This is a genomic window from Desulfosporosinus acididurans, from assembly GCF_001029285.1.
GTDB classification, from domain to species: Bacteria; Bacillota; Desulfitobacteriia; order Desulfitobacteriales; family Desulfitobacteriaceae; genus Desulfosporosinus; species Desulfosporosinus acididurans.
The window spans coordinates 287724-345394 of the sequence record NZ_LDZY01000002.1 but is presented as its reverse complement, the minus strand read 5'-3'; the positions used below and the strand labels follow the sequence as shown (position 1 = coordinate 345394).

Sequence of the window (57671 nt, the reverse complement as noted above, 5' to 3'; positions counted from 1 at the left end):
AATCGAAGCTATAATTCGGCCCGAAAAGCTAAATGATGTTAAAACAGCTCTTTCGGATCTAGGAATCAATGGGATGACGGTCTCTAATGTCTCAGGATTTGGAAATCAAAAAGGGTATACCCAAATTTATCGCGGTCAAGAAATTGTCTCTAAGCTCTTGCCGAAAATAAAACTTGAAGTTGTCGTTAGTTCAGCCAGGATTGATGAGGTTATCTCTTCCATCGTTGAATCTTCTAAAACCGGCAAATTCGGCGACGGTAAAATCTTTGTTTACGACGTAGCTGATGCAATCCGGATCAGGACAGGTGAACATGGCGAAGAGGCTCTCTAACCTTTTGAAACCACTTAATTTTTTGGGGAACCTATTTAGGAAATTTAAATGGGATTATTATCTTAAACTTAAATATAAACATTCTCTGTAAGTTCAAAATCAGGATAAGCATTTTCTCGATGTTGAGTTAAATCTAAACCATTGACTTGTTCATCATCGGTTGCCCTTAGTGGCGTGAACAAAGCAACCACTTTTAAAATAACAAATGTCATAACGCCAGTAAAGGCATAAGTGACAGCTATCGCAAGCAGCTGAATGAGAACAGGATGAATTCCGCCGCCATTGAGCAAACCATTATGGCCTTGGGGATTAAGACGCATATCTGCAAAAATTCCAGTAGCCAGGGTTCCCCATGTGCCTCCAATACCATGAATACCAAAAACATCGAGAGCATCATCGTAACCTAACTTATCCTTAAGTACACTAACACCTAAATAGCAAACCCCTCCCGCGACAAATCCAATCAGCAGAGAACTCCCAGTCGATACAAATCCTGCAGCAGGCGTAATAGCAACTAAAGCAGCAATAATACCGCTGATTGCTCCAAAAACAGTAATTTGACGGCGATGGAACCATTCCAAGAGCGCCCAGCCGATCATTCCAGCTGCTCCTGCTATTTGGGTTGTGGCCAAAGCCAGAACAGCCAGTCCATTGGCACCCATAGCCCCTCCGGCGTTAAAACCAAACCAACCGAACCACAACAGACCTCCCCCCAAGAGAACATTAGGCATGTTATGAGGAATATTAAACTCGTACCCAACTTTCAGCCGTTTTCCAATGATTAGGGCTGCAACCAAGCCAGATACTCCTGATGCCATTTCTACAACTGTTCCGCCGGCAAAGTCCATGACGCCGAGATTCCTCATCCAACCCCCTACTCCCCAAACCCAATGGGCCAGAGGAATATAAACGAACGTACTCCAAAAGAACATGAATAAGAGAAAAGCGGGGAAACGCATTCTTTCTGCAGTAGCGCCACTGACAACCGCTGGAGTAATAATGGCAAACATTAGCTGAAACAAAAAGAACAATAAATGAGGGATCGAAGGTGCATAATCAGGGTTAGGAGTAAGTCCCACATTTTTTAAAGCAAACCAGTCCAAGCCTCCAATAATATGCCCATGATCGGGACCAAAGGCTAAGGAATACCCAAATACGACCCAGACAACGGTAACCAGCCCTATTGCGGCAAAACTTTGCATCATTATTGAAAGGACATTTCGTTTTCTGACCATCCCTCCATAAAACAACGCCAATCCTGGAGTCATTAAAAATACTAAGATGGTCGATAAAAAAACAAATGCGATATCCCCGGAGTTAAGAGTCATCATTTATGCCTCCTGCCTAAAATTTACTTCCCTGCATAAAAAATTAAAATTAATGTGCCTATAATGGCAAAAAGGCTCTAAAACGGCGTCACTAAGAACGCCGTTTTAGAGCCTCTTTGCTCACTTCTAACGACAAAACTGTATTACAATTATAACTTCCTTCTCTATAACTGTCTAGCTATTTTAATACTTAATATTGTATACAGGCAGCTATCTTGCCGCGGAGTCCATATTTTTATTCACTTGGTCATCAGTCTGCTAAAAAAATGATTAACCGCATCGATAATTGTCATTGCAACAGTCGCAGCCCCAATTACAAAGGTTGCCCACCACCGACGACTTTTTATTTCCTGCTCCTTATAGGTCTCAAACTCTTTTCTGGTCACATAGTTTTCGACCATAAGCAGATGTAAGCGAGCAACAGCATCTTTGACTTCCTTGACATCACCTTTTATCTCTGTAATATCCTCTTTAAGCGCCTGAATTTCAGCATCCCCCATCGCAACTCCCCCGTGCCTCGCTTTATATCCCATCGCCATCGTTCTCTTAGTTCAACTTATGCACCCCGCCCATTAAGTGTTCACAGTTTGTCCTGATCTTTTTGCTATAATTTTACTCGTTAAATCACCAACGCCTTTAAGCTCTTAAATGTTTAATCTTTAAATCACACAAAGCATGGGATAACAGGGTAAAATTATGTGATTTAATTCAAATATTTTCTTAATGACAAAAGCAAATTGCCGATAATTCAAAAATATATTTTTAAACTCACGTTTTAAATCTATATTGGTAAGTCTTGGTGCTATGTCCACTAACATCTTCTTGAATAGCTAGCCTTTTTACTGTAATTTAATGAGGTAATTATAATAAAAAGGAGATGAAGAGAATTGCTATCTTTAAAGAAAATTGCTATTACGACGGCTCTCATGGTTGTCGTATCCGCTGGTGTAGCACTTGCAGATAACCCGAGTTTTCTAACTGCTTTGGTTCAAAATGTAACTTCAAAAATTACCGCCTTAGTCTCTCCGAACGTTCAATCCGCTACGGGCTCTTTGAATGATACTACTAATCAATCGGAGCAGGATCTTCAGAATTATAATAATCAATATCTGCAAGATGTGACTAACACTCTTTCTCAATTCACATCGACTTATGCTGCACAGAAGCAAAACGATTTGAGAAATCAAATTCAATCTTATAAATCTCAAATGGATTCTCAAAAACAACAATTAATCCAAAACGCTGAAAATAGCATTCAACAGCAAATTGATACTCAATATAATAATAATATGAATAAGATTCTTAGCGATTTATCTAAGTAACGACAAGCGTGAGGTAAGATTCAGATTGACTCACAAATAATGAAGTTTCTCTCCATTTCTTAAAGCCGGAAATGGGATTTCTTTGTTTGCATGTTTTTTGCAAAAATATCCCTTAAAACTACGAACCACTTGAAAATAATGGAATACGCTAAAGATATAAGGGACAAGATGTAGCCTTTAAATAAACAAAGGAGGAAAGAAAATTGGATGAGCAAGAATTAGAGCTTTTCCAGGATATTCATGATTCAATTCGAAAATGCAGGCCCAATTGTAACTGTGTTCCATGCCCTCAAGGCGGTCTAGGATTTGTCGAAGACAGTTTGTTTATTGTTAGAAATCACAAAATAATTTGGGCAGTAATTCTGTTTAACGGGGCCATAGCCTTTAAGGAAGTCTCCCCAGAATGGATGCAACTATTTTCAGTAATTATCGTAAATTCGCCGAGTATTTTCGTTGAATTTGACAGATGTCATAAAATAGTTGAGTATACTTCCCACCAAGATAAAGTCTTACCGAAATAGTTTCTGCTGCCTCCTTGAGTGAACAACAGCCCCCTAAGATAGAATAAGGCCATCCATACTTAGGGGGCGTTTTAAGTGAAATATATTTATCTTTTTCTTTTTATTTAGTAACATGACGTAACAAAATGGCATAAGATCTAATGCGCTTAATTAAGCCAGTCCTTGGACAGCGTCATAATTATCTTATCTCAAGTCAGCCCTCATCGACTTTGATGAGGGTCTTTTTGGCGAAAATAGTGACGTCAATGTCCTAAAGAAAAAAATTGGCAGCAGCTTGTGTTAAATCTCTGTCAAAAGTCATTGACAATCACTCTAAATCTTGATAAAATAATATTCGTCTCAATGCATATGCCGATGTAGCTCAATTGGTAGAGCAGCTGATTTGTAATCAGCAGGTTACAGGTTCGAGTCCTGCCATCGGCTCCAGCTATATAGATTAAAGGCGCTTGTAATAAGCGCCTTTTTTGATGCCGTTTTTCAGAGTGCGTAACCGATAATCTTAGAGTCTTTCTATTTTGCATGCTGAACGTTGCTTTCGTTAACATTTAAGCCATGGGTAGCAAGACTAACGATCGCCATAACAACGATATTCACAACAAGGGCAATGATACCCACATTAAGATCTTTAACCGCTTGCGGGAGCGAGGGGAAAATCGTACCAACGGTAATATTAGAAGCCGTAACAATACTAACAGTCAGAACGCCTACGAGTATACCTGCAAAGGCGCCTTGCTTAGTAACAAAGTTGTTCTTCATTAAACTAAAGATAAAGGCCGGAAATAATTGAGTGACCAGGCTATAACCCATTAAAAGCAGAGTTACAATTGTTTTTCCGCCTTGCAAAGTAAAGTAAACTGCAACAAGAGCTATGATAGGGACTAAATATTTAGCCATTTTGGCAACTTGCTGGTCAGTCGTGGAAGGAACAAATACTTTATAGATATTTTTGGCAATTAAGGTGGCAGAAGCCATGAGAATCATTGAGCCAGGAACGATAGCAGTAAGAAGGCCTGCTGAACCAATTATCCCGACGAACCACGTAGGAAAGGCAATTTTAGAAAGCCTTAAAAGTGACAGATCTCCATTTTTGAGACCGGGAACTTGCAAGACAGCGACAAACCCCACAAAAAAGACAAAAAGCAAGACTAATTGATATAGAGGTAAGAATATCGCATTTTTACGAAACTCCTTCTCGCTTTTGGCTGAATAGATAGCTGCAAAGAAATGAGGCCACATGTAAAAGCCCAAAGCCGTTAAGAGAACTGTTGAGATAAACCAAGATACACTTAGTCCTTTAGAAGGTAAAGCTAAAAATCCCGGTTTTGCTTTATCAATGGCCATAAACATCGATTGGAATCCACCGTAATAATGGTAAGGAAGATAAATCCCCATAAAAAGAACGAGCAGAAGAATCATGGAGTCCTTAACGACTGCGGTCCAAGCCGAACCATGAATACCTGAAACCATAACATAAATGGTAACGACGATAACTCCAATCCAAATGGCCAGGGTAGGAGAAACAGATCCATAAGAGGCTTCCGAGACAATGTTTCCCAGACCTGTAAGCTGAAGGACTAAATACGGAACGAGAGCAATAACTCCTACTAATGAGACTAGAACACCCAGCGCAGGGCTTTTATATTTCGTAACAAAAAAGTCTGATTGGGACATCAAATTGTGATCTTTGGCATATTTCCAAACTGCTGGCAGCATCCAATAGGAAATAACATAGGCCAAAGTACCATAACACAAGATGTAGAATGTAGGACCTCCTTTGCCATAGGCCCATCCGCTGCCGCCAAGAAAGGTAAAGGTTGTATAAATTTCTCCAGCCATAAGAATAAAGATAATCATGGCACCGAAACCGCGTCCTCCCACAGTCCATTGTTCCAGATCCATTTGTTTTCCTTTCTTGGCTCGTATACCTAAATATAGGGAGAAGAGCAGAAAGGCGAAAATTATTAATAAGGCTGAGTTCATTATTTATCACCTCCGTGATTAATTGGATCAAGTTTATAAATGAGTCCCATAATAATAGAGGTTACCACTACAGATAAGACAATCCAAAAAAGGATAAACGGCATGCCTAAGACATAAGGAGTTACTCTATTTACAAAAGGCATACTGCAAAGCATGAAAATAAACGGTATTATTGCCAACCAGCGAAAATTCATAATAATGCCCCCCTAAACTTTTAATAATTTAAATGCTGCGTTAGTAAAGAGTTTTACCCCCATCACCATGATATCTTCATCGATAGTAAAACGCGGATGATGGTGCGGATAAGTTATTCCTTTTTCCGCATTACCGGCGCCAATAAAAATAAAGCTGCCGGGAACTTCGTGCTGATATGCTGAAAAATCTTCTGCTATCATAGTTGGACGCACAGTTTCGAGGACTTGATCACCCAAAACTTCTCGGATTGTTTCCTCCATAATGCGAGTAAGGCCTACATCATTAATGACAGGTTGGTAACCCTTCACAAGTTTAAATTCATACTCAGCTCCATGAGCTTCGGTTACTCCTTTAACAACTTGCTCCATTAAACGTGGGACCAAGTCACGGTTTTCAAGCGATAGCGTCCGAATAGTACCTACGATTTCTGCACTATCAGGGATTACATTATCCGTGGTTCCCGCAACAAATTTCCCAATCGAGATAACTACATTATCCAACGGATCAATATTACGGGCAACAATATGTTGGAGATTGGTCACTACCTGTGCTCCAATAACTATTGAATCAACCGATGTATGAGGGGCACCTGCGTGGCCTCCTTTTCCCTTAATAGTTATATGAAATGTATCGGGGGCGGCCATCATAGGACCATAAGCTATCCCGATTTTGCCCGCTTCCAGCTGTGACCAAACATGCGCTCCGATGACTTGGTCTACACCTTTCATTACGCCGGCAGCGACCATTTCCGATCCCCCGCCTGGGAAGAGTTCTTCAGCGTGTTGAAATAAGAAGCGAACCTCACCTTGAATTTCATCCTTTAATCCACTGAGGATCTTAGCCGTCCCCAGGAGCATTGCCGTGTGAGCGTCATGGCCACAGGCATGCATAACTCCGGGATTCTGAGATGAAAATTCAAAGGTATTTTGTTCCTGGACAGGCAAGGCATCCATATCTGCCCTTATTGCTATAACTTTACCGGGTTTAGCTCCAATAAGTCTAGCAACGACACTGTTTCCAACCGGTCGCGAAAGCTCCAGATTACCAAAGGATTGAAGAGTCTCGTAAACAAACTGACCGGTCTTTTCTTCCTTAAAGGATAACTCTGGATGTTGATGAAGATATCTTCTCCAATTGAGGATTTCATCGTTGATTTGTTCTACAAGATTATTTAGTGTGATCGTTTCCATAATAATAGATGCTCCTTTTACCCTATGAGTTTGATAAGTATCAACCAATGCCCTATGGGGAAATAAAATATGTTTGTTGCTAAGTATATTACAACTAATCCATAGCTCACCTTCTTATTCACATTTACGGTTATATTTCGGTCATAACCATTTATATTTATTATATAATAGATGCTTGTTTTTAGGTAGCCATTAAATAATAAAATACTGTATTTTGCGAAACAAAAATTCTACTCTATACACAAAAAAGACAGGGTTTAATCCCTGTCAAAATAAAATACGATAAATCTTTCTTGGCCGTCCCCTTGGATAAGGACTTTCTTCACCAATTACCTGTGCAAACCCTTTATCCTCTAACTCCATGAGAATTCTTCGTGCGCTCCGAGGCATAATTTGCATATAGCGAGCTAGTTCATGGGCAGATATTTCACATTTTTGGGTTTTCCTTAAGATTGCCTTGATTTTATTTATGGTTGTTCCGCTTAAAGAGGTTTTTTCGCTTAACTGGGCTAACTCTTCCGAGGCATAAGAATAGGTTATCTGCGCTTGTTTACCCAGTGGGCCGACAATTGTTTTATCATCAAGAAGAATCATCCAAGTCCCCTGTCCATATTCCTTGGCATGAAGCAAGGCTTTTCCGGCATTGATCTCGGCCTCATAGGCTGTTTTACCAATACCAATACCACAGGTTTGGTTATCGTGGGCAGTTTGAGAAGATCCCTCCAGCTCCGGCACAACAGTAAAGTTGCTCGTAATTTCTTGTAAAAGCCCTCGGGTTGTAAAAATAACATAACGTCCGGGTCCAGCTGCTTTTAAAGAACCATGAACTTTCTTTGCGTATTCGAGTAGTTTTTCCGTAATTTTAATTTCTAGGCGATGTAATTCATCTGTGGAAAATGTATCTTTGGCCAAGCGGGCAAAAGAATCAACTTCCACCATCTGAACAGCTATCTGAGCATCCTTAAAATGTAACGTTTCATTTGTCCGAAGTATAAGTTCAATGATTTCTTTCACTCCTAAGCGAGTCGGAAGGACCCGAAAGACTGGGACACCCAGTCGCTGAAGTTCGAGATGGGCAGTACGCAAACAGGTAACGGCCGCTTTCGTTTGCCCTGATTTCCAAAGCCTATAATGGTATTCACTTAATTCATCAGCAGATATTTCTCCTTGATAATATTTCAGGAAAATAGGCTTAGCCTCAATTTGTGCTTCCGAAAAAGTTTTTTCTAATTCGCTTGGTTGAAAAGTATCAAAACTCAATTGTTCCATTGTTAGGTCTTGTTCGTAAACGATATGTAACAAGGTCCTATATAAACTCGCACCAGTATGGGGAATATAAAACATAGGTTTTAGGATTCCACCCCAGAGTTTGGCAATTGAGTAGGGAACTTGTCCGGAAAACAGCCAAATATCAACATCATCAACATGTGGCCGCAAATTTTCAATTAGGTCTTTCTCATTCCAATACTCGAAAAATCGGCATTCCAGATCGGAATATTCGTCTGTAACAGACTTAATGATTTTAACAGTATCATCAGCCCCCATGATTCCTAATCGGGTTTTAACGATTAATAAGACCCTCTTTCCTCAATTTTATTATAAATTAAGTATAGACTATTTTCTTATATTTTCCTAATAGAGGCCATTGGGAGAATTCCGGTGAAAGATTAATTCTTAATGCTCCCATGCTGGGAGCGACCCCGAAACCTTTATCAAGTTAATGGCAGCGGTTTTACCCGGATGGGTTATTTAGTGATTTTAGGTTTGTTTAGGTTAAATTTTATCTCACCTTTATCTCATCTGTCCCCAAAATGTCCCCAAAGCTTAGTTTTATACATCAAATGCATAAATACAAAAAGGGGCTGTCTCAAAATGATGTTTTGAACATCATGAAAAGGTAGCCCCTTTTCAATATTTTGGGAAAAATTAGTTATGAGTGTGAAATCATAAGGGAGTCTTCCTGATCTCACACTCTTATTACTATATTTGGGAACACCAAAAGAGAGGGATTCTTTGAATCTCTCTTAACTCCTTAAATTAAAGGAACAAACAGATTTACGCAACCTCTATTTTATGTAATGAATGACCACATCTGTCTTGTTGTATTTTGTTATGCAATTTATTGATGTTAAAGCCAAAACTCAAGAGCAAAAATTCAGTTTCAACATTCTTTTTGCCACGCATTACAAATCTTCGGAAGCTATGGTCTTCCTTTAAAACTCCAAAGGCCCCTTCGACTTGGATGGAACGATTCATTCTTAGCAAGATACCTTCAGTCGATGTGATATTATTTAAGGATTCTGATCGTTTCTCCAAAAATAATTTTGATACCGATAGTTTCTTATTACCGGCTGCTTTGGTACATTGTTTTTTGAAGGAACAGCCTTCACAACTCTCACACTCATAGAGAGTTACAACCGATTTATAACCACTTTTCGAAGTTCTTGTGGCCTTTCCAACAACCACAAGTTTTTTATGATTGGCGCATAGATATTCGTCGTTGACGGAATCATAGACCATGTTTTCCCGTTTACCAATGATCTTACTAAAACTTTTTTTCTTCATGACTTCATAGGTCTGAGGCTTAATGAAAGGCTTTAGCCCTTGTTTCTCAAGATAAACATAGTTTTCTTCACTTTCGTAGCCTGCATCAGCAATGACCTTATGATATTTTTGGGGCAAATTTTCAATGAGCTTATCCAAAAAAGAAATAAGCGTCAATTGATCGGAGCGCTCACTCGATATGGCTAATCCCACGATATATTCAGCCTCTACGCCAATCTGCACATTGTATCCGGGTTTTAGCTGAGAATTTCTCATATGATCTTCTTTCATATGCATAAAGGTGGCATCTGTATCCGTTTTTGAAAAGCTATTTCTACCATCAAAAAGCTCGTTATAACGATCATATTTCGTTTGTTTTTCCAAGAATTCTTTGAGTGTTTCTGTGGCCCTTTGCAGATTCGTTTTGCGTTTTCCCTTTCCAGAAACAAATTCTATTTTTTCGGCTTGTTGCTTCTCCTTCAAAAAAACAATGTATTTCTGAAGGGTTTCCACTGTGATTGCCGACTCCCCTAATGGAATACCTGTTTTGATTTCTTGATTGAGTTTCAGAAGAAATGCCCTGGCCTTTTCCTGCAGTTTTTGCTCATTTTTAAGGGTGGTTTTCTTCCATACAAACGTATATTTATTGGCATAGGCCTCAATTTTTGTTCCGTCTATAAAAATATTTTCATACTGAATCTCACCAAGTTCACCTAGTTTGACAATCAATTGGCTGAAAAGCCCTTCAAGAATCCCTTTCAGCCTACCATTGCGGAAACGAGCAATGGTATTATGGTCGGGTACCTTCTGCCCTTGGAGCAACCACTTGAAATTAATATCTCTTCTACAAGCTTTCTCAATATCTCTGCTTGAGTAAACATCGTTCATGTAAGCATCACTAATACTCTGAATAATGTCTTAGGTGTGACCGCTGGATTTCTTTCCTTGGAAGAGTAAGCCTTGTTTAGATTTGAATAATCTAATTCCTCCGTCATATGGCATAGCAGTCTCACAGAGTCATCTTCTGGCATTAATACTTCCATGTTAAGTGGGAGCACCAGTTGATAAGTCCCACTATTTTCGGTATAATTTCTATGTATAGTTTTGTTTTTTAGCATAAACTAATTATACCAAAAAGGCGAGTCTTTGGACTCGTCTTGTCCAAAAAATAGCAAGAAACTAGAAATCATTTAAACTCTATTCAATTATCAAGTCTGATGTCTACATTCCTATACGCTAAACCTCCTTGATATTCGCTTAGAATCACCTTTTAAGGGGATGCTTCTAAAACCAGGTTATAAACCCCCTACCGCTTAAAATTAATCCTTTACAAGCCATTCTGGCTATCAACAAGAAAGCGATAGATAGTAAAAGACATGGTTTTACTCCCTTAATCTAGTAATTTCAGACTATAGTCTGAAGACCATGTAAGGTCATTATATTACAATTTCCCTGGCAATGGAATCCTAGATGAATTGGAGTTATTTGCCTATGGAAAAGTATGCTAATGACCTAAAAAAGTTAGGTAACAATATCCGCTTACATAGAGAAAGAGCAGGTTTATCACAAGAAGCATTAGGTTTTAAAGCCGATTTGCATAGAACATATATAAGTCAGTTGGAACTTGGTCAAAGAAATCCTTCGTATACCACGCTCTGTAAGTTAGCCAATGCCCTTAATGTATCTATTTATAATCTTATTGGAAAATGATTTATCCTTTTGTTACATAGATAAATTCTATAAAGCAATAGCAGAGTTTAATGGGTACGAATAAGTGTCGTACCCATTTGTTACTTTTCAAAATCGCTCGCCTCAAAATTGAGGTTAGTTGCATAAAGAATATTATTGAATTTTTGCTTCATTAATCCCAAATTGACGGTATTAAAGGTTACTTATACTATAAATTACTTCAAAAACCGTACTAATAATCACGACCATAAATTCTCAAAGGTATATATTACCCCTACCTCACTATTTCACTACAGTACAGGAAATGGTAATAGGAAAATAATGAAAAAAACCCCAGGTTTTTGCCAAGGGGTTCCCTAAAATGAGGGGAAAATGAAAAAAGAATTATTCCTCCAGCCTGATATAACTTACTAAATTAGCCTAATCCTGGTGAAAAATTTTGTCTATAATGTCTTTCTAATTGTATGTATCATACTTTTATTGTTTCAAAAAGGAAGTTTATAATTCTTAATTTATTCTAAACAATATTTCTGCCGAAACTCTTTAGCCTTATCTATTGTTATTAAGGCTGTTTCATTGGTATTCATAAGTGTCACAAGGTAAGTTTTATTCCCGTAAGGGGTAAATTCAGCAACCATTTCGACATTAACAATGTAACCCTTATGACACCGAAAAAAACTTACGTTGTCTAAGAGTTGTTCTAATCGACCAAGTGATTCATTTACTGAGTACGTCTTACTTACAGAATAAATCACACTTTTTCGATCTTTTCTGGTTATTAGAATAATATTTTGAGGATTAATGAAGGCATAATTATTATTGATTTGAACTGCCAATTTCCTCATTGACGGTTTACTAACTCCCTTCTTCGATACCCATCAATTCAAAAATTCTATAAAGAAAAGTTAAAAACCTTTTTTTAGGTTTTCCTAACATGTAAAGCATTTACCTTTATGAGCAGTAAAATAACCTTTTTGGGACAATCAGTTTTGTCCCAAGTATTTAATAATTACCTTTTTCAATTCATCAGGTCGAAATGGTTTAGATACAAAATCAACCGCACCAATCTTTAATGCTTCATTAATAATATTACCTTGAGCAACTGCACTACACATAATTACTTTAGCCGCACAATCAAAGGCAATTATCTCTTTAAGGGCAGACAATCCATCTAGTTCTGGCATAGTAATATCCAGTATTGTGAGTGCAGGTATATTTTCTTTATATAATTCAATAGCCTCTAAACCATTCGTTGCTTCCAAAATATTAAACTGTCCTATGTTAACCAAAACCTGGCGAATCATCATTCGCACAAAACTAGCATCATCCGCAATAAGAACCTTAGAAATCATGAATTTGCCGCCTATCTGTAATGCAATTATTTACACCAATATATTCCAAATGTCACTTATCCCCTGTAGACTCATCGACTACAGAAATTCTATCATTCGAGTAAATATACGTCAATCGGATGGTAGTGATTTAGTGTCTGACAATATTAGAATTAAATTTGGAAAGCGTGTCAGGAAACTTCGAGAAGCGCAAGGAATATCTCAAGAAGAACTTGGGTTTATTAGTGATTTACACCGTACATATATAAGCGAAGTTGAAAGAGGTATTAGGAATATCTCTTTAGACAATATCTTTAAACTTGCAAAAGCCTTAGATATTACACTAAAGGATCTGTTTGATTTTTGATATCTATACCTTATATTTTATTAGACTTCATTACCGATTAAGGTTACAGTAATATCTGATCCTGCAACCCCACCACTCCAAGAAACAACTTGATTGGTAAGCCCTGCAACTGGATTAGAAAATGTCACCACTTGATTTGTATTATTAGCCAATTGAATTTTTAAAAAGGTACTTGCCGATAAACCAATTCCAAATTTAACCGTTAGTGTACAACCTTTGTTTGTGCTTAAAATTATCCCATAAAGCATAATTGTTTTACCAGACGATGGTGTCCAAATAATTACATCTGTAAACGTGCTTGTTTGTTCATCATAACGATATTTTAGGGTTTGATTAATTGGACGATCATTCAATCAAATCTCTCCCAAATCTGCAATTTTATTTCAATTGTCTACATACCCATATTTTAAAATATTTATTATTTCTCTTAATTAATAGGAATCAGGACTATAAAGATTTAATTAATGCTTAAAATGGTGTCTTGCATGTTTCAAAATGCCTAGCACCAATCAACTTGGTAACTATAAAGGTATGTCAAGACCAATGATAATTAGGGTTCATTTATAACCAATGAGGAATCTATAATCTTGCCGTCTGTAACCCCCATATTGGGGTAACTGAAAATTGATTAAATTGATTATAATCTTCTTCAATAGCGAATAAGAAATATCTCTAAATTCGGGCATTTATCCTTGTATTTTCTATTTTTCTCGAATAATTTTCGAGTAATCTCTTTATTTCGTTGAATATTGTCTAATTACTTCTAATTCTATAATCCATGAAATTTGCCATTCGAAAAAACACGTTCGATTAGGTAGAACACTTATCATCAACTTTACTTAGAAAAAGGAGCCAGGGGTAAAACCTGGCTCACCATTCTTCTTTACCTCTTTTTCTTCCTGTGTCCCACTCAGTACATTTATAATCACCATTATAATCTTTAAAGAGTTCCTCTAATGATTTGTACCCATTTCCTTTATGCGGCTGTTCACTAACATTCTCTTGACAATGGATCTGGACATCAATAACTTCATCATCACCGTTTTCGTGCATAAGTTTGAAAGCCTCTGCCCAACCTTGGCGAGGAATGGTTAAACGATCTTGACAATGTTTCTTAATCATTTGTAGGAAATATTGTTCAAAAGTCAATTCGCCCGATTTTTCGGAATCCTTTCTATATACCTCTGCCATAAGATTGAATAATTGTTCGTCAATATCAAGGATAAGTTGCATCTTATTTCCTCCAATCACCAAATACTGTATAATTGTCAAGAACATTATCTTACAGAAAGGGTGTTAAATATGGAAGTTGATTTATTGTCCAAGAGAGAGGAATTGAAAGAAATTATTGACGATATGCCTGAAGAGTATTTAGATATGATTTTAAAGTTTATCGACGATAACTTTGAAATCGTACCCTCTGAAGAAGATATTAAGGCTTTTGAACGTGGAAAAAGGGAGATTGAACAAGGGCTTTACAAGTTCATTTAGAGACAGGAGACAAGGAGACAGCGATTGCGCCGCTGAAGCGGCTCAATCCTGGAAAGGGAAAATGTATCATCATTTTCTTCTTGAGCATAACACTTCATTCCAATCCTTTTTGTTTTTTGGTCTGCGGTCAATAATCTCATGATCTACACCAAAGTCCTCTTGAATAGCCTTAAAACATTGACTGCCAGCCTCATCATTATCAACAGATACAACGACCCTTTTAACTCCTTTATGATTGCTCAGAAACACCTTTAGAGGTGCTAAACCCACCCCACCCATAGCCAATAAATAAACTTTACCATCAAGATTAGGTGATAGGACTAAAATTGACAAGGCATCAATAACACTTTCAGTTACAATGACAAGATCACTATCCTTTTCAGGTTTTAATAGCCAACCAAATTTTTTGTCACTGTTTTTTGCTTCGTTATGAAAAGGTCTATCTGGTATTGTACCACGCAAAATTGCCGCTTTAGCCTCACCATTTTTATCAAAACAAGGGAATACACAATTGCCGCGCTCATCCTGGTAAATTAGTCCACTAGAAATTAACCTATTCACAAGATCTTCTGATATTTTTCTTGTCCTGGTCAAATATGCAAATACTTTATTATTGTCATTCTCTGCTTTAGGAAGTACAAATACTTCCTTTTCCCTTTCCAGCCTTTCCCTGCGAATAGCAGGGGAAGGGCTTCTCCTGCCTCCTTCTTGTGTATCTTGAAATGTTGCTAATTCATCGACCGCTTCTTTAAAACTCAATTCATATACATTCATACAAAATGCAATAACATCCCCACCACTATTTTTACTAAACCAATTATACTTATTTTCCTTAATAATCAATCCTCCACGATCTTTAACCCGATAGTTGCCGCTATTTTTACCTTCTTCAACAAGTTCAAGACCTTTGTGCCGACAGTATTCTATTAAATTGACTTGCCTTGCTCGCTTAATACTTTCTTTTTCAATTGTCATTATTGCTCTTCCTTGTAGTATAGATTTTTATCACGGTTAGGTTTTCTTGACAACTATATCAAAGTGTAGTATAATTAACACTTTTGTTACGTTTCTGTACGTTATTGTATATTATTTCTGTACAAAAGTGTAACAGGTTAAACCTTGTTTATAATCCAGCATCTTTTTTGTTTTCCTTTGTTATCTCTGGCTGTAAGGCTCTGTACGATATAAGGGAGTTTGTTCTCTTGAATTATCGAATTAACAGTACCTATTTTCATTGTTTTGTTTCCTCTTAAGTCTCTTTGGGTAATACCATAAGAATTTTTCATTAAGGCTTCCTTTAATCTTTGCTGTTGTTCAGAAAATAGATTGACTCCAACAAAATCTTTAAGCACGTTATTTAAAGTTGCGGAATCATATTCATCCTCTAATTTTGCCACCTTCTCTTCACCGAAACCTTCAAATATGCCAAACAGATACTTAACCTTGGTCATGTATAGACTTTTATCTTTTCTGCATGAGCCAATGTCTTTTAATGCGAATAAGTATTTGAAATACTTCATCTCATTTAACCGATACTCAATTTTTTCAGTTCCGCTTTCATCCTTTGTAACAACAGGATCTACAATCTCACTAATCTGTCTTTTTGCATACTTTTTGGCAAATGCAATACTGCCATTGTTCTGCAAATAGTTTGCTTGCTCCATTGCACTTGAATAACGATTCCGAATTGTATTCATCATTCTACCATTTTGGTTTTTAATATAGATACACACTTTATCATTATTATCGTCATTATCGTCATAAGTTACCCTACGCCGCCCAACACATTGAACAATGGTATCTAGGTCAAAAATATCAACGATAATATGCTTAATGGCTTTGTCAACAATATTTACCCCCGAATCGAGTACGCTAGTGGTACATAAAATTCGGCAACTTAAATCTTTTACCTCTTCATCAATTTCCTTTTCAATTTCCTTATCAGCAAATTTGTAAAAACTTTTATTGTATCGACTACAATAAAACTTGGCATCTTGAAATTCCTTACTTAAAGTGTATGATTTCCCTGTTCCAGAAAAATATATTGCTTTTTCACCTTCAGGCAATTCAGAAAGCACTTTTTTCATTGCTTCATCCGTTTCATAGAAATACAATTTATGGATGTAATCATAATTCGCGTCTAATTGGTAGTATCTGTAATCAATTTTTTCTCTATATTCCATAAACTGTCTTACAAAACTAATCGTGGCACTCATAAAAATCCTTATGGCATCTTTTTGAGACTTTAACCATTTCCATGTCAGTTCAGTACAGCGATTAAATGGAGAATCACTGAAAATGTAGTGGCATTCATCGGCAACTATATAATCATAATGTTGTATAGGTTCATGATTTAAGATCATTTGTTCCAGTTGTTGATAATTCATAAAGTCAATTTTTTTGACTGTTTGGTTTTGGAATGCTAATTCATTCTGCCTTTTCAAGGCAGATCGTGGAGATAACATAAGGATTTTTTGTTTTGCATCCAAGGCTTTAGTGTGAAGTCTGGTTCTTACAAAGAAGGTCTTTCCTCTTCCTGTTTGCGCTTCGATAAGAATATAATCGCCTTTTTTCCATATATCGATTTCCTCAGATGTAATTACTTCACCAACCATTGCTAATTTCATCCCACTGATTATATCTATTTTATCCACCTTCTTAATTTAATAAATCTATCTAACTTCCGTATTGTTAATGTAAACTTTGTTTGTTATAATATGAATATCTACAGAAATGATAAGGTTTAAATAAAATTATAAAATTAAAACGAAAATAAATAAGCGAATTCTAAATCCGCAAACCCCTCCAGACTTAAATAGTACCGATTTATTGCAATTATGTCAAGAGGTATTATTTAACATTAAGTTTAAATACTAAAAACCCTCAGTTTTTCCTGATTAAGAATGCTGAGGGTTGATTTTTTATTAAATTAAAATTATAAAACTCCTGTTTTATTTTAATATAATCCTCATTTTTTAAAGAGCATTTCTCGCTTAAATTCAAGAAGTATTGACACACTAATATCAGGTGGTGATATATATGGATTATACAAAATTTGACACTATCCATATAACTCAAGAAGATATAGATAAATTACAAGAAGTTCATCTAAGCAGAATGATTTTGAATTTCCCTGTTATTCTTAAGGAAGGAACGATTACCGTTGAAGGCAGGATAGTATTATATTTTCGCCTTGATGATGAGCAATCGATATTAACGACAATTTATCAAGGAGCGGTTAACCAGAATATTCCTGTCGTGACGTTTCGATGGGATAGAGTTTCACAATCATTCACAAGTCAGACAGTTCATAGACAAGATATTTTGGATTATTTTATTGATTATCAGCACAGTCTAGGTTTTCCTGATTATGACTTATCAAATTATATGATACAAAATCTGACAATATTGTCTTATATCATGGCTTATATTCACGAAAATCAAGAAAATCGAGAAGTTGTATATACTACTCGTCAATCCTTGCCTCCGAAAAAGAATAGTAAAGGTAAATCACAACGAAACCGAAATATAGCAAGATTTAAAGAGGTTTTTAAAGTTTATGTCAATGATGAGAATATCGAGACAGCATTAGAGACAAATAAACGTGAATATAAACAAGAATCATGGACTGTAAGAGGGCATCCCAGGCATTTAAGTTCAGGAAAGGTAGTATGGATTGATCCTTATATTAAAGGTAAGGGTAAACATAATCCAAAAGATTATAAGTTTTAAAAAAAGGGTCGTTAATAAAACTCATTACTGTATACGACAAAAATTACGATCTCTTTATTCAAGCGGCTTTCAGGGTTTCAATTTAGGAATTAAGATATTTTCCAAAGTAAACGACTTAGCACCTTCATTAGTTTTATTAATTTGTTCTCAGAAATTTTTGGTTATTCCGCAAGGGTAAATCTAATTGGTTTACTCTTTAGCGTAATGCCTAGAGTTGAATTTACATAAACTACCACTGCTTCATAAGTTCCAGCAGGGACATCTGCAAACCATGTCGCTGGCAATGGTTCGGCAATCTCTGGATGGAGAGCATTAACCTTAAATGACTTACTAAAAGAACTCTCTGTAGACGTTAAAATTAAAGTACTATCCCTATTCCCTACTAATTCAGGTAGGGTAAATTGTAATACAAAATTGGCTTTACTTACTGTTGAGTTATCTAGTGGCATTAATATTACTGGAGGATTGATAATACTTTCACCAATAGTAATATGAACCTTTCCAAACGGAATTGTATAACCTGTACCTGTTGTTGGGTCAAACGGCGTATCTGCGCTAACTGTTATCATATAATGAGTCCTCTTTGTTAAAACACCTGGTTTGTAGGTATAACTTAGATTGTCAGCGGATACAGTAGCTTGAAAATCTGCAAGGTACTTCAATGGATTATCCAAGTCTGTAACAACAACCCTATAGCCCGTTGCATAGGGAACTTTAGTCCATGTTATATTGACATCGGCATGCGGCAGAGCCGCTCCGTCTTTAGGGTTAGTAATGCCGATAAGTTGAATTACTCGTCCAATTAATAGATTATAAGGATCAATTCCTGAATTGATAGCAAGAAGATCCGATAAGGGAATATTATGCGCTTGTGCTATTTTATAGAATGTATCCCCAGGCTGAACAATGTAAACCCCAAAATATGAAATTTGCTTTTGCAAATTCTCCCAGGTAATTACCCCAACAATTCCGTCGACAACAAGAGTATTCCCTTGTTGAAATTTGATTACTGCTGACTCTGTTTGTTCTCCAAAAACCCCATCAATTGCTCCAGGGTTATATCCGAGAATCTTTAAAGTAGACTGGAGTTGTGTAACATCATATCCAGTTGATCCTTTTAGCAATATTCGCAAACTCATCAACCCCTTGTAACATTTTGCTCTGATATAATATGCCTTTTATTTGGGATGTTGAGCGCAATTGCTTATAATTCAGGCACTTTCAACATAATTCAATGATATGAAATAATTGGAGGCTATCACCTTTAAGTGATTCCTCTTTTATATAACTGCTTATCAAGAACCTTTACCTAATGATAAAGATTGTGTTTTCAAGAATGCCCCCCCCTAAGCGGTTAATTTTAAAATATATGGTTTTAGAATATATGATCTTTATAATGTCGTAATTTCTATCATTATCTCCTGGAGATTATGTCATATTTTATGATCACAGTATTCATGCGACTTTCAGAGTTTGAAATTAATTAATATGCAAAGGACAGTAAAATTTAACTTATTTCTAATCCAAAAAAGGAACTACCCCAAACTGAGGTAGTTCCTTCATTTTTTATTCGGTTTTATAACCTAAAGCCTTCTTCCTTGTTATATAGTCCTCTGTATCAATTTCTCCGCGAGCGAGCCGTTCATTTAACAGTTCTAAGGCTTTATCTGTGCGTTGATAGAGGAAAGGTAAAGGGTGATTAGTCAAACGCCTTACAGCGTAAAATATGAGCAGGAGAATGGCAATTACAATAAGGAAGTGTAGTCCGATTTTATTATTAAAAAGAAGCCTTTGAAATATTTCTTAATTTCAAGCATATAGAAGTAATTGTCCGATTTCACCCTCAATAGAAATCATTAAATTGCTTACTTTATCTTAATTGTTTTCTTATCTGTAGTAACCTTTTCTAATGGATTATATTGATCAAAATTCTGTTTTAAATCATCAGTAAACATATTAACATATTCTTTTACAATCTCAATGCTTGAGTGTCCAAGGATTTTTTGGAGTCGAAATATATCACCCCCTGCAAGTATCCAACCCTTAGCAAAAGTATGTCGAAAGAGATGTACAGAAGTTTTCGAAACCCCTCTTTTACGATTATACTTTGCCACAGAATGTGAGACACTTGTTTCTAGCAATTTTGTTCCAGTTTCTGAGCAAAAAGCATAATCTTCTTGAGTACCTTTTCTATATTTCAGATATTCATCTAGTATCTTTATTAATGTTTTAGAGATAGGAACAATCTGATGCTTTCTGTTCTTTGTTACAGAATACTTTATGACAGCATTATCTAAGTCTATATCCTGAATTTTGATATTAACGAGAGTTCTCACCCTGCATCCAGTACCAACAAAAAAGTTGATTACAACCCATGTTCTATACTCAGGAAAAGAACATTTCTTAATATTTGGCTTTTTTAGGAGGATTTTAAGTTCATCATCTGTATAAGCATCCTTTATTTTTACATCGCCTTTTAGCATTCGAATTTTAACTCTTTTTACATACCCTAGTTCAATCCAATAATTAACCATTGCTCTTAGATATCTTAAGCAGGTATTTACACTCTCAATACTTTGTAATTGAAAGTTTTCCTTAAGGAATATGATATAATCCCTAATCGTATTGTCGTTGATTTCCGATAATAATCTCTCTGACCCATAGAACTTCTCGAAATACTCATAGTTCTTCCGATAATTTTTTAGTGTTGCTTTGGATAGGTTTTTTACCACTGAAAACTGTAGAACTTCCTTAAACCCCTCTTTTAAGGAAATACTTGCCTTACTCTTCATTAAAATTCTCATAAATCCACCTCTACAAATTATTGCAGAGTTGACAAAAACAAAAGCAATTCACCTCTTAATATTTCTTAAAAGATGAATTGCTCTTTTTTGTTATACCTATCTACTGAAATGCTGATAAATTAAGCAATTAAGACCAGTGGAGCCGATGGTCGGAATCGAACCGACGACCTGCTCATTACGAGTGAGCTGCTCTACCTCTGAGCCACATCGGCAATTACGGACGAGAGTTATATTACCTTATTTTTGCCGTTTCGTCAAATATTTTTTTATAATATATTCGAGAAACCATATTCTAAAATTGTATTTGAGCTATTTCATTTGCTTATTAACTTTGTCACTGCAATACTACCCCTATTGATGTATGCCTTTTATTCACTCCAACAATTTCTCCGTTTTTGAGTGAATTACTATTTTTTGGGAAATAATACCCTCTCAGGGGGTGTGTCATACTGGATCGTCGTGAGTTTCTAAAATTAATCGTTAAGGGAGCAATTTTAGGGAATTTTTATCAACTAATTACCCCTCACCTTTCTCGAGCAATTGCAGCAGGTGATATTAAAAAGAAGTTACCGGTTATTATGATCGAAACAGGCACATGTACGGGAGATAGTATCTCCTTCGATAATATTTGGACCCCCACGTTCTCCGATATTCTTTCAAACATTCTCGATTGGCGTTACGATTGGAGCATGAATCAGGCTCAAGGAAGTGCTGCCTACCAAGTTCTTCTAGATACCTATTCTAAACTGCCCAACGAATATATTCTAATCGTCCAGGGATCAATGATTCACAGTGATTCTGGGCATTACGACCATGTCGCCTATGAACAAGGCAAGCTCATTACGGGAATAGACCTGGTTCGCCGCATCGGCCTCAAAGCTAAGTACGTTGTAGCTATAGGCAGCTGCGCCGCCTTTGGGGGACCTGTTGCCGGTTATCCTAATCCGACTCGATCAACAGGAGTACAAGATGTCTTGCCCGAGAGAAGGGTTATCAATGTCTCAGGCTGCCCCGCTCACCCGGATTGGATCATGGGGACCTTACTTCACCTGGCCTTATATGGCGAACCAGAGCTAGAAAAGTACGGACGGCCAAAGATGTTTTACGGAGAAACCATTCATAATCGCTGTCCAAGAAGATACTATTATGACCAGGGAATCTTTGCTACAGACATTGGGCAGAAAGAATGCCTTTACCGAGTGGGATGCAAAGGGCCTGTCACCTATGCTGATTGTCCAATCCGCCGCTGGAACGATCGCTTAAATTGGCCTATAGGCTGCAATACTCCGTGTATTGGCTGTACAGAACCTGGCTATCCTGATCTTATGTCACCATTTACCGTTCACTCTCCTGACATTCCTTTACCTGGTGGAACAAAGATTGCGACTGATTCTGTTGCCCTGGGAGTACTAGGTTTTACCTCGGCAGCAATTATTGGTCATGCAGCAGCTTCCTTGTATAAGGGGAGAATTCAAAGAAATCTTCTCAAGTCGACAGTTCGGGGGAAGCATCGTTTTTCCCTCACTAAGGTTAAAACTTTCCACACCTATCGGGTCAAGAAAAACGCCAAAAAGGAGTGACCAATACTGGAAAAGAAGGTCATCTTTCCTGTAACTCGTATTCATAATCCTATGTTATTGGAAGCTTGGTTAGAAAACGGGGTAATCAAAGATGCTTACATTTCTGATACCCTCTACAGAGGATTTGAGCAAATCTTAATTGGCCGCTCCCCCATGGATATGCCCTATTACACACAACGTATCTGTGGCATTTGTTCTTCTGCTCACGCCATAACCGCCTCCTTGGCTGTGGAACAAGCATTGGGAATGCAAGTTCCGCCTAATGGCCATTTAGTCCGCAACTTGATCTTAGCCAGTGATGTCATTCAGAACCACATTCGCCACCTCTACTTATACGCCTTGCCGGATTATTTCCGCGGTCCTGACCTTGCTCCCTTTATTCCCCATTCAGAATCCGACCTGCGTGTATCCAAACAAGAAAATGATTCTCTTACCGAACATTATTTTCAAGCTCTGGAAATTTCCCGGGCCGCTCATGCTGCATTTGCCGTTTTTGGAGGAAAAGCACCTCACGGCCATGGAATCGTTCCTGGAGGAGCCAGCATGGAAGTAGACGCCGACAAGGTCAATCGCTATCGTGGATATATGATGGAAATCTTAAGCTTTGTCGAGAATACACTCCTGCCGGATGTAGACTTAATTATTAAACGCTATCCTGATTATGTGGATTTGGGAGAAGGAGTAGGAAATTATATGTCGGTGGGGGGATTTCTAAATCCTGAGGGAGCAGCGCTGTTTCCCCAAGGGATCATTCTTCAGGATAAGAGAGAAAGCTTCAATCAAAGATACATTACTGAAGATGTAACCAGAGCCTGGTATAAACCTCATGGGCCGCTGCATCCCTCAGAAGAGGATACAATTCCTGATCACAGCCAACCTAAAGGATACACCTGGGTCAAATCTCCGCGCTATCGCGGCCAACCCATGGAAGTTGGTCCTTTAGCACGAGCGATTATCAATCAAGAAAAAGTCATCGGTCACGGAGCATTAGCACGGATATGGGCTCGCTCTTATGAAATCAAAAAACTTGCCGAAGCAACCTTAGGATGGCTTAATCGTCTGGAACCTGGGGCAGAGACTCTTAACCGAAAAATAGGCTCTGATTCTGGAAGCGCTGTTGGTCTCCACGAAGTTATGCGTGGAGTCTTAGGCCATTGGCTTAGCGTGAAAAAAGGACGCGTGCAGCATTATCAAATTATTACTCCTTCTGCCTTTAATTTTGGAGCCCGGGACGAATCAGGCACTCGCAGCGTAGGAGAATCCTCACTGCTTGGTTTGAAGGTTCAATCAGAAGATCTCAAAGAAGCCGGCAGGATTATCCGTTCTTTCGATCCCTGCTTTTCCTGTAGTGTTCATCTTATCGACGGTGAACGTATTCAGGCTTTACGAATTGAATGAGGACTTTACTTTGCCAGTTAAATCTCAGGGCGAGTAAAGGGTACGGTTAGTACGGTTAGGGGCATGTTTAACAGCATGAAGAAAAAAAATAATTTAAGGAAACCATTTTTCGAAGAACTTCAACAAGGAAACGTAGAGGGCGAAATTATTCTTTTCCAACCTCTATGGGTCAGGATTTTTCATTGGGGATTTGCTCTCAGTCTGACTGGAATTCTGTTAAGCGGTTTGGAATTGCATAAGCCGGCAAAATTTTTTGCAGTTTCCTATGGCGATATGTTTAAAATTCATGTAATATCAAGTTGGTTCGCCCTTGGATTTGTGGCCTTGCGCTGTGCAGATGCAATTCTCCGGCGTGATCAATCGCTTATTCCTAAATTACGTGATCTTAAACTATTTCCTAAGCTTTTAGCTTACTACCTGTTCCTGCGCACCGCTCCTCCTCCTAATCGCAAATATAACGGCGGGCAAAGTCTTGTCTATTCTTCATGGCTCCTCCTTTTCCTGATAGCAAGTCTTCTCGGTTTATCTTCCTATTGGCAAGGAGAGCATCTCATTTGGGTATGGAGATTAGTGGGCGGTTTCCAGCGTCTTAGGTGGATAAAATTTATGATCACCATTTACTTTCTGGCAACGATTCCCCTGCACATCTACCTTAGTATGACAGAGAACCTTAGTCATCTTCAGGCTATGGTTTCAGGTTATGAACGAAAACCGCCTCCTAAAAAAAGTTAGAATATTTTTCCTTGTATATTTATGATACCTTTTCGTATAAGTTTGGGTATAATGAAAGATAGAGTTATACATAGAAGGGACGATCTATTTTGGGATTGCATATTCATTTTGTTGGCATAAAAGGAACAGGTATGAGTGCTTTAGCTCAAATTAGCGCTCGAATCGAAGGGGCTACCATCTCTGGTTCAGATGTAGAAGAGAGTTTTTTTACAGATAGTGTTTTAAAACGTGCCAAAATTCCTGTTTTAGGTTTTTCTCCCAGTAATGTGGAAAAGGCTGATTTAGTTGTTGCTTCAGCCGCCTATACGAATCAACATCCGGAAATCGCTCGTGCTTTAGAGCTAAATATTCCTGTTATGACCTATCCTCAATTTCTCGGACGATTGCTTTCCAAAAAGCGCGGCATTTCGGTCGCTGGAACTCATGGCAAGACGACGACAACTGCCATGTTGGGTATGGTTATGCTTAATGCCGACTTCGATCCGACGATTGTTGTGGGCAGCGATGTTCCCAGCATCGGTGGCAACGCCCATTCGGGAACAGGTGAATTTTTTGTGGCAGAGTCCTGTGAATATCGACGCCACTTTCTTAACTATTCACCCGAGCATCTGATAATAACAAATATAGAATTTGATCACCCGGATTATTTCCAAGACCTCGATGACGTCATCTCCGCTTTTGCCGAACTCGCCCAGAAAGTACCTGAACACGGTCATATTTATCTATGGGCTGAGGACCCAAATCGTCAGGCAATCCACGGATCTGCGCCTATTACTACCTTTGGCCTTTCCGATGCCGCGGATGTTCGTGCTACGGAAATTCTCTTCCGCGATGAGCAAAGTTCTATGAAAATTATGCTAAAGGGACAATATGTCGGCGATTTGGACCTTCATGTTGCCGGACGTCATAATATTCTTAATGCCTTGGCAACTATCGCAGTCTGTCACGAAATCGGCATTCCTATTAAGGAAGTGCTTGACAGTTTGAGTAAGTTTACTGGGACAAAACGCCGCTTTGAGCATCTTGGCTGTAATACCAATGGAGCACTTATCGTTGATGACTATGCTCATCACCCAACAGAAATCCGTACGACCTTAGAAGGTGCCCGGTTATCCTTCCCTGATCGTCGAATCCGTGCTGTGTTTCAGCCCCACACTTTTAGCCGCACAGAAAAACTCCTCCAGGAATTTTCTTTAGCGTTTCAAAGTGCGGATGAAGTTGTCATAGCCGATGTTTTTGCTTCCGCACGCGAGCAAGGGAATCAAACGGTCTCTGCTCATACTTTGGCTGAGCTGATTCAAAAGCAAGGAATACAGGCCCGCTACATTGGAACCTTAGACGATATTAAGCACTATCTTGCGCAAACACTGGCTCCCGAAGATCTCGTCCTAACCTTAGGGGCAGGAGACGTTTATAAGGTTGGGTTAGGCATCGTCAGCTAAAAGCTGAACATTGGATCTTCGGTGACGAAAGCGCCTAGCCCATAACAAATCCTATCGCACTGAAGGATGGGAGAGGACGTCTTACGATTTAATAAAAAGGCAGAGCAGTTAACAAACGTCGAGTTGTTACTGCTCTGCTTTTTTCTAACCCCTACTTTTTCAACTGCTTTTAACCCTTCAGAGGGCCCTTTAATTCTCTGATTCCCTCCACGATTTCTTTCCAGCTCCGACATCGTTTGATGCTTTGGGAAAGCTCTTCATAGTTCAGATTATAACTGGTTGTCAGAAGAAAAACAGGAACTCCGATTGCGGCGATCTCCTGAGCATTCACATGATAATCCTCAATAAAAGCCTCGATACCCCATTCCTTGACTAAGTTCACTTTACTGTTAAAGCCTGAAAAGAGCACGTGTTCATGTGGAATCTCACTCTTCGCCAGCCAGCGAATGGTAACGTCTTTCTCTTCAGGTGTACGGGCGGTCACATAAATAATCTCGTGGCCCTCTTTGATTAGGGCCTCTATCCCTTCTTTTGCTCCCGCCACAATATTCGGCATAAACAGCAGTCGTTCCGCATTACCAACGAAGAAGTCATTCATATCGGATCTGGGAACTTCAAAGTCTCTATGCATATCGTAATTTGTAATAGTCTTGACATCCTTGCCAAAGTACTGATTCAGTTCCTGCATCCAATATGGGTAACTATCAGAAACGACGCCATCAATATCGACTCCGATTCGCACTTATTCTAACCTCTCGAGTTTAGGAAGTTCAAGGCTGGGAGGAAGATGTCGTTTGTGCTCGCTTTGATGGTGTAACTTCTCAATTCGTTCTTTAACTTCGGCCGGGACATCTTCCCCGAGCAAATAACGATCGATTAAATCATAAGTTAAGCCCATCTCTGCTTCATCGGTCTGTCCGGGCCAAAGACCTGCCGTAGGCACACGCATGGCAATTTTTTGCGGCAGTCCCAGCATCCAAGCCCAAGCTCTTACCTCACTCTTAGTAAGGGAACTGATTGGTAAAAGATCGACGCCGCCATCACCGTATTTAGTAAAATATCCGGTATAACTTTCCGGGGCATTGTCTGTCCCGACCACTAAATAATTCATCGCATTAGCTACAGCATATAATGTTGACATACGTAAACGAGCCTTTAAATTTCCTTGACTCATTGTTTCGCCAACAATTGGACTGCCTTGCGCGGAGGAAGGCAATCCTTGCTTGACTTGGTTGAAAACTAATGTATGAGCCTCTCCAAGGTCAATCTCTAACGGCCTAATTTCAAAACCTTCGGCAATCCAGAGGGCATCCTCCCGATCCTCAGGATTCGAGTGACTGGGCATGATTACTCCGATGCAATTCTCCGGAAAAGCACGAACACAAAGCCCGGTAACCACAGCCGAATCAACGCCGCCGGAGATCCCAACGACAACCCCTTTGGCATTAGCCTCGGCAACTTTAGTACGGAGCCATTCCACAGCAGTGTTAATCCGAATGGCCAATTCCTTATCAGTCCACATTTATTCTTCCTCCTGATTCTGGTTCTGATTTGATTTTATTTCATTGTGAATGGTCAAAAGTAACTGTTGCTTTAAATCGTAAAGCTTCGGTGAAAGATCAACAATATACCGATGGGGGTTTGCCAAGCGCTTCACTTCATCCCAAAAGGTATCCAGTTCCTGGCGCGAATACTTTTGTATATCCATCAGAGAAGGCAATTGGTAAACCAGTTTTCCTTTACGGAAAATAGGCATTAACAACTCCCTGGTCCTAAAATTCACCAGTGTTTTTCTCTTCCAGGTCTGTATAGGATCAAAAATAGTCAGGGATTTTCGTTCGCTGAATAGTTCATCCTCTAAGGCGATTAAATCGGCCATAGCTTTCCCCGCTCGGTCATAAAAACGAACAACCTTTTTAATTCCGGGATTGGTAATCTTAGAGATGTTTTCCGAAACTTTAAGACGAGGGTGAAAAACTCCGTTTTCTCCCTCTGCAGCCAGCTTATAGACGCCGCCTAAAGACGGACTGTCTTTGGAGGTTATGAGATGGGTTCCAACTCCCCAAGCATCAATAGCAGCTCCCTGAGCTCTTATTGAAAAGATTGTCTCTTCATCAAGATCATTGGAGCCAACAATAATGGCCTTTGTCAGTCCTGCCTCGTCCAACATCCGACGGGCTTTCTTCGACAAGTAGGTCAAATCGCCGCTGTCAATCCGTATCCCCTGAAAATGATACCCTTCAGCTTCAAGTTCCAGCCCTACTTTAATGGCGTTCGGAACACCGGATTCCAGGGCGCTGTAGGTATCCACTAATAACAAACAGTTGTCCGGAAAAGTCCGGGCATAAGCGCGAAATGCCTCTAACTCTGAAGGAAAACACTGAACCCAGCTATGGGCTTGGGTACCCGAAACAGGGATTCCGTAGCGTTCTCCGGCCAGAATATTCGATGTCGATTGACATCCGCCGATAAAAGCTGCTCTGGCCCCTAAAGTTCCCGCGTCCGGCCCTTGCGCTCTTCTCAAGCCGAACTCCATAACCGGGCCCCGTCCCGCTGCAGCAGCTACCCTAGAGGCCTTTGTCGCAATAAGGGTTTCGAAATTCACCAAATTTAAAATGGCGGTTTCTAAAAGTTGTGTTTCCAAAATACGCCCTTTAACTCGCATGATCGGCTCATAGGGAAAAACAGGAGTTCCTTCCTGTATAGCATCAATGTCACCGGTAAACTGAAAATGTCGCAGCTCCTCAAGGAAATCGTCTTGAAAAATATTAAGACTTTTGAGATATGCTAAATCCTCTTCTCTGAATCTTAAGTTTTCAATAAATTCTACGACCTGTTCAAGTCCGGCGGCTAACGCATACCCTCCATCGAAAGGCAAGGAACGAAAGAAAACGTCAAAGACAGCTTCTTTATCGCGGTAACCATTAATAAAGTATCCTTGCATCATGGTTAATTGGTATAGATCTGTTAACATTGTAAGATTTTCCATTTACCCTTTACCTCGCCGCTCTCATCTACAGGTTTAGTGTTCCTAAATCTTAGGATATAATCGTTGACTAAAAATCATGTGTGAGAATTTCTACCTTTGAAGTAACATTTCCTTCTTTGACGACGGAAATAATTGTTTATCTTTAAAAATAACTATTCTAAAAGACTCAGTTTGTCGTATTTTCCAGAAAATAGCAAAAAAGTTATCCACATATTAAGGGAGCTTATCCCCCATTTACCTAGGGGTTATCCACTTAAAAAGTCCATCTATTTCGATATTATCCACAGAGTTATCCACACTATGCACAGTTTTGTGTCGTTTCCATACCTTTACTCAGCCAACAATTGTTTTAGAGTTTCATGACTTATTTGAATTCCTTGAGCGACGGTTTCCGGAGAAGGGCCTCCTATGAGCTTACGCGCACGCACACAATGTTCAATCCCAATGGCAGCAAAAAGATCCTGATCAAACACCGGAGACAGGGCCTGATAGTCACTGAGTGCCAGCTCTTCCAGTCCTATTCCTTTTTTGGTGCAGTGCAGAACAATTCGTCCTACGAGCTCATGGGCTTCACGGAAAGGCACTCCTTTCTTCGCCAAATAATCCGCCAAATCCGTAGCATTTGTAAAGCCTCCTTTGGCTCCCCAAGCCATAGCATCTTTATGGACTTGCATGGTTCTAAGCATAGGTTCTACAACGATTAAGCACTTTTGTAAGGTATCGACAGCATCAAAAACCTGTTCTTTATCCTCTTGCATGTCTTTATTGTAAGCAAGGGGCAGCCCCTTCATCACTGTTAAGAGTGCGACTAGATCCCCGTAAACACGTCCGGTCTTTCCTCGTACTAATTCCGCCACATCCGGATTTTTCTTTTGCGGCATAATACTTGATCCGGTCGAATAGCCGTCATCCATAGAAATGAATTGAAACTCCCCGCTCGACCAAAGTACGAGTTCCTCACATAAGCGGCTAAGATGCATCATCAGGATCGATGCGCCGGCTAAAAATTCTAAAGCAAAATCTCGGTCACTGACACCGTCTAGACTGTTCAGTGTCACGCCGTCAAATCCTAAATCACCAGCCACTTTCTCACGATCGAGGGGAAAGGTCGTTCCGGCCATCGCTCCCGAACCGAGTGGTGACACATTCAAACGTTTTCTGGTATCATTCAGCCGTCCAAGATCGCGTAAAAACATCTGGCTATAGGCCATTAAATGATGGGCTAAGGTTATGGGCTGTGCTTTTTGTAAATGGGTATATCCGGGCATCCATGTTTCAAGATGTTCTTGAGCTATGTTCAGCAGTGTCTGTACCAGATTTCCGACATATGTTTTGGTCTGGTCAATCTCCTCCCTGAGATACAGCCTTAAATCCAAGGCCACCTGATCGTTCCGGCTCCGTCCGGTATGTAACTTTTTCCCTGTTGGCCCGATTTTTTCAGTCAATAATTTTTCGACATTCATATGAATATCTTCGGCACCAATTTCAAATTCTACGCTGCCTGCTTGGATCTCCGCCAGAATTCCTTGCAGGCCTTCGATCAATTGGGTTGCTTCATCTTCTGTGATTACCCCCACGCTGCCCAGCATTTTGGCGTGAGCTATGCTTCCCAGAATATCTTGTTTGTACAAGCGTTGATCAAAACGAATTGAGGAATGAAAATCCTCCACTAACGCATCGGTTGTTTTTTCAAAGCGTCCGCCCCAAAGTTTCACAGGTCATCTTCCTTCCGTAGTTGATAATAAACAAGCAGGGGAGCATTGCCCCCCTACGTGAGATAAGCGCCGAAACTTTCGGCGCCCATTTGCAGTCTTATTTACGCAGCCCTGATTGTTTTTCCATTAAAGCTCTAACCTTAAGCGGCAGACCAAAAAGATTAATAAATCCTGCCGCATCCTTCTGATCATATACTCCATCTTCTCCAAACGTGGCATAAGCTTCATTATAGAGAGAATAGGGTGATTTCGTGCCTGCTAAAGAACAATTTCCCTTGTATAATTTTAAGCGCACAGTCCCTGTAACGTTCTTCTGGGTTACATTAACGAAGGCATCAAGGGCCTCGCGCAGGGGAGAATACCAAACTCCATCATAGACAATTTCAGCATATTTTAGAGCAACTTGCTCTTTATAGTGGAGGGTGAGCCGATCCAGAGTCAGATGTTCTAAAGCTTTATGAGCAGTATAGAGAATCGTTCCGCCCGGTGTTTCATAAACGCCCCGTGATTTCATACCCACCAGCCGGTTTTCTACCATATCCACAATGCCAATTCCATTTTTTCCGCCTAAATCATTAAGAGTTTCCAATAATTTAACCGGCGCAATCTTCTCACCGTTTAATGTGGTAGGAATCCCTTGCTCAAAGCCGAGTTCCAAATAAGTCGCTTCATCCGGAGCGTCTTCCGGGGCAACACCAAGCAAATAAAGGTCTCTTTTAGGTTCATTCCAAGGGTTTTCCAAGTCTCCGCCCTCATGGCTTAGATGCCATAAGTTGCGGTCCATACTATAAGGACGATCTTTCGTCACAGGAACGGGAATTCCTCGCGCTGCAGCATAATCAATACAATCCTCGCGGGATTTAAGGTTCCACTGCCGCCAGGGAGCAATAATTTCTAAATCCGGATTTAACGCTTTAACACTCAGCTCGAAACGAACTTGGTCATTACCCTTACCAGTAGCTCCATGAGCTATGGCCACAGCGCCTTCCTTCTCAGCGATCTCCACAAGACGGCGGGCAATCAGAGGGCGAGCGAAGGATGTCCCCAGGAGATAATCGCCTTCGTAAACTGCTCCGGCTTTCAAGGTTTGAAAGATAAACTCAGTCACGAATTGTTCTCTGAGGTCTTCGATGTATAATTTACTTGCTCCGCTCTTTGTCGCTTTTTCCTGAAGAGGAGCCAATTCTTCACCTTGACCAAGATCGGCAACCATAGCAATAACTTCATACCCATAGGTTTCCTTCAGCCAGGGGATAATAATCGATGTATCCAAGCCACCGGAATATGCCAAAACAACCTTTTTCATACCCTATTCTCCTTTTCATTCAATACATTACTAAAAATCATATATAACCAAAGTAACTAAGTCAAGCTGTATTCCTTTACATCACCAAAGCCATAATTGCCTTTTGAGCATGCAGCCGATTTTCTGCTTCATCAAAAACAACGGAATGGGCGCCTTCGATAACTTCTTCAGTAATTTCCTCGCCGCGATGAGCAGGCAGACAGTGCAGCACAATTGCTGACGGATGGGCAAGTTTAAGGGACTCAGCATTGATCTGGTAGCCTTGAAAAGCCTTCATACGCTCACCGGCTTCTGCTTCCTGTCCCATGCTTGCCCAGACATCTGTGTAAAGAACATCGGCTCCTTTCACCGCTTCTAAAGGATCATCAAGAATATCGACACTGCCGCCATTCGCTTTAGCATCTTCCTGGGCTAAAGCCACCAGAGCAGGATCAGGCTTATAACCCTGGGGAGAAGCAATCACAACTTGTAATCCCATTTTGGCTCCGCCGAACATCAGTGAATGGGCCATATTGTTGCCATCCCCTATATAAGCCAATTTTAACCCTGCCAGACGTCCTTTATGCTCTTGAATCGTCATAAGGTCTGCCAGCACTTGGCAGGGGTGCAGCATATCTGTCAGGCCGTTGATTATGGGAATTGTCGCGTATTGAGCCAAGTCCAGAACTTCCTGATGACTAAAGGTGCGGATCATAATGCCATCAACCATACGGGAGAGTACCCGAGCCGTATCGGCGATTGTTTCTCCCCTGCCGAGCTGTATGTCCCTGCCGCTTAAAAAGAGTCCTTGTCCTCCAAGCTGATATATTCCTACTTCAAATGAAACCCTGGTCCGCGTTGAAGATTTTGTGAAAATCATACCCAAGGTTTTGCCTTGAAGAATTGGATGCGGCCGCCCAGCCTTTTGTTCTTTTTTAAGCTCGGCAGCAACATCTAAAAAACATTTTAATTCATTTTGAGTAAAATCATGTAAAGAAATAAAATCCCGACCCTTAAACTGTGAATGATCAATTGTTATCATATCTCTTCCACCCCTTCAATGTGTATTATTATACTTATTAATGTATAAAAATGCAATAGTTAAACTATATCGTTTTTTTCAGAAGCAGGAGTCTTACGATTGATAAATTGGTATTGCTAAGGTTATTCACGAACTTGCTTAATGTTATCATGCCCCAATTTCTATATTCGATGGACCATATTTGAAAGAATATTATTATGCGGCGCAAAACTATAATAGGCGAATATCATAAAACTCCTGATTGACATAAGTGTCAACCAGGAGTTTTTTTTATCTAATCGTAAGGCTCTCACTTCTACAAGTGAAGTGATTCCCATACCTGTTGCAGGCAACTAAGCTAAATATTCCTGCAGAGAAAGTACCTGCGGCTTTGTCTGGCTTCTGATCTCCTGCAGCGCACGCACAACTGCTTTTGCTGTATCCATTGACGAAAAACAGGGTACGCCATGTTCAACAGCTAAACGTCTTAACAAATAGCCCGTGTGTTCCGGAGTCGTTCCTTTTATCGGTGTGCTAAGGATAAAGGAAAACTCGCGCTGTCGAATAGCTTCCTGTAAAGCCTGACTTGATTCACTAACCACGTCAACCTTTACACCGCAGAGAGCTAAAGCCTTGGCCGTATCACCGATTCCTTTAACCCCAAAACCAAGCTGAGACAGTTGTCGGGCAAGGGTTATCGCCTCAGGGCGGTCCTTTTCAGCAACAGATACTAAAATGCTGCCATCCTGTGGCAAGGGAACACGCGAGGCCGCAAAGGCTTTGGCCAAAGCATGGCCGAACTGAGTGTCCATGCCCAGAACCTCCCCCGTTGATTTCATTTCCGGTCCCAGAGAAGTTTCAACTTTGGTCAGTTTTTCAAAGGAAAAAACCGGGGCTTTAACGACAACGTAAGGCATCTCGGGAGCAAGGCCATGCTTATAGCCCAGTTCCTGTAACGACTTACCTAAGGCAACCTGAACCGCTAAATTCACGAGAGGAATTCCCGTAACTTTAGAAAGAATTGGCACGGTTCGACTTGCTCGGGGATTAACTTCCAAAACATACACTTTACCACGAACAACAACAAATTGAATATTGATAAGTCCTCGAATGCCGATTCCAGAAGCTAAGCGACAAGTATAATCCTGAATCTGGTCAATCTCGGAAGGAGTCAAGCTTTGGGGAGGATAGACTGCTAAACTATCTCCGGAATGGACACCGGCGCGTTCTATATGCTCCATAATTCCGGCAATCACCGTGGTCTCTCCGTCTGAAACGGCATCAATTTCAACTTCTTTGCCCTCTAAATAGCGATCCACTAAGATCGGATGTTCCGGTGATAGGTAGATAGCCCGACGCAAGTAGTCTTTCAGTTCTTCAAGAGTATAGACGACTTGCATAGCGCGACCTCCAATGACATAGGACGGACGGACAATCACTGGAAATTCCAGTTCCTCTGCTACGGTTGAAGCCTGAGCGATAGAGGTCACACTGCGGCCTTCAGACTGTGGGATTCCTAAGCGGCATAATAGCTCAGCGAAACGTTCCCGATCCTCAGCCAGGTCAATAGAATCCACAGGAGTACCAAAAACCTTTACTCCTGCATCTTCAAGCCGACCGGCCAAATTAATAGCTGTTTGCCCGCCAAATTGAACAAGTACGCCATCTGCCTGCTCTTTATGCAAAACATGAAGCACGTCTTCGACAGTTAAAGGCTCAAAATAGAGTTTATCTGCCGTATCAAAATCCGTAGAAACTGTTTCAGGATTGTTATTGACCATGATTGCTTCTATACCGGCATCTTGCAAAGCCACGAGAGCATGAACGGAGCAATAATCGAACTCTATCCCTTGCCCAATCCGAATCGGTCCTGAACCCAAAACAACGATCTTGGGGCCGGAAGTGACCTCGCCCTCATCTTCTTCTTCATAAGAAGAATAATAATAAGGGGTTGCCGAGGCGAATTCCGCGGCACAAGTATCTACAGTTTTGAAGACAGGGATTATCCCCAGTTCCATCCGCAAATTCCTTACCGCTTCCTCCGTCCGCCCTGTCAGCTTGGCAACGGCTAAATCCGAAAACCCTTTGATCTTGGCCAGTCGCAGCAATTCTGAAGTTAAGGGCTCACCTTGAAGGCGGCGTTCCAAAGAAACCAGTTCCTTAATTTTCGCTAAATAGAAGGGATCAATTTGCGTAAGCATTTGAACTTCTAAACTCGTCCAATCCCGACGAAAGGCTTCCGCAATCGCAAAAAACCGTTCATGGTCTGTTGAAGCAAGCTTGTCTTCGATTTCCATCTCTGTCCAGCCCCCGGAAGCAGCAATACGAAGGCCTACACTTCCGATTTCCAAGGAACGAGCTGCTTTTAAGAGAGCCCCTTCTAAGGTTCGTTCCATAGCCATAACTTCGCCCGTTGCTTTCATTTGAGTGCCCAAGCGATGGTCTGCTGCCGGAAACTTATCAAAAGGCCAGCGCGGAAATTTAACAACCACATAGTCCAAGGCTGGCTCAAAACAGGCGCTTGTGTGTCCGGTGACAGGATTCGTTAATTCCGGAAGTGTAAAACCAACAGATAGAAGGGCAGCCATTTTGGCAATCGGATACCCCGTTGCTTTGGAAGCCAGAGCGCTGGACCGGCTAACCCGAGGATTTACCTCGATGACCACATACTCTCTGCTCACCGGATTCAAGGCAAACTGAACATTACACCCTCCATTGACGCCTAAAGCCCGAATGATTTTTAAAGACGATGAGCGCAGCATTTGGTATTCCACATCACACAACGTTTGCGAAGGGGCTACGACAATGCTGTCTCCCGTATGGATACCGACGGGATCTATATTTTCCATATTACAAATTGTAATACAGTTGTCAGCATCGTCCCGCATAACTTCATACTCAATTTCTTTCCAACCCGCTACACTTCGCTCTAAAAGACATTGACCTATGGGACTGGCTTGCAGTCCTCGCTGTAAAATTTCTTCCAATTGTTTGGAATTCTTAGCGATTCCGCCGCCTGTTCCGCCTAAAGTATAGGCAGGCCGAATAATCAGCGGGAAGCCCTGGCTCCGCGCGAAGCTTTTCCCTTCATCAAGGGATGTCACAATAGTACTTTCGGCTACAGGCTCTCCAAGCGCAAGCATAGTCTCTTTAAAGGCATCACGGTCTTCTGCCTTATAAATCGTTTCCGCATTGCAGCCAATCAAATCAACACTGTATTTTTTCAACACGCCGCTGCGTTCCAACTCCATAGCGAGATTAAGACCCGTTTGACCTCCCAGGGTAGGCAGCAAAGCGTCGGGATTTTCCTTTTCAATAATTCGTGCCAGGGATTCAGGCAATAATGGTTCAATGTACGTAAGATCAGCCATTTTGACATCAGTCATAATTGTGGCTGGATTACTGTTTGCTAAAACCACCTCTAAACCCACTTCCCGTAAAGCTTTGCAGGCTTGAGTACCGGCATAATCAAATTCTGCGGCTTGCCCGATGACAATCGGCCCTGAGCCAATGACAAGGACCTTTTTCCAAGCCGGATTAAGAGGCATGCTGAGCCCTCCATTCCTGCATTAATTGTGCAAACTCGTCAAATAAATAAAGAGATTCACTCGGGCCGGGACCGGCTTCTGGATGATATTGAACAGAAAATACGGGTAAATCCTGATGTTTAACTCCTTCAACACTTTGATCGTTGAGATTGCGGTGGGTTACATATAAAGGAGTCTGAGCTAAACTGTTCTCAGATATCGCATAACCGTGGTTCTGGGAAGTAATCGTAACCCGCTTTGTCTCAAGCTCCTGTACAGGTTGATTTCCTCCCCGATGTCCAAACTTCATCTTATAGGTATCGCCTCCTAAGGCCAGCGACAAGAGTTGATGACCGAGGCAAATACCGAAAATAGGACGTTGATTAATCAAGTTACGAATTGTTTCTATCCCTGCTTGAACACATTTGGGATCACCTGGGCCATTGGAAAGGAAAACCCCATCAGGACGCCGCTTGAGGATCTGCTCGGCCGAGGTGTTGTAGGGAACAACCGTCAACTGGAATCCCTGAGCCTGCATAGCCTGCAAAATATTGTTTTTGATCCCGAAATCCATAACCACAACATGAAAGGAGCCTTTTTTCGATTCCGTAGGCGGCAGGGTATATATTTTCTTGGTGCTGACGTCTGCTACAACGTTCTCCGGAACTTGCCAGGTTTTTAGTTTAGCGGTTAGCTCGTTAAGGTGTTCCAGGCGGGTTGTGATTACACCGCGCAGAACTCCATATTCGCGTATAATTCTTGTTAGGGCACGGGTATCTATCCCTTTGATCCCCACAACGCCGGCTTGTGCCAATGTTCTCGAGATATTTTTCTCGAGCTGCCAATGATTAGGATTAAGAGCAGCCTCTTTGACGATAAATCCTTGCACTTGGACTTTTTCAGACTGATCATCTTGCTTGTTAATTCCGTAATTTCCGATGAGAGGATAGGTCATACAGACCATTTGCCCAGCATATGAGGGGTCTGTCAGTACCTCTTGATAGCCCGTCATTCCTGTGTTGAAGACCACTTCACCCCAGGCCTCTCCAGAGGCTCCAAAGGATTCCCCCATAAAAACTTTGCCTGTCTCAAGAACGAGTGCTGCCTTCATTTTATCCCTCCTCGGATCAATAAATTAGTTCTGCCTTGTCTATTCATTTTGCACATCCACTATAAATTTGCTTTTCTTGGTCTACTTCCAAAGTTCAGCAAACACTTCGTCTAGTAGTTTCAAAGCTTCATCAATTTCAGGTTTTTCCACGATCAGTGGAGGGAGAAAACGCAGAGTCTTGCCGCCTACACAGTTAATGAGTAATCCTTTTTGGAGACAACGAGCTACAATTTCCGGACCAAACTTAGATACCGGCCAGCCAAGGATAAACCCTTGCCCTCGGATGGGATCTCCTGTTTGATACTTCTGCGCTAAATGTTCCAGACCTTGTCGAAAATAGTTTGCTCTTTCTTGAACGCCCGTGAAAAATCCTTCTTGAAGCATAATATCTAAAACTGCACATCCTGCCGCTGTAGCCAAAGGATTGCCGCCAAAGGTTGAGGCATGGTCTCCAGGCTGAAACACATTCGCGACCTTATCGGTGGCCAGCATTGCACCCATTGGAACACCGCCCCCTAAAGCTTTGGCTAAAGTCATAATATCGGGAGTCACACCGCTCCACTCGTAGGCAAAGAGCTTACCGGTTCTTCCCACGCCGCACTGTACTTCATCAAAAATTAACAAGGCGCTATATTGATCACACAAGTCCCTCGCAGCTTGGAGAAACTCCTTGGAACAAGGAATAACTCCCCCTTCACCTTGAATGGGTTCAATAAAGACTGCAGCCGTCTTTTCGTTAACTTTAGCCTTTAAACCTTCTAAATCGTTAAGTGCCGTATAGCTTAGACCGACAGGCAAAGGAGAATACCCTTTTTGATACTTTGTTTGTCCGGTTAAGGTTAAGGTCGCCAATGTGCGCCCATGAAAGGAGTTTTTCAGAGATATTACTTCATATTTGTGGTCACCGTACATTTCTTTAGCATATTTGCGAGCCAGCTTAAAAGCAGCTTCATTGGCTTCAGCTCCGCTATTGCAGAAGAATACTTTGTCAGCAAAGGAATGCTTCACTAAACGCTCTGCAAGAGCAACTTGATTAGGAATCCAATATAAATTTGAAGTATGCAATACTTCTTCGGCCTGTTCTTGAATCGCCTGCACGATAGCCGGATGGCTGTGCCCCAAAGAATTGACGGCTAATCCCGTCAAAAAATCCAGATAGCGTTTTCCTTCTGTATCCCAAACCCAGACGCCTTTCCCTTTAACAATGGTCATAGGCAAACGACCATAAGTATTCATAACCACGTTTTTTCCACGCTCAATGATGGCCTCTGTGGATAAACCTTCTAACTGTGTCATTGTCTCATTCCTCCCTATCTCTTTTAAGACCCCCACTTCTATAAGTGGGAGTGGGTCCTTCGTTAACCTCAGGTGGGTGGGGTAGAGTCCTCACCTAAAGCCCCGATGTTCAGCTTTAGCTGAACGAGTTCACTGCCTTAGTCCTTAAACATTGTTCCTATACCGCCGTCGGTAAATAATTCCAGAAGTATTGCATGGCGTATTCGTCCATCAAGGATATGGACACTGCCTACCCCTTGTTCTAGTGCGGACACAGCACACTCAACTTTAGGCAGCATTCCGCCCTGTAAAACTCCTTCTTCTATCAGCGTATCTACTTCATCTCGATTAACCGTTGAGATCAGTGAATCTGGATCCCCAACATCACGAAGAATACCACGCACATCCGTCAACAAAAGCATTTTGTCTGCTTTCAGAGCTTCCGCAATTTTCCCCGCGGCAGTATCCGCGTTGACATTGAAGGTTTCCCCATTTTCACCGCTGGCAACCGGAGAAATTACAGGAATATATCCTTGCTCTAACAGAGTATTCAAGATATTGGGTGTCACTGTATGAATCTCACCGACAAGTCCTAAATCGATTTCTTCCATAGTTCCGTCACTATTTGGCATTTTGAGAGGTTTCTTAGTTGCCAATAAGAGCTGTGCATCTTTTCCAGATAAACCAACACTTTTTCCACCAAAACGGTTCAACATAGCGACTATCTCTGTGTTCAGCTTCCCTACTAAAACCATTTGGGCTATTTCCATCGTTTGAGCATCGGTAAATCGCAAGCCCTTAATAAAATGGCTCTCAATGCCCACCTTTTTCAGCATGGCATTAATCTCTGGGCCTCCGCCATGGACTAGAACCGGACGGATCCCCACGGAATGCAAAAGCAAAATATCTAACATGACAGATTCCTTGAGCAACGGATCTACCATGGCATGCCCGCCATATTTAATGACGACTGTTTTCCCTGCAAATTTTTGGATATAGGGCAGTGCTTCTACCAAAACACCGGCTTTGCCAATTCCCTCTTCAATCGGGGTCATTTCTTCCGCCTCCGTTCTTTAGGTTCTATAACTCCCATTGATCGTGACATACTCATGGGTAAGGTCACAACCCCAGGCAGTGGCATTTTCCGATCCATCATTCAAAACTAAGCGTATCTCTACTTCTTTGTGCTGCAAAATTTCCTTCGCGGTTTCTTCGGAAAAAGAAATCCCTTTCCCTGCTTGAGCTACAGCCAAATTACCCAGGAAAATATCAACACTGTTCGGATTAAAGTCTGCACCTGAATAACCTGCAGCAGTCAAAATTCTTCCCCAATTGGCATCTTCCCCGAACAAAGCGGCTTTGACCAAACTGGATCCGCAAATACTGCGAGCGATTTTACGGGCATCTTCTTTTGTCTTAGCCCTAGTAACCTGTACTTCCATAAGTTTACTGGCGCCCTCCCCATCACGGGCAATATCTTTAGCCAGTTGTATGCACATCGCCTTAACCATAGCTTCAAAGTTGACCATGTCGTCGCCATTTGGTGCAATCCCAGACACACCATTGGCTAAAATCAATACCATATCGTTGGTACTCGTGTCTCCATCCACAGTCACCATATTGAAACTCTCCTCAACAGCTTCTCGGAGAAGATGCTGCAAGACTGCAGCGGGGACCTCTGCATCTGTTGTCAGGAAACCTAACATGGTTCCCATATTCGGATGAATCATTCCGGAACCTTTCGCCATGGCCCCAAGTTTGATAATTCCTCCTTGTGAGCAAGGAAGTTCATAGGCATATTCTTTAACGACGGTATCTGTTGTCATAATAGCTAAGGCTGCTCGATGAGCTCCTTCCGCTAAAGAAGCATCACGCTTTTCATCGGAAGCCTTCTCCATAGTTTTGAACAACTCGGTACCGGCGTTTTTAATACCGGTTAACACTCGTTCAAGAGGCAGCTCTACTCCAATTACGCCGGTTGAGGCCACAAGCACATCATCTTGAGGAATCGCTGCGGTCTCTGCCACTGCCTCAGCCATTGCTTCAGCAGATTGTTCCCCAAACGCACCGACGCAGGCATTGGCGTTGCCGCTGTTAACGACAATACCTTGAGCCATCCCATTCTGCAAATGACGCTGGTTTAAATAAAGAGGATGTGCCTTAACCAAATTTTTAGTATATACTCCTGCTGCTTGAGCTTGAACTTTTGAATAAATTAACGCCACATCATATTTGTCCGGATATTTAATACCTGCTTTTACGCCTTCCGCATAGAATCCCTGCGGTGCTGCGATACCGCCCGCAATTTGTTTCCAAGGTTCAACTGTTTTAACCATAGTCTCATACTCCTTCACTCAGGGCCAGAGCGCTGTCCCACTCAATCCCAATTCTTCCGGCCATCCCACGACCAGATTCATATTCTGCACTGCCTGCCCTGCAGCACCTTTCATCAAATTATCGATCGTAGATACTATAACGGCATTACCGGTTCTCCGATCTACAGTTAATTGCAAAAAGGCATGATTGCTGCCGCTGGAAAATTTCGTCTGAGGCCACGTTCCCTGCGGCAAAAGGTGGACAAACTGTTCGCTCGCATAGTGTTTTAACCAACAGTTTCTCAAGTCAGCCTCATTAATTCCCTCTTTAACCTTGGCATAGATGGTGATTAACATTCCCCGTGTCATGGGCACCAGATGAGGCGTGAAACTTACCGTTAATGGCTGACCGGCCGCCCGCGATAGTTCTTGCTCTATTTCAGGAGTATGGCGATGGCTGGCGACTCCATAGGCTTTAAAATTTTCATTAACCTCTGAAAAATGATTGCCTAAAGAAACCCCTCGGCCTGCTCCCGAAACACCCGATTTAGCATCGATGACCAACATTTCCGTCTGAAGCAGCTGCTCTTTCAGCAGGGGGACAAGAGCCAATAAGGTCGCAGTTGGATAACAGCCTGGATTGGCAATTAAAGATTGGCCTTTAATTTTCTCGCGGTATAACTCCGGTAAACCATATACCGCCTGACCAAGCAAATCGACGTCAGGATGCTTTAACTTGTACCATTCCTCATATACTTGGGCTGAATTCAGGCGAAAGTCGGCTCCTAAGTCAATAACTTTTATCTTACGATCAAGAAATCCTCTTGCTCTGGAGGCTGTCAAGCCATGAGGAAGAGCACAGAATAAAACATCAAGATCGGGAACATCTTCATCTTGTAAAATACCAATATTTTGACCGTTCCAGTGTGGATAAACCTCCTCATACCCTTGGCCTGCCACACTGGACGATGAAAGAACAAGCTCAGCAACTTCTTCATGGCGACGCAAGAGCCGTACTAATTCTTGTCCTGCATACCCCGTGGCCCCTAGTACACCAACTCTCATTGTCATTTCCTCCACTCTTGTTTCGTTTTCATAATTATACATTCGCTCGTATAATAATTCAATGCCTTCCATTAAAAAAGAGCCTGTCTTAACCAGCCTCTTTTCTCTCTTAATCGTTGATCAAAGTTAACTTGCCTTAGTTTATGACAATTTATCCCCATTTATGATTCATTATTCTTCAGGTGCCAAATGACCTGTATATCCTCCCGCAGAAGCGAGTGCAAATAGCCAAAGGCGTTCTCGCTTCACTAGTATAGTGGAGTGAGAACGCCTTTAGCCAATTTTTAAGACCCCCACTTCTTGTAAGTGGGGATTCAATGAGAGTGCCAACAAGTTCAAGTTTTGGCTCGAAACTCTTTCTTAATTTGCTGCAGCAGTTTTTTGTCCCTCAGGACATCTGATCCTGTAAAAGCAAGAATTTGCATTGCCAGCATAACAAGCTTTTCCCCTTCCGAAGACAGAGCTGCCTTCGCAAATTCCTTAGTATGTGGTATCTCTGTCCCGCTGCCCAAGGCTAAATAGGGGTGTATTGCCGGAACTGCCCGACTGACATTACCCATATCCACTGAACCCATTGCCGTCTGAGGAGAGGCAATATGACGAATCCCTAACTCGCGCAGATTTTTCGTAAAACAATCTGCCAAAGTCAAATTTGTGAGCATTTCATCGTAAGAAAATTCGAATTTTTGCCAAGTCATTTTGGCAGAAACCATCGCTGCTGCCCCTTCGGCACAGCGAATGACCTGCTCCCGCAATTCATCAAGTTCTTTTCGCTTCCGCGCCCGGAGGTAAAAACGAGCAACGGCGCGATCCGGAATAATGTTCGGGACCGTTCCTCCTTCAGTAATGACTCCATTAATTTTCATGTCTTGGGAGATTTGCTTTTTGAGAGAATTTATCCCTACAAAGAAATTGATAACTGCATCGAGGGCATTTATGCCAAAATTAGAGGCCGCAACCGCATGAGCAGCCCTGCCATGAAAGGTAAACTCCAAGGCATCCAAAGCCAAGCTGAAAATTACAGGGACATTTTGGCTTCCGGGATGAAACATTATTGCAGCATCGACACCATTAAAAATTCCTTCTTCGACCAGCGTCACTTTAGCTCCGCTGGTTTCTTCAGCTGGACTGCCAACCACAATAATTTCCCCGGGGACTTCCAAACTCTTGCTTAAGATTACAGCCGCTCCGGCACTGGCAGCACCAATCAAATTATGTCCACAGCCATGGCCAACCCCGGGCAAAGCGTCATACTCAGCCAGAAAGGCAATCTTAGGTCCGGGAATATTGCTTTTAAAACAAGCTAAAAAAGCAGTTTCTACTCCCGCAACTCCTCTCTTCACCTCGAACTTATGTTTTTTAAGAAAATTACTTAACACCTCAGAAGCAAAGTATTCTTTATATCCGAGTTCCGGGTGCTCACCGATCTGACGAGCAATTTCCCACACGTCTTTGTGCAGATGCTGTGCCTGATCTCGATAAAAAGCCTTAATGGCATCCATGCACATCCCATCTCTCCGCTTATTTTTAGTTTCCTCATATCTCCTCTAATTCTTTAGGGCTGCTTCATACATATTGCTTCAAGAACACCACATTCTCGTTTCTAATCCTATTTTACCTACAATCCTTTTTCAACGCAACGAATATTCTGATTCATCTTCGACTTCCTTATTGATTCTTGATTAATTCTGATTTGCAGTTTGTTTACTAAAATACTCGTTTAAACCTTGATATATCGCGACAGCCAAAGTCTCCTGATACTCCGGAGTTGTTAATAATTGCTCTTCAGCAGGGTTCGACAAGAAACCGACTTCAACGGTGACGGCTGCCTGATGAGCTTTTTTAAGGATATAGATATCTTTATTAGCTTTAATAAGCCGTTTGCCCTTCGTCATTAGATTCAATTTTTCTTGAATAGCTTGCGCTAATAATTTTCCTTCCGCTGAATCTGCATTATAAAACGTTTGAGCTCCAGTCAATTTTTCATTGGGAAAACTATTAGCATGAATGCTTATAAACACCTCGGCTTGAGCTTCCATTGCCAATTGAATTCGTTGAGCCAAATCTTCTCGTTTCCGTTTTAAAAGTCCTTGGGATGTTCCTAAATCTTTATCCTCTTCACGAACCATAATTGTTTTTGCGCCGCTTTGCTGAATATGAGCTTGCAGACGTTTCGCTACCGCTAAAGTAATATTTTTTTCTAAGACTTTGTTTTTTCCTACAGCTCCGGGATCAACTCCACCATGACCTGCGTCAATAACAACCACTCGATGACCAAGCGTCCAGCTCCATATTTTTTGGTTTGTGCCTTCTAATTTCCAAGCTGCGGCAAGAATTAGACACACCATTAGAATACTGCCTATGATTAACGCTTTTCGAGGTTTAAAAGCAACTACCCGGATTGTTTTCATTTTCCTCACCCTCCCCATCTATTCCGTCACTACAATATGGGGAGAGGGAGGAAAATATGCGTTGAGCAGATCACTTTAGAGTAAAAAGGCAAACCCCCCAAACCAAGAAGGCCTGAGGGGTTCTGATAATTAACGTTTAGAGAATTGTGGAGCCTTACGGGCTTTCTTCAAGCCGTATTTACGACGTTCCTTCATTCGTGGGTCACGAGTCAGGAAACCGGCGCGTTTCAAGCTTGGACGAAGACTTGCATCAGCCTTCAATAAAGCACGAGCTATTCCGAGACGAATTGCACCGGCTTGACCGGTGGTTCCGCCTCCGTGAGCAAGAGCAATAACATCATATTTTGCGAGAGTATCCGTTATATTAAATGGCTGCTGAACAATCATTTCTAAAGTCTTCTTACCGAAGTATTCGGATAATTCGCGTTTATTAATCGTAAATTTCCCTTCACCGGGAATAAGACGAACGCGAGCAATAGCGTTCTTGCGGCGGCCTGTTGCCGCATATTGTAATTGAGTTGCCATAGTTATTCTTCCTCCTTCCTAAACCTACTGTATTGTCCAAACTTCAGGTTGTTGAGCTTGATGAGGGTGTGATTCTCCCTTGTACACTTTTAACTTAGTGTACATTTGAGCGCCCAACCTGTTATGAGGAAGCATTCCCTTAACAGCATGTTCCATCGCACGTTCAGGCATGGTTTTCATCAGCTTCTTGTAGGGGATCTCTTTCAATCCACCAGGAAAGCCGGAGTGACGACGATAAAGTTTAGCATTTAATTTATTACCCGTGAGTATCAACTTTTCTGCATTAATAATAATAACGTGATCCCCTGTATCGACATTCGGGGTAAAAGTTGGTTTATGTTTACCTCTTAGGATACGTGCTGCTTCTGTTGCAACACGGCCCAAAGGGATACCTGCAGCGTCAATGATATACCATTTGCGCTCTTGGTCCTGCGCCTTCGCAAAAAACGTAGTCATGACTTTCCCTCCAAAAATTATCAGTTTCCGTTTTGTTTCACGCTCATGGGGCTCAATCATGCTCGTGATATGTCAAGGTTATGGGGCTCAATCACAGCCATGACATAAAAACTCATAATGCTATTTTATTTAGATTTTCTTTCCTTGTCAAGTCAATTCCTTATCAACTTCAATTTGAAAGACGATTTTTCGCCTTTCAGACTCTGTTACACGATTCATGCTAACAAAAGAGTATTAATACCTAAATACCTATAATTTTACTTAGAATTAAGATCGGGAAATACTTCAAAAGGACTTTCCTCGGTGTAATTCACATGCGTTAGAAACAAACCATGGGCAGAAGCAATCAGGCGGGCACGTCTCCGCTCTTGACTCTTAATAATATCCGGTATCTCTTCTGGACTAATTCGCCCTCTTCCAACATCAACGAGTGTACCAACAATGATCCGTACCATATGGTATAAGAATCCGTCACCCACACAAGTTACACGGATCAAATCCTGATCAAACCGTACTTGACAGCGATAAAGCGTTCGTTCAAAGGTTTTACTGTCGCCTCCGGCGGCGGCGAACGTTTTAAAATTGTGCCTTCCTTCCAGGAAGTTTGCAGCAGCTTGCATGTTCGAAATATTAAGAGGTACAGGAATATGCCAGGTATATAACCGTTTAAAGACATCCGGTATTCGCCGATTATCGATCTGGTAATCATAGCGCTTCCACACTGCAGACCAGCGCGCATTAAAATCGAAGGGGACATTCTCTGCCAGAAGAATGCGTATATCCTTAGGAAGCAAACTATTAAAAGCCTTAGAAATTTTATCTTCCGGTATTCTTGCCTCTGTTTCAAAATTAACAATCTGGCCGGAAGCATGAACACCTGCATCGGTCCGTCCCGCCATAGCTAGAGTCACCTTTTCATCCACCAGTCGCTGCCATACGTCTTCTAAGGTTCCTTGGATCGTAGGACCTGCTGTTTTGATCTGGCGCTGAAAGCCATGATAATTTGTACCGTCATAGGCTACCTTGAGCCGTATGTTTCGCATCGTATGCCACCAACCTCCACGAAGTCCCGTTTTAGTGCCAGATTAACAGCAGCACTCCCCATAATCCAACAGCAATTCCGCCCCACCAGTCCATTGCGGTTCTTTCATGAATTAAGAACGTTCTAAAGCTGCCTGAACCATATCCGCGGGCTAACATAGTTTCTCCAAGTTCTTCTGCTCGCTTTAAACTGATAAGAATTAAGGGAACAATAAGCTGGCATATCTCCCATGAACGCCGCAGCCATGTGGTTGGCCAATTTCCCTTTATCATTCTCGCCTTCCAGATTAATGCTGCTTCTTCACCCAGAAGCGGAATAAAACGCAAAGTCAGAGTCAGTAAAAGAGCAAATTCTGCTGCTTTAGTTGAAAGACTGGTCAGGGGCGCGAAAAAATAGACAATTCCCAGACCTTGTTCCATAGGCAGGGTTACTGCCGCAAAGAGCCTGGTCAAACCAAAAATTAGGGTTATACGCCAGAGCATGAAAACCGCCTGCAATAAACCTGCCTGCGACCAGTGCCCTTGCCAAAAAGAAGCTGATTGACTCCAGACCCACCCTGCAGCGACACCATAAAATATCCCTAACCATAGGAGAACAAACGTCATCCCCCGAAATAACCTCAAAGGAGTGTGGCTTATGATCACCAGCCCCATAAGTGCCAATGACGTTAGAACTAATCCCTGCCAACGAGTCAACGTCAGGAGGAGTGACAAAATCGCCAATCCGCCCACCTTTAACCTTGGGTCCAGCCGGTGAAGAACACTATCGCTGAACCAATAAAGTTCCTGAGAATCCATCGTCCCCCTCCTAACAGTGCACTCCAGAGCGGATGAATTCGTCCCTGTAGTTGCCCCACTCCTCGACGAGGCAATCAAGCACGATTTCGCCGTTTTCGACAAGCCAAATCCGGTCAGCTGCCCCCAACACGTCTCTAAGATCATGGGTTACGAATAGAATTGTAATTTCCCGGAGGGAGAAAATTAACCTCTGTATACTTTCCCTGCTCTTCGCATCCAGGCCGAGCAATGGTTCATCCAGCAATAAAATCTCCGGTAAGGTCTTCATGGCAGCTGCCAAAGCTACTTTTTGTCGCTCGCCGCCGCTCAGCCTTTCAGGAGCAACCCTTGCCAGATGAGCAGGGATTCCATAGCGGTTCAAATACAATTCCTGCTCTGCGCTGGGAGATTTAGCGACAGTCCTCTGCTGATGGTAGAATATTTCCTCGGATACACTGCGGCCGATTAGATATTCTCCCGCCTCTTGCAGGACGAAGCCCATTTTTCGCCGCAAATCGCCGCTATTATGCTTGTTCATTACTTCCCCGTTAACCAATAATTGCCCTTTGGCCGCCAGGGTAAAGCCATAAACGCTTTCTAAAATTGTTGTTTTACCAGCTCCCGAAGGTCCCACGATTGCCAAAAATTCACCGGGTTTTATGGACTTATTAATCTTCAAACGTGAATTGAAGTCTGCCTCTTCCCATACTAAAATCCGACGTTGATCCTCTTTCCTTGGTCCTGCTTTCAACTCTGAAAATTCGTGACTTTGCTGCGTCGCTTCAAAAATTGAGAGTTCCGCATAATGGGCCTCAAAAGCATCTCTGGGATTGCCCCAATCGACAAGAAATCCATCGTGAAGAACTAACAATCTGTCTGCCTGTCGTGCCAGTTCCGAATCATGTGTAATCCATAGCTGTCCTGTCGTAATCCGTGCTTTTCTTAGGAGCTCTAATATACTATCTTGAGCCTTGGCATCAAGCATGCTCAGCGCCTCATCCAAGATTAAGAAAGATGGTTGAAGAGCCAAAATCGCAGCTGTGACAAGTCTTTGGCGTTGCCCGCCGGATAGCGTTGCGGGAGACTGATTCTCTTTACCCTGCAAACCAATCTCCCTTGTCAATTGTGACACATGGTAACGTACAGTCTTTTGATCCATGCCAAGGTTAATTAGCCCGAAACCCAACTCTTCAGCAACCGTTGCCCCAATGGTCTGCCGCCTTGGATGTTGGCCTATAAAGCCTATTTCACGCCATCGCTCAACGGCCTCCCAAGGAAGAATTCTGCCATTTTCCTGCAAGCGGATCTCACCTTTATTGGGTGCAATTAGACCAGCAAGCAAACGAGCCAAGGTCGACTTACCTGCACCGTTCAACCCCATCAGGGCAAGGATTTCTCCCTTTCGCCAGTTCATAGTGACTCCTTTGAGGATGTCACCATAATAAAGGTTTTGAAGTTCGAGAACCTTCGCTGAGTTCAAGAAACCACTCCCTAAAGTTAGCAAAGGCCGGGCGCTTAACTTGTAAGCAACCCGGCCTTTAGCAACTCGCTTCTAGACGAGTTCAACGATAACCAATGACGCAGCATCTCCCCGGCGCATGCCGAGTTTCATAATACGAGTATAGCCTCCCTGACGGTCAGCATACTTTGGCGCAATGGTATCAAATAATTTTTTAACAACATCCTCATCCATTAGATAAGACATCGTTAAGCGACGTGCTGCCAGATCGCCTTGCTTTCCAAGCGTAATCATCTTTTCAGCAATTGAACTAAGTTCCTTGGCGCGTGCTTCGGTCGTTTCAATACGTTCGTGTCGTAATAGGGAAGTGACAATGTTGCGCAACATTGCTCCGCGATGACCTGAGTTTCTTCCCAACTTGCGGTAAGCCATTACATTCCCTCCTTTTGCACCGAATTAGTCCTCAGACGGGCGGAACGATAAACCTAAGTCTTTAAGCTTGAATTCCACTTCTTCTAAAGACTTACGACCAAGGTTACGTACTTTTATCATGTCTTCCTCCGTTTTTTGAGTCAACTCTTCAACGGAGTTAATTCCTGCACGTTTCAGGCAATTGTAAGAACGGACAGATAGATCCAATTCCTCAATCGTCATCTCGAGGATTTTATCTTTGGCTTCTTCTTCTTTTTCTACCATGATTTCAACATTATTAAGTTTATCTGTAAGTCCCATAAAGAGGCGCAGATGATCGCTCAAAATTTTTGCTGCCGAACTTGTAGCCTCTTCTGGAGAAATACTGCCATTAGACCATACTTCAAGGGTTAACTTGTCGTAATCCGTAGTTTGCCCTACCCGAGTGTCCTCTACGGTATAGTTAACCTTGTAAATAGGAGCAAAGATTGAGTCAATAGGAATAACTCCTATAACTTGATCAGGCTTTTTATTTCTGTCAGCAGAAACGTAACCACGTCCGCGTTCTACCGTCATTTCCATAAATAATCGGCCATCATGATCTAAAGTAGCAATTTTTAAGTCACGGTTTAGAATCTCAATATCTGGGTCTGTTATGATATCCCCCGCCGTCACAATCCCTTCATGCTGGGATTCTAAACGAATGACTCTGGGTTCGTCTGTATAGCCTTTTAAGGCTAAGGACTTTAAATTAAGAATGATGTCAGTAACATCTTCTAAGACACCCGGAATCGTGGAAAACTCATGGAGTACCCCTTCAATTTTGACTGAAGTAACCGCTGACCCTTCAAGAGAGGATAACAGGATCCGTCTTAGTGAGTTTCCTAAGGTGATCCCGTAACCCCTTTCCAAAGGCTCAACTACAAATTTTGCATAGGAGTCATCTTCAGAACGCTCGACACACTCGATTCTGGGCTTCTCGATTTCTAACATCGGAATGCACCTTCTTTCTCGAGAACTTGATATACAATCCATCCGACCCAAAAGGGCAGAACGTCAACATTAACGGGAGTATTTCTCCACGATGAGGTGTTCTTGAATTGGAAGTTGAATATCTTCACGAGTAGGAAGCGCAACAACGGTTCCTGCAGCTGCATTTGCATCCAAGCTTAACCATCCCGGAACAGAACGTGTGCCTAAGTTTTCCAGAAGTTCTTTCATTCTGGGTGAGCTCTTACTGCCTTCTTTAACAGCAATAACTTCACCAACACGTACTGAATAGGAAGGTATATCGACTCGTTTGCCATTTACGGTAAAGTGACCATGACTGACGAGTTGACGTGCTTCCGGACGGGATGAAGCAAAACCTAAGTGGAATACGACATTATCCATGCGTCGTTCTAACAAGACTAATAAGTTCTCACCGGTAACTCCTTTGCGGCGAGCTGCCTCATCAAAATAGTGTTGGAATTGTTTTTCCATGACACCATATAAACGACGGGCTTTTTGTTTTTCACGCAACTGAAGACCATACTCAGTAGGTTTCTTGCCACGAGCCTGACCGTGCTGTCCGGGGGCGTAAGCACGACGGTCAATAGCACATTTTCCAGTATAGCAACGTTCTCCTTTAAGGAATAACTTCATACCTTCACGCCGACATAAGCGACAAACTGGTCCAGTATATCTAGCCATGATTACACACCTCCTATACCCTTCTGCGTTTTGGTGGCCGACAACCATTATGTGGAATCGGTGTCACATCTTTAATTAAGTTAACTTCTAGGCCTGCAGCTTGCAGCGCACGAATGGCAGCTTCACGTCCTGCTCCAGGACCTTTTACATAACATTCAACATCTTTCAAACCATGTTCCATTGCAACCTTTGCACAAGTCTCTGCAGCCATTTGTGCTGCAAATGGTGTGCTCTTACGTGAACCTTTAAACCCTAAGGAACCTGCACTTGACCAGGAGAGTGCGTTCCCGCTGGTATCCGTAATGGTCACCATGGTGTTGTTGAAGGTGGACTTGATATGGGCAATTCCACTCTCAATATTCTTACGTTCCCGGCGCTTTGTCCGGACAACTTTACGTGCCATCTCGGTTATCCCTCCTTATTACTTCTTACGTTTTGCTCCGACAGTCTTAGCCGGACCCTTACGAGTACGAGCATTGGTTTTCGTGCGTTGTCCTCTCACGGGAAGTCCCCGACGATGACGCAAACCACGATAGCAACCAATTTCCATCAGACGCTTGATATTGAGGGAAACTTCGCGACGCAAATCGCCTTCAATTTTGAACTCTTTATCAATAACTTCCCGAAGCTTGCCGACTTCGTCTTCTGACAAGTCACGCACTCGGACATCTGGACTCACACCTGTTTTGGCGAGAATCTTATGTGAAGTCGGAAGCCCAATGCCATAAATATAGGTCAAGGCAACTTCTATACGTTTCTCGCGCGGTAAATCAACCCCAGCGATACGTGCCATCTAAAATTTACACCTCCAATGTTTTCAGCTCTTACCATATAAAAATCGGTGCATTAGAGAAAATCTCCAATCAGCCGCGCAACCGAAACTATTTACCCTTGGCGTTGTTTGTGCTTCGGGTTTTCGCAAATGACCATGATCTTACCATGTCTGCGAATGATTTTACATTTTTCGCAGATGGTTTTAACAGAAGGCTTTACTTTCACCGTAATCCCTCCCTTGACTTACTTAAACCTATAAGTGATTCTGCCCCGTGACAGGTCGTAGGGAGAAAGTTCCACCGTCACCCGATCGCCGGGAAGAATCCTAATAAAATTCATGCGTATTTTACCAGAGACATGGGCCAGTACTTTGTGTCCGTTAGGCAATTCAACGGAAAACATCGCGTTTGGCAATGGCTCTAATACTTTACCTTCTACTTCAATAACGTCTTCTTTAGACATACTTAAATTCCCCTCCTCTGACAATCCTACGGTATAGACCTAACTTCGAGTCAGAATTTCCAAGCCATTTTCCGTAATTGCGACTGTGTGCTCGAAATGAGCCGACGGCTTCTTATCCTTCGTGACCACAGTCCAGTGATCCTTCAGCGTCAGCACTTCATACGTCCCCATGTTTACCATGGGCTCAATAGCCAAGGCCATACCAACCTCGAGTCGTGGCCCCCGGCCAGGCTTGCCAAAATTAGGGATCTGCGGATCCTCGTGCATGGCTCGGCCAATTCCGTGCCCGACATAATCACGTACAATCGAAAAGCCATTGTCTTCTACATGCTTTTGAACTGCATGTGATATATCATAAAGTCGATTTCCAACTTTCGCCTGAGCAATACCGAACATTAGTGATTCTTCAGTTACCTTTAAGAGTTTTATGAGATTTTCATCAACATCGCCGATTGGCAGAGTTAGAGCAGCATCTCCGAAATATCCATCAATGACCGCTCCACAATCAATACTGATAATATCTCCAGATTCTAAACTCCTTAAACTTGGGATTCCATGAACAACCTGTTCATTAACCGATGTACAGAGTGTCGCCGGAAATCCATTGTAACCTTTAAATGCAGGGATTGCACCTTGAGCACGAATATATTCCTCTGCCCTGCGATCCAATTCAAGAGTCGTAATCCCAGGCCTTGCGACCTCACGCATTAATGCGAGAGCATCGGCCACAATTTTCCCTGCTTTACGCATCCGCTTAAACTGGCTGGCATTTTTAAGCTCAATCATGGTTAATTAGCCCAAGGCCTTGAGAATATCCGCAAAGACCTTATCGATTGGCTGATCACCATTGATTCGTTTCAGCAGACCTTGTTGTTGATAGAAATTGATCAAGGGTTCTGTCTGTTGATTATAAACGTTTAAGCGATTCTTGGCAGTTTCCACAGTATCGTCGGAGCGTTGATAAAGCTCTCCTCCGCACTGGCCACAGACACCTTCCTGTTGGGGAGGATTGAAAACCATATGATATGAAGCTCCACATTTACGGCAGACGCGGCGTCCGGTTAGACGCGGAATTAAGACATCCTCGGCTACTTCAATATTAATGACGCCATCAAGCTTCATGCCAAGACGATCCAAGATCTCATTTAAAGCATTCCCTTGAGCCAGTGTACGCGGGAACCCATCAAGAAGGAACCCTTCAGCACAATCCGGTTGTGCTAATCGCTCTGCAACAATTCCAATGGTAACTTCATCTGGAACCAATCCGCCGGCATCCATATATGACTTCGCTTTTAATCCTAAAGCTGTTCCCTCTTTAATTGCTGCACGGAACATATCACCTGTGGAGATATGAGGAAAATGATATTTTTCCACCAGTGGACCTGCTTGAGTACCTTTACCTGCTCCTGGACCGCCCATTAATATAATTTTCATCTCTATTCCTCCTTTACTTCATAAACCCTTGATAATGCCTTGACATAAGCTGGGATTCGATCTGTTTCATCGTTTCAAGCGCAACCCCAACTACGATCAAAAGGGAAGTACCACCAAAATAGATGTTTTTTAGACCTGTCAGTCCCATGACTATTGTCGGTAGAATTGCTATCAATGCAAGGAATATGCCGCCTGCCAGCGTAATCCGGCTTAGAATCTTGGATAGATATTCAGCCGTAGGACGCCCAGGACGAAGGCCAGGGATAAATCCTCCATACTTCTTCAAATTGTCCGCTACATCCACTGGATTAAACGTAACAGCCGTATAGAAGTAAGTAAAGAATATTATGAGCACCGCGTAGACCAGCAAATAGGGGATGGACTGAACCGACCCATTCATGCTGAACCAAGTGTTGACAAATCTCGCAAATCCAGAAGTTGGCATCCATGTTGCAATTGTCTGCGGAAACGCGAGCAAAGAAATCGCGAAGATGACCGGAATAACACCGGCTTGATTAACCTTCAAGGGAATGTGACTGCTTTGTCCTCCATACACCCGTCGACCAACAACTCGTTTCGCATACTGAACCGACACCCGTCGAGTTCCTTCCTGAACATAGACAACTCCTGCGATAATAAATACCACAATGACTGCCAGTCCAAGAAGTGAAAAGACGTTGATCTCATGAACCGTAAACAAACTATACAAGTATTTTAAAGCATCAGGTACACGCGAAACAATACCTGCAAAAATAATCAGCGAGATACCATTTCCAACACCGTTCTCTGTTATCGCTTCACCAAGCCACATTAAAAACGCTGTTCCAGCAGTTAAGACGAGAGCCACTAAAAAATAAACAGCCCACTTCCATGGGGAGTTGGGAACCATCAAGGCGCTGCGGATCCCAAAGGTGAGACCGAAGGCCTGAATAAAACCCAAAGCAACTGTCCCATATCGTGTATACTGGGTAATCTTTTTGTGACCATATTCGCCTTCTTTAGAGAGTCTTTCTAAAGATGGGATCACAATCGTCAGCAGCTGAATAATGATAGAAGCTGTAACATAAGGAGTAATGCTTAAGGCAAATACTGTGAGTCGTTTAAAGGAACCTCCTGAGAGCGTGTCCATAAAATCGAACATGCCCCCAGTTCCAAGCATATTCTTTAAAACTTCATGATTAACAAACGGGATGGGTATATGTGCTCCGATACGGAAGATCAGGAACATGAGAAGAGTGAAACCGATTTTCTTCCTGAGATCCGCTACATTCCACGCATTCTTCAGGGAATCGAAAATCATTCTACTCCACCTCTACTTTGCCACCAGCTGCAACTATCTTTTCCGCCGCGGCAGGGCTGACTTTGTCAATCTTGACGGTCAGAGCTTTGGTTAATTCCCCCGTTGCTAAAATCTTGACACCATCTTTAACAGCCTTAATGAGACCGCTCTCCAAGAGGATCTCAAGGGTGATTACCGTTCCGTTTTCAAAACGTTCTAAATCACGAACATTCAGAGCAACAATTTCTTTTCTGAAAATATTTTTAAAGCCACGTTTCGGCATTCTGCGATAAAGTGGATTTTGTCCGCCTTCAAAACCGGGACGGACACCTCCGCCTGCACGGGCATTTTGTCCTTTATGCCCTTTGCCGGCCGTTTTGCCGTTACCTGATCCAATTCCACGCCCAAGACGTTTCGGGGCATGAGTCGATCCTTCAGCAGGTTTAAGATCATGCAGTTTCATACTCGACCACACCTCCTTCTATTGAACTTGTTCGACTGTTACTAAATGCATACATTTATGAATCATCCCTAAAATGCTTGGGGAGTCTTCATGAACAGCACTTGAGCCAACTTTCCCCAGTCCAAGTGCTTGCAAAACTTTATGCTGCGCCTTTGAATAACCAATCGGACTCTTCGTCAGCGTCACTTTAATTTTCATGACCAACCCTCCTTAACCTAGAATTTCTTCTACGTTTTTACCTCGGAGTTTGGCAATCTCATCTGGACGCTTAAGAGATTTTAACGCAGCCATTGTCGCATTGACCATATTATGCGCGTTTGCCGAACCCAAAGACTTTGCTAAGATATCATGCACGCCTGCAGCTTCAAGAACCGCACGAACTGCGCCTCCAGCAATAACACCAGTTCCTTTGGAAGCTGGCTTTAACAAAACTTGTCCTGCGCCAAATATTCCTAAAATAGGATGCGTAATGGTCGATCCATGCATAGGGATGGAAAGAAGGTTCTTCTTCGCATCTTCGACTCCCTTGCGGATAGCCTCAGGAACTTCGCCAGCTTTGCCTAATCCAGCTCCTACACGTCCATGACCATCGCCGACAACAACGAGGGCACTGAAACTAAAACGGCGTCCGCCCTTTACTACTTTAGCAACTCGAGCTATATGAACAACCCTTTCATTCAACTCCGACTTGTTTGCTTCGAATTTAGCCAATTTGATTTTTCCCTCCTTTACTCTAGCTTAAAAGCTGAGCCCAGCTTCACGTGCTGATTCTGCTAACGCAGCGATTCGACCATGATAGAGATTTCCTCCACGATCGAAAACAACCTGCGTAATCCCTTTTTCGAGAGCCTTTTTGGCAATCAATTCGCCGACTTTTTGAGCTCCGGCATTATTTCCGCCAGACAAGTTAGCTGCTTTAAATTCCGGATCAAGAGAAGAAGCAGCTGTCATTGTCACGCCAAGCTCATCATTGATCACTTGTGCATAGATATGATTCAAACTCCGAAATACAGCCAACCGCGGACGATCTGCGACGCCGGTTATAGTTTTGCGGATACTCTTATGCTTTTTAATGCGAAGAGCCTTTCGATCAATGCGCTTAATCAAAGGGTATACACTCCTTTCAGAACTGCAAGAGATTTGGCCCTTGCTATTTTGGATTATTTCTTAGCGCCGCCCTTTTTACCGCCGGTCTTACCAACTTTACGACGAACAACTTCAGTTTCATACTTAATTCCTTTGCCTTTATAGGGCTCAGGCAGTCGTTCTGAGCGGACAACAGCCGCAAACGCGCCGACAAGCTCCTTATCCATTCCTTTAATCAGGATCTTATTGGGAGCTGGAACTTCGAAATCAATACCTTCAAAAGGTACTAATTCAACAGGGTGGGATTTACCGACCGTTAAAACAAGCTTGTTGCCTTGCTTGGCTGCACGGTAGCCAACACCAACCATATCAAGTCCTTTAGTGAACCCGTTTGTCACACCTTCTACCATATTGGCAATCAAAGTGCGAGACAACCCATGTAAGGATCGGCTCAAAGGTTCATCATCGGCTCGAGTGACAGTGACCTGTGAATTTTCTACTGTGACCGTCATTAACGAATGAATTTGTCTGCTCAGGGTGCCTTTAGGACCCTTTACAGTGACCAAGTTATCCTCTATTTTGATGTCGACGCCATTGGGGATTCCAATGGGACGCTTACCAATTCTGGACATTCACTGCACCTCCCATTGCGATAATTACCAAATATAGGAGATTACTTCTCCTCCAAGACCCTCTTTACGGGCTTTTCTATCCGTCATAATCCCCTTTGAAGTTGAAATAATGGCAACTCCGAGGCCTCCGAGAACTTTGGGAATTTCATCCTTTTTCGCATAGACACGCAATCCTGGACGGCTTATTCGCTTAAGTCCAGTGATAACGCGTTCACGATTGGGACCATATTTCAAATACATCCGGATAACACCTTGTTTATCGTCCGCAATGTACTCAACGTCTTTAATGTAGCCTTCGGCTTTAAGCAACTCCGCAAGTTCTCGTTTAATCCGAGATGATGGTACCTCAACTTTGTCGTGATAAACCATCCCAGCGTTGCGGATACGTGTTAGAAAATCTGCAATCGGATCTGACATTGACACTTCAGTCGTCCCCCTTCCTTACAATAGTATTACCAACTGGCCTTCGTGACCCCGGGAAGTTCACCT

At 41.9% G+C, this 57671-nt stretch carries 61 protein-coding genes, 2 tRNA genes and 1 pseudogene (2 of these 64 cut by a window edge); 12 read left to right on the top strand and 52 right to left on the bottom strand.

Annotated features, from left to right (window positions below; genetic code table 11):
• On the top strand, nt 1-331 hold the 3' portion of the coding sequence (locus tag DEAC_RS03775; protein WP_047808689.1) for a P-II family nitrogen regulator. Its footprint begins 8 nt before the window's first position; the window shows 331 of its 339 coding nt (coding positions 9-339); its start codon lies off the left edge, out of view; the stop codon is at nt 329-331.
• A 68-nt stretch (nt 332-399) separates the two neighbouring features.
• Here DEAC_RS03775 and DEAC_RS03770 read toward each other — a convergent pair whose 3' ends face one another.
• Entirely contained in the window at nt 400-1659 is a 1260-nt protein-coding gene (locus DEAC_RS03770; protein ID WP_047808688.1) for an ammonium transporter, read from the bottom strand.
• A 239-nt stretch (nt 1660-1898) separates the two neighbouring features.
• Entirely contained in the window at nt 1899-2198 is a 300-nt protein-coding gene (locus tag DEAC_RS03765; RefSeq protein WP_161796413.1) for a hypothetical protein, read from the bottom strand.
• A gap of 348 nt (nt 2199-2546) precedes the next feature.
• On the opposite strand from DEAC_RS03765, the gene DEAC_RS03760 reads away from it, so the two are divergent.
• The 3 genes from DEAC_RS03760 to DEAC_RS03750 all read left to right on the top strand — a co-directional run bounded on the left by DEAC_RS03760 (nt 2547) and on the right by DEAC_RS03750 (nt 3928).
• Nucleotides 2547-2981: a hypothetical protein gene (locus DEAC_RS03760; RefSeq protein WP_047808687.1), complete on the top strand. Its 435-nt coding sequence runs from the start codon at nt 2547-2549 to the stop codon at nt 2979-2981.
• A gap of 203 nt (nt 2982-3184) precedes the next feature.
• Nucleotides 3185-3502, top strand: coding sequence for a hypothetical protein (locus DEAC_RS03755; protein WP_047808686.1), 318 nt, complete (start codon nt 3185-3187; stop codon nt 3500-3502).
• Between the two features lie 350 nt (nt 3503-3852).
• A tRNA-Thr gene (locus DEAC_RS03750) sits at nt 3853-3928 on the top strand.
• An 84-nt stretch (nt 3929-4012) separates the two neighbouring features.
• Here the strand turns inward: DEAC_RS03750 and DEAC_RS03745 are convergent.
• From DEAC_RS03745 to DEAC_RS03725, 5 genes and pseudogenes are all read right to left on the bottom strand, one after another.
• Nucleotides 4013-5482 (bottom strand): sodium:solute symporter family protein, encoded by a 1470-nt coding sequence (locus DEAC_RS03745; protein WP_047808685.1) that lies wholly within the window; start codon nt 5480-5482, stop codon nt 4013-4015.
• Nucleotides 5482-5676: a DUF3311 domain-containing protein gene (locus DEAC_RS03740; protein ID WP_047808684.1), complete on the bottom strand. Its 195-nt coding sequence runs from the start codon at nt 5674-5676 to the stop codon at nt 5482-5484. The genes DEAC_RS03745 and DEAC_RS03740 overlap by 1 nt, the downstream gene beginning before the upstream one ends.
• Nucleotides 5677-5688: 12 nt before the next feature.
• On the bottom strand, nt 5689-6867 hold the full coding sequence (locus DEAC_RS03735) for a M20 family metallopeptidase (RefSeq protein WP_047808683.1): 1179 nt from the start codon (nt 6865-6867) through the stop codon (nt 5689-5691).
• A gap of 267 nt (nt 6868-7134) precedes the next feature.
• Nucleotides 7135-8412 (bottom strand): helix-turn-helix domain-containing protein, encoded by a 1278-nt coding sequence (locus DEAC_RS03730; protein WP_047808682.1) that lies wholly within the window; start codon nt 8410-8412, stop codon nt 7135-7137.
• A gap of 510 nt (nt 8413-8922) precedes the next feature.
• A pseudogene (locus DEAC_RS03725) lies at nt 8923-10529 on the bottom strand (IS1182 family transposase).
• Between the two features lie 373 nt (nt 10530-10902).
• Here DEAC_RS03725 and DEAC_RS03720 point away from each other — a divergent pair.
• A complete protein-coding gene (locus DEAC_RS03720; protein ID WP_083995868.1) occupies nt 10903-11121 on the top strand; it encodes a helix-turn-helix domain-containing protein in 219 nt (72 codons plus the stop codon).
• Nucleotides 11122-11612: 491 nt separating this feature from the next.
• On the opposite strand, the gene DEAC_RS03715 is transcribed toward DEAC_RS03720, so the two are convergent.
• Both DEAC_RS03715 and DEAC_RS03710 read right to left on the bottom strand, forming a co-directional pair.
• Nucleotides 11613-11945: a LytR/AlgR family response regulator transcription factor gene (locus DEAC_RS03715; protein ID WP_053006269.1), complete on the bottom strand. Its 333-nt coding sequence runs from the start codon at nt 11943-11945 to the stop codon at nt 11613-11615.
• A gap of 138 nt (nt 11946-12083) precedes the next feature.
• The gene (locus tag DEAC_RS03710) at nt 12084-12452 is read right to left on the bottom strand and encodes a response regulator (RefSeq protein ID WP_427846257.1); all 369 of its coding nucleotides are present in this window, start codon (nt 12450-12452) and stop codon (nt 12084-12086) included.
• On the opposite strand from DEAC_RS03710, the gene DEAC_RS03705 reads away from it, so the two are divergent.
• Nucleotides 12451-12798, top strand: coding sequence for a helix-turn-helix domain-containing protein (locus DEAC_RS03705; RefSeq protein WP_242847063.1), 348 nt, complete (start codon nt 12451-12453; stop codon nt 12796-12798). The genes DEAC_RS03710 and DEAC_RS03705 overlap by 2 nt on opposite strands.
• Before the next feature lie 20 nt (nt 12799-12818).
• Here the strand turns inward: DEAC_RS03705 and DEAC_RS03700 are convergent, their stop codons facing one another.
• Complete coding sequence (locus tag DEAC_RS03700) at nt 12819-13151, bottom strand: hypothetical protein (protein WP_047808680.1); 333 nt, start codon at nt 13149-13151, stop codon at nt 12819-12821.
• A gap of 517 nt (nt 13152-13668) precedes the next feature.
• On the bottom strand, nt 13669-14031 hold the full coding sequence (locus tag DEAC_RS03695) for a hypothetical protein (RefSeq protein ID WP_053006268.1): 363 nt from the start codon (nt 14029-14031) through the stop codon (nt 13669-13671).
• A gap of 69 nt (nt 14032-14100) precedes the next feature.
• Here DEAC_RS03695 and DEAC_RS03690 point away from each other — a divergent pair, with 69 nt between their 5' ends.
• A complete protein-coding gene (locus DEAC_RS03690; protein WP_047808678.1) occupies nt 14101-14289 on the top strand; it encodes a hypothetical protein in 189 nt (62 codons plus the stop codon).
• Nucleotides 14290-14358: 69 nt separating this feature from the next.
• On the opposite strand, the gene DEAC_RS03685 is transcribed toward DEAC_RS03690, so the two are convergent.
• Together DEAC_RS03685 and DEAC_RS03680 are read right to left on the bottom strand one after the other, a co-directional pair.
• The gene (locus DEAC_RS03685; RefSeq protein WP_047808677.1) at nt 14359-15264 is read right to left on the bottom strand and encodes a DUF3991 domain-containing protein; all 906 of its coding nucleotides are present in this window, start codon (nt 15262-15264) and stop codon (nt 14359-14361) included.
• Between the two features lie 137 nt (nt 15265-15401).
• Complete coding sequence (locus tag DEAC_RS03680) at nt 15402-16943, bottom strand: DEAD/DEAH box helicase family protein (protein ID WP_152671342.1); 1542 nt, start codon at nt 16941-16943, stop codon at nt 15402-15404.
• Nucleotides 16944-17328: 385 nt separating this feature from the next.
• Between DEAC_RS03680 and DEAC_RS03675 the strand changes: the two genes are divergently transcribed.
• On the top strand, nt 17329-18021 hold the full coding sequence (locus tag DEAC_RS03675; RefSeq protein WP_047808675.1) for a hypothetical protein: 693 nt from the start codon (nt 17329-17331) through the stop codon (nt 18019-18021).
• Nucleotides 18022-18182: 161 nt separating this feature from the next.
• Here the strand turns inward: DEAC_RS03675 and DEAC_RS03670 are convergent, their stop codons facing one another.
• The 3 genes from DEAC_RS03670 to DEAC_RS03660 all read right to left on the bottom strand — a co-directional run bounded on the left by DEAC_RS03670 (nt 18183) and on the right by DEAC_RS03660 (nt 21037).
• The gene (locus DEAC_RS03670) at nt 18183-19154 is read right to left on the bottom strand and encodes a peptidoglycan-binding protein (RefSeq protein WP_047808674.1); all 972 of its coding nucleotides are present in this window, start codon (nt 19152-19154) and stop codon (nt 18183-18185) included.
• A 732-nt stretch (nt 19155-19886) separates the two neighbouring features.
• Nucleotides 19887-20825, bottom strand: a complete 939-nt coding sequence (locus DEAC_RS03665) for a tyrosine-type recombinase/integrase (protein WP_047808673.1) — start codon at nt 20823-20825, stop codon at nt 19887-19889.
• 137 nt (nt 20826-20962) lie between these two features.
• Nucleotides 20963-21037 (bottom strand) — tRNA-Thr (locus DEAC_RS03660).
• Nucleotides 21038-21271: 234 nt separating this feature from the next.
• Here DEAC_RS03660 and DEAC_RS03650 point away from each other — a divergent pair.
• The 4 genes from DEAC_RS03650 to murC all read left to right on the top strand — a co-directional run bounded on the left by DEAC_RS03650 (nt 21272) and on the right by murC (nt 25977).
• Nucleotides 21272-22405, top strand: a complete 1134-nt coding sequence (locus tag DEAC_RS03650; protein ID WP_047808671.1) for a hydrogenase small subunit — start codon at nt 21272-21274, stop codon at nt 22403-22405.
• Between the two features lie 51 nt (nt 22406-22456).
• The gene (locus tag DEAC_RS03645; protein ID WP_200903086.1) at nt 22457-23803 is read left to right on the top strand and encodes a nickel-dependent hydrogenase large subunit; all 1347 of its coding nucleotides are present in this window, start codon (nt 22457-22459) and stop codon (nt 23801-23803) included.
• 75 nt (nt 23804-23878) lie between these two features.
• The gene (locus tag DEAC_RS03640; protein ID WP_083995864.1) at nt 23879-24535 is read left to right on the top strand and encodes a cytochrome b/b6 domain-containing protein; all 657 of its coding nucleotides are present in this window, start codon (nt 23879-23881) and stop codon (nt 24533-24535) included.
• A gap of 89 nt (nt 24536-24624) precedes the next feature.
• Nucleotides 24625-25977, top strand: coding sequence for a UDP-N-acetylmuramate--L-alanine ligase (gene murC, locus DEAC_RS03635; protein ID WP_047808668.1), 1353 nt, complete (start codon nt 24625-24627; stop codon nt 25975-25977).
• 169 nt (nt 25978-26146) lie between these two features.
• On the opposite strand, the gene DEAC_RS03630 is transcribed toward murC, so the two are convergent.
• From DEAC_RS03630 to DEAC_RS03460, 36 genes are all read right to left on the bottom strand, one after another.
• A complete protein-coding gene (locus DEAC_RS03630) occupies nt 26147-26719 on the bottom strand; it encodes a 5' nucleotidase, NT5C type (RefSeq protein ID WP_047808667.1) in 573 nt (190 codons plus the stop codon).
• Nucleotides 26720-27499 carry an NAD(+) synthase gene (nadE, locus tag DEAC_RS03625; protein WP_047808666.1) on the bottom strand — a complete coding sequence of 260 codons (780 nt, stop codon included), beginning with the start codon at nt 27497-27499 and terminating at the stop codon, nt 26720-26722.
• A complete protein-coding gene (locus DEAC_RS03620; RefSeq protein ID WP_047808665.1) occupies nt 27500-28966 on the bottom strand; it encodes a nicotinate phosphoribosyltransferase in 1467 nt (488 codons plus the stop codon). It lies immediately after the preceding gene.
• A 329-nt stretch (nt 28967-29295) separates the two neighbouring features.
• Nucleotides 29296-30681 carry an argininosuccinate lyase gene (argH, locus tag DEAC_RS03615; protein WP_047808664.1) on the bottom strand — a complete coding sequence of 462 codons (1386 nt, stop codon included), beginning with the start codon at nt 30679-30681 and terminating at the stop codon, nt 29296-29298.
• Between the two features lie 97 nt (nt 30682-30778).
• On the bottom strand, nt 30779-31987 hold the full coding sequence (locus DEAC_RS03610) for an argininosuccinate synthase (RefSeq protein ID WP_047808663.1): 1209 nt from the start codon (nt 31985-31987) through the stop codon (nt 30779-30781).
• 76 nt (nt 31988-32063) lie between these two features.
• Nucleotides 32064-33008: an ornithine carbamoyltransferase gene (argF, locus tag DEAC_RS03605; RefSeq protein WP_047808662.1), complete on the bottom strand. Its 945-nt coding sequence runs from the start codon at nt 33006-33008 to the stop codon at nt 32064-32066.
• A gap of 332 nt (nt 33009-33340) precedes the next feature.
• Nucleotides 33341-36535, bottom strand: coding sequence for a carbamoyl-phosphate synthase large subunit (gene carB, locus DEAC_RS03600; RefSeq protein WP_047808661.1), 3195 nt, complete (start codon nt 36533-36535; stop codon nt 33341-33343).
• On the bottom strand, nt 36525-37625 hold the full coding sequence (carA, locus tag DEAC_RS03595; protein WP_047808660.1) for a glutamine-hydrolyzing carbamoyl-phosphate synthase small subunit: 1101 nt from the start codon (nt 37623-37625) through the stop codon (nt 36525-36527). The genes carB and carA overlap by 11 nt, the downstream gene beginning before the upstream one ends.
• 81 nt (nt 37626-37706) lie before the next feature.
• Nucleotides 37707-38921 carry an acetylornithine transaminase gene (locus tag DEAC_RS03590; RefSeq protein ID WP_047808659.1) on the bottom strand — a complete coding sequence of 405 codons (1215 nt, stop codon included), beginning with the start codon at nt 38919-38921 and terminating at the stop codon, nt 37707-37709.
• Between the two features lie 137 nt (nt 38922-39058).
• Nucleotides 39059-39955: an acetylglutamate kinase gene (argB, locus tag DEAC_RS03585; protein WP_047808658.1), complete on the bottom strand. Its 897-nt coding sequence runs from the start codon at nt 39953-39955 to the stop codon at nt 39059-39061.
• A gap of 18 nt (nt 39956-39973) precedes the next feature.
• Nucleotides 39974-41236 (bottom strand): bifunctional glutamate N-acetyltransferase/amino-acid acetyltransferase ArgJ, encoded by a 1263-nt coding sequence (gene argJ / locus DEAC_RS03580; protein ID WP_047808657.1) that lies wholly within the window; start codon nt 41234-41236, stop codon nt 39974-39976.
• A gap of 18 nt (nt 41237-41254) precedes the next feature.
• Nucleotides 41255-42280: an N-acetyl-gamma-glutamyl-phosphate reductase gene (argC, locus tag DEAC_RS03575; protein ID WP_047808751.1), complete on the bottom strand. Its 1026-nt coding sequence runs from the start codon at nt 42278-42280 to the stop codon at nt 41255-41257.
• A 335-nt stretch (nt 42281-42615) separates the two neighbouring features.
• Nucleotides 42616-43782 carry a M20 family metallopeptidase gene (locus DEAC_RS03570; RefSeq protein WP_047808656.1) on the bottom strand — a complete coding sequence of 389 codons (1167 nt, stop codon included), beginning with the start codon at nt 43780-43782 and terminating at the stop codon, nt 42616-42618.
• A gap of 180 nt (nt 43783-43962) precedes the next feature.
• Nucleotides 43963-44691 carry an N-acetylmuramoyl-L-alanine amidase gene (locus DEAC_RS03565; RefSeq protein ID WP_047808655.1) on the bottom strand — a complete coding sequence of 243 codons (729 nt, stop codon included), beginning with the start codon at nt 44689-44691 and terminating at the stop codon, nt 43963-43965.
• Nucleotides 44692-44820: 129 nt separating this feature from the next.
• Nucleotides 44821-45216 (bottom strand): 30S ribosomal protein S9, encoded by a 396-nt coding sequence (rpsI, locus tag DEAC_RS03560; protein ID WP_047808654.1) that lies wholly within the window; start codon nt 45214-45216, stop codon nt 44821-44823.
• A gap of 24 nt (nt 45217-45240) precedes the next feature.
• Nucleotides 45241-45672 carry a 50S ribosomal protein L13 gene (gene rplM, locus DEAC_RS03555; protein ID WP_047808653.1) on the bottom strand — a complete coding sequence of 144 codons (432 nt, stop codon included), beginning with the start codon at nt 45670-45672 and terminating at the stop codon, nt 45241-45243.
• A gap of 257 nt (nt 45673-45929) precedes the next feature.
• On the bottom strand, nt 45930-46715 hold the full coding sequence (gene truA, locus DEAC_RS03550) for a tRNA pseudouridine(38-40) synthase TruA (RefSeq protein WP_047808652.1): 786 nt from the start codon (nt 46713-46715) through the stop codon (nt 45930-45932).
• Nucleotides 46716-46746: 31 nt separating this feature from the next.
• Entirely contained in the window at nt 46747-47511 is a 765-nt protein-coding gene (locus DEAC_RS03545; RefSeq protein WP_047808651.1) for an energy-coupling factor transporter transmembrane component T family protein, read from the bottom strand.
• Nucleotides 47512-47521: 10 nt separating this feature from the next.
• Entirely contained in the window at nt 47522-48970 is a 1449-nt protein-coding gene (locus DEAC_RS03540) for an ABC transporter ATP-binding protein (RefSeq protein ID WP_053006267.1), read from the bottom strand.
• 72 nt (nt 48971-49042) lie between these two features.
• The gene (rplQ, locus tag DEAC_RS03535; RefSeq protein ID WP_047808650.1) at nt 49043-49381 is read right to left on the bottom strand and encodes a 50S ribosomal protein L17; all 339 of its coding nucleotides are present in this window, start codon (nt 49379-49381) and stop codon (nt 49043-49045) included.
• A 24-nt stretch (nt 49382-49405) separates the two neighbouring features.
• Nucleotides 49406-50353, bottom strand: a complete 948-nt coding sequence (locus tag DEAC_RS03530) for a DNA-directed RNA polymerase subunit alpha (protein WP_047808649.1) — start codon at nt 50351-50353, stop codon at nt 49406-49408.
• 69 nt (nt 50354-50422) lie between these two features.
• A complete protein-coding gene (gene rpsD / locus DEAC_RS03525; protein ID WP_047808648.1) occupies nt 50423-51052 on the bottom strand; it encodes a 30S ribosomal protein S4 in 630 nt (209 codons plus the stop codon).
• A 13-nt stretch (nt 51053-51065) separates the two neighbouring features.
• On the bottom strand, nt 51066-51455 hold the full coding sequence (gene rpsK, locus DEAC_RS03520) for a 30S ribosomal protein S11 (protein WP_007778485.1): 390 nt from the start codon (nt 51453-51455) through the stop codon (nt 51066-51068).
• A gap of 18 nt (nt 51456-51473) precedes the next feature.
• A complete protein-coding gene (gene rpsM / locus DEAC_RS03515; RefSeq protein WP_047808647.1) occupies nt 51474-51845 on the bottom strand; it encodes a 30S ribosomal protein S13 in 372 nt (123 codons plus the stop codon).
• A 92-nt stretch (nt 51846-51937) separates the two neighbouring features.
• Complete coding sequence (gene rpmJ, locus DEAC_RS22555) at nt 51938-52051, bottom strand: 50S ribosomal protein L36 (protein WP_083995862.1); 114 nt, start codon at nt 52049-52051, stop codon at nt 51938-51940.
• Nucleotides 52052-52069: 18 nt separating this feature from the next.
• A complete protein-coding gene (gene infA / locus DEAC_RS03510) occupies nt 52070-52288 on the bottom strand; it encodes a translation initiation factor IF-1 (RefSeq protein WP_014825592.1) in 219 nt (72 codons plus the stop codon).
• A gap of 39 nt (nt 52289-52327) precedes the next feature.
• Nucleotides 52328-53074 (bottom strand): type I methionyl aminopeptidase, encoded by a 747-nt coding sequence (gene map / locus DEAC_RS03505; protein WP_047808646.1) that lies wholly within the window; start codon nt 53072-53074, stop codon nt 52328-52330.
• A 6-nt stretch (nt 53075-53080) separates the two neighbouring features.
• Nucleotides 53081-53722: an adenylate kinase gene (locus DEAC_RS03500; RefSeq protein WP_047808645.1), complete on the bottom strand. Its 642-nt coding sequence runs from the start codon at nt 53720-53722 to the stop codon at nt 53081-53083.
• A 13-nt stretch (nt 53723-53735) separates the two neighbouring features.
• Nucleotides 53736-55022 (bottom strand): preprotein translocase subunit SecY, encoded by a 1287-nt coding sequence (gene secY, locus DEAC_RS03495; protein ID WP_047808644.1) that lies wholly within the window; start codon nt 55020-55022, stop codon nt 53736-53738.
• 1 nt (nt 55023) lies between these two features.
• Nucleotides 55024-55464: a 50S ribosomal protein L15 gene (gene rplO, locus DEAC_RS03490; RefSeq protein WP_047808643.1), complete on the bottom strand. Its 441-nt coding sequence runs from the start codon at nt 55462-55464 to the stop codon at nt 55024-55026.
• 18 nt (nt 55465-55482) lie between these two features.
• Nucleotides 55483-55662: a 50S ribosomal protein L30 gene (rpmD, locus tag DEAC_RS03485; protein WP_014825587.1), complete on the bottom strand. Its 180-nt coding sequence runs from the start codon at nt 55660-55662 to the stop codon at nt 55483-55485.
• Nucleotides 55663-55674: 12 nt separating this feature from the next.
• Nucleotides 55675-56175: a 30S ribosomal protein S5 gene (rpsE, locus tag DEAC_RS03480; RefSeq protein ID WP_047808642.1), complete on the bottom strand. Its 501-nt coding sequence runs from the start codon at nt 56173-56175 to the stop codon at nt 55675-55677.
• Nucleotides 56176-56202: 27 nt separating this feature from the next.
• Nucleotides 56203-56571 carry a 50S ribosomal protein L18 gene (gene rplR / locus DEAC_RS03475; RefSeq protein ID WP_047808641.1) on the bottom strand — a complete coding sequence of 123 codons (369 nt, stop codon included), beginning with the start codon at nt 56569-56571 and terminating at the stop codon, nt 56203-56205.
• 53 nt (nt 56572-56624) lie between these two features.
• Nucleotides 56625-57182 (bottom strand): 50S ribosomal protein L6, encoded by a 558-nt coding sequence (rplF, locus tag DEAC_RS03470; protein ID WP_047808640.1) that lies wholly within the window; start codon nt 57180-57182, stop codon nt 56625-56627.
• A 24-nt stretch (nt 57183-57206) separates the two neighbouring features.
• Nucleotides 57207-57605 (bottom strand): 30S ribosomal protein S8, encoded by a 399-nt coding sequence (gene rpsH / locus DEAC_RS03465; protein WP_047808639.1) that lies wholly within the window; start codon nt 57603-57605, stop codon nt 57207-57209.
• A gap of 29 nt (nt 57606-57634) precedes the next feature.
• Nucleotides 57635-57671, bottom strand: partial view of a type Z 30S ribosomal protein S14 gene (locus DEAC_RS03460; protein WP_083995860.1) — the final stretch only. Its footprint extends 149 nt past the window's final position; the window shows 37 of its 186 coding nt (coding positions 150-186); its start codon lies beyond the right edge, outside the window — the gene reads right to left on this strand; its stop codon occupies nt 57635-57637.

Bases quoted from the DNA above. Each gene is read 5' to 3' on its own strand.
- DEAC_RS03770 (WP_047808688.1), bottom strand. From the start codon at position 1,659: ATGACTCTTAACTCCGGGGATATCGCATTTGTTTTTTTATCGACCATC.
- DEAC_RS03765 (WP_161796413.1), bottom strand. From the start codon at position 2,198: ATGGCGATGGGATATAAAGCGAGGCACGGGGGAGTTGCGATGGGGGAT.
- DEAC_RS03745 (WP_047808685.1), bottom strand. From the start codon at position 5,482: ATGAACTCAGCCTTATTAATAATTTTCGCCTTTCTGCTCTTCTCCCTA.
- DEAC_RS03740 (WP_047808684.1), bottom strand. From the start codon at position 5,676: ATGAATTTTCGCTGGTTGGCAATAATACCGTTTATTTTCATGCTTTGC.
- DEAC_RS03735 (WP_047808683.1), bottom strand. From the start codon at position 6,867: ATGGAAACGATCACACTAAATAATCTTGTAGAACAAATCAACGATGAA.
- DEAC_RS03730 (WP_047808682.1), bottom strand. From the start codon at position 8,412: ATGGGGGCTGATGATACTGTTAAAATCATTAAGTCTGTTACAGACGAA.
- DEAC_RS03720 (WP_083995868.1), top strand. From the start codon at position 10,903: ATGGAAAAGTATGCTAATGACCTAAAAAAGTTAGGTAACAATATCCGC.
- DEAC_RS03715 (WP_053006269.1), bottom strand. From the start codon at position 11,945: ATGAGGAAATTGGCAGTTCAAATCAATAATAATTATGCCTTCATTAAT.
- DEAC_RS03705 (WP_242847063.1), top strand. From the start codon at position 12,451: ATGAATTTGCCGCCTATCTGTAATGCAATTATTTACACCAATATATTC.
- DEAC_RS03710 (WP_427846257.1), bottom strand. From the start codon at position 12,452: ATGATTTCTAAGGTTCTTATTGCGGATGATGCTAGTTTTGTGCGAATG.
- DEAC_RS03695 (WP_053006268.1), bottom strand. From the start codon at position 14,031: ATGCAACTTATCCTTGATATTGACGAACAATTATTCAATCTTATGGCA.
- DEAC_RS03690 (WP_047808678.1), top strand. From the start codon at position 14,101: ATGGAAGTTGATTTATTGTCCAAGAGAGAGGAATTGAAAGAAATTATT.
- DEAC_RS03685 (WP_047808677.1), bottom strand. From the start codon at position 15,264: ATGACAATTGAAAAAGAAAGTATTAAGCGAGCAAGGCAAGTCAATTTA.
- DEAC_RS03675 (WP_047808675.1), top strand. From the start codon at position 17,329: ATGGATTATACAAAATTTGACACTATCCATATAACTCAAGAAGATATA.
- DEAC_RS03665 (WP_047808673.1), bottom strand. From the start codon at position 20,825: ATGAGAATTTTAATGAAGAGTAAGGCAAGTATTTCCTTAAAAGAGGGG.
- DEAC_RS03645 (WP_200903086.1), top strand. From the start codon at position 22,457: ATGTTATTGGAAGCTTGGTTAGAAAACGGGGTAATCAAAGATGCTTAC.
- DEAC_RS03640 (WP_083995864.1), top strand. From the start codon at position 23,879: ATGAAGAAAAAAAATAATTTAAGGAAACCATTTTTCGAAGAACTTCAA.
- nadE (WP_047808666.1), bottom strand. From the start codon at position 27,499: ATGTGGACTGATAAGGAATTGGCCATTCGGATTAACACTGCTGTGGAA.
- DEAC_RS03620 (WP_047808665.1), bottom strand. From the start codon at position 28,966: ATGGAAAATCTTACAATGTTAACAGATCTATACCAATTAACCATGATG.
- DEAC_RS03610 (WP_047808663.1), bottom strand. From the start codon at position 31,987: ATGAAAAAGGTTGTTTTGGCATATTCCGGTGGCTTGGATACATCGATT.
- argF (WP_047808662.1), bottom strand. From the start codon at position 33,008: ATGATAACAATTGATCATTCACAGTTTAAGGGTCGGGATTTTATTTCT.
- carB (WP_047808661.1), bottom strand. From the start codon at position 36,535: ATGCCTCTTAATCCGGCTTGGAAAAAGGTCCTTGTCATTGGCTCAGGG.
- carA (WP_047808660.1), bottom strand. From the start codon at position 37,625: ATGAAGGCAGCACTCGTTCTTGAGACAGGCAAAGTTTTTATGGGGGAA.
- DEAC_RS03590 (WP_047808659.1), bottom strand. From the start codon at position 38,921: ATGACACAGTTAGAAGGTTTATCCACAGAGGCCATCATTGAGCGTGGA.
- argB (WP_047808658.1), bottom strand. From the start codon at position 39,955: ATGACCCCGATTGAAGAGGGAATTGGCAAAGCCGGTGTTTTGGTAGAA.
- argJ (WP_047808657.1), bottom strand. From the start codon at position 41,236: ATGGTTAAAACAGTTGAACCTTGGAAACAAATTGCGGGCGGTATCGCA.
- argC (WP_047808751.1), bottom strand. From the start codon at position 42,280: ATGAGAGTTGGTGTACTAGGGGCCACGGGGTATGCAGGACAAGAATTA.
- DEAC_RS03570 (WP_047808656.1), bottom strand. From the start codon at position 43,782: ATGGATGCCATTAAGGCTTTTTATCGAGATCAGGCACAGCATCTGCAC.
- DEAC_RS03565 (WP_047808655.1), bottom strand. From the start codon at position 44,691: ATGAAAACAATCCGGGTAGTTGCTTTTAAACCTCGAAAAGCGTTAATC.
- rpsI (WP_047808654.1), bottom strand. From the start codon at position 45,216: ATGGCAACTCAATTACAATATGCGGCAACAGGCCGCCGCAAGAACGCT.
- rplM (WP_047808653.1), bottom strand. From the start codon at position 45,672: ATGACTACGTTTTTTGCGAAGGCGCAGGACCAAGAGCGCAAATGGTAT.
- truA (WP_047808652.1), bottom strand. From the start codon at position 46,715: ATGCGAAACATACGGCTCAAGGTAGCCTATGACGGTACAAATTATCAT.
- DEAC_RS03545 (WP_047808651.1), bottom strand. From the start codon at position 47,511: ATGGATTCTCAGGAACTTTATTGGTTCAGCGATAGTGTTCTTCACCGG.
- rplQ (WP_047808650.1), bottom strand. From the start codon at position 49,381: ATGGCTTACCGCAAGTTGGGAAGAAACTCAGGTCATCGCGGAGCAATG.
- DEAC_RS03530 (WP_047808649.1), bottom strand. From the start codon at position 50,353: ATGTTAGAAATCGAGAAGCCCAGAATCGAGTGTGTCGAGCGTTCTGAA.
- rpsD (WP_047808648.1), bottom strand. From the start codon at position 51,052: ATGGCTAGATATACTGGACCAGTTTGTCGCTTATGTCGGCGTGAAGGT.
- rpsK (WP_007778485.1), bottom strand. From the start codon at position 51,455: ATGGCACGTAAAGTTGTCCGGACAAAGCGCCGGGAACGTAAGAATATT.
- rpsM (WP_047808647.1), bottom strand. From the start codon at position 51,845: ATGGCACGTATCGCTGGGGTTGATTTACCGCGCGAGAAACGTATAGAA.
- infA (WP_014825592.1), bottom strand. From the start codon at position 52,288: ATGTCTAAAGAAGACGTTATTGAAGTAGAAGGTAAAGTATTAGAGCCA.
- map (WP_047808646.1), bottom strand. From the start codon at position 53,074: ATGATTGAGCTTAAAAATGCCAGCCAGTTTAAGCGGATGCGTAAAGCA.
- DEAC_RS03500 (WP_047808645.1), bottom strand. From the start codon at position 53,722: ATGAAAATTATATTAATGGGCGGTCCAGGAGCAGGTAAAGGTACTCAA.
- secY (WP_047808644.1), bottom strand. From the start codon at position 55,022: ATGATTTTCGATTCCCTGAAGAATGCGTGGAATGTAGCGGATCTCAGG.
- rplO (WP_047808643.1), bottom strand. From the start codon at position 55,464: ATGAAACTGCATGATCTTAAACCTGCTGAAGGATCGACTCATGCCCCG.
- rpmD (WP_014825587.1), bottom strand. From the start codon at position 55,662: ATGAAAATTAAAGTGACGCTGACGAAGAGTCCGATTGGTTATTCAAAG.
- rplF (WP_047808640.1), bottom strand. From the start codon at position 57,182: ATGTCCAGAATTGGTAAGCGTCCCATTGGAATCCCCAATGGCGTCGAC.